The following is a 47,587-nucleotide window of genomic DNA, read 5'->3' as shown; positions in this document are numbered from 1 at the left end:
ATGTCCTGGCCGAAAATGATCCAGTCGCCGAGCCACCAGCTCGAAGAGTCCGCTATCAGGTAGAGGTGCTTGCCGAACCGCTTCCACTCGGCCAGGGAGAAGTCCGGTGGCAGGGACAGGCCTGTGCGGCGTGTGAGGGCCGCCGCACCGGGAGAAGATCGGGGCGCGGTGCGCAGGGTGGTCGTGCTGGCGGACGTCTCCATGCTGATCGCTTCTCTGGTCAAGGTCGGTCGGTGGAGGGAAAGCCGATGAAAGCCGGAGGAGGGCTGCCGGTGTGCCGACCGCTCCGCCCCGTAACGCATGGGCGAACGCGGTTCAGTGCCGCGACCTGGGGGGCCGACAGCCGTCGTGGCGCGGGCACCTGAGCCGACGGTGACGGGGCGGGGAGGTTTCCGTCGAGAGGTTCGTGCGTTCCTCGCCACGAGGGGGGCGTGGCGGGTCGTGAACGAGCCACGGGGCGTTCATGAGTGTCCTCTTGCTGGTCAGGTGCTACGGTCCGGCCGCAGTTCCTGACCACCGTCCCGGGAGTAGTTGATGAACCGTGCCGCGCGCGGCGCTTTGGCGCGAAAGTGTCGCCGGCTCGACGAGTGACGGCGGTCGGCCCCACCGAGTCCTGCGGCACGGAGGGCCGATATGTGGAGTTTCACGTGGGTCTACCGCTTCCCGGGCGGTGAGCAACTGCGTGGTCACCAGGGAGTCTGGCATCGGATTCGGGCCGTGGTCCAGATCAATCGACTGGCATTAATCAGCCTGGCATCAGGATGCCAAGGTCGGGGGTGGGTGGTACCCGCACCAAAGGGTGCAGCCGGGGCGCTATCGGGCAATCGACCATTCCGCGATGGAACCTGCTGCAAACAGGGCGATGATCCAGGTGATCCGAAGACCGGACCAGGGGGGGAGACCTTGCAAGACGGGGCGAGCGGTATGCAGCAGGCAGGGCGCGGTCCTTCGGGGTTGCCGTGGGAGGCGCAGGCCGCGGCGGAGTGCGGAGCGGTGGCCGCATGCTCGCCATCGGGCTCGGGCGCGCCCATGGCGCTGGGTCAGGAAGCCGCCATGCGCCGCATGATCGAGCAGACCGCCAAGGTGCTGCGCGAGATGGCCGGGGGGTTCGAGAGTCTCGGCGATTCCGTAGGCCGCTACCCGGCCCGGCCGGCGGACGGCAGTGGGCCCCGACGGGCGGTGTACACCGCCGAGTTCCTGACCGATCCGGCGGAGATCGTGGAGGCGCTGCTCGATGCCGGGGCCGTCGCGTCGAACCAGATCCTGAGCATGTTTCCCGGGCCCGTGGCCAACAGCACGGAGCTCGCCGAGGAAGTGGCACGTACGGGCTACGTGCGTTCGCGGGGCGTCGCGGTGCGCAGCATCTACGCGGAGTCGTTCTTCAGATCACCCAACGGGACCAAGCACTTGCGTGAACTGGCCGAGCTCGGCGTGGAGATCCGGCTCCTGGGATCCGTGCCGTTCCGGCTGATCGTGAGCGACACGGTGACCATCATGTCGGGGCCGCGGCAGGAAGGCGCCTCCTCGTTGGCCGTCCTGCGTCCCGAATTCCTGGCCAGGGCAGCGCGGCAGGCCCTGGAGTACTGGTGGATCGGCGCCACTCCGCTGGAGGACCTCGTCCGGGACCTGAGCGACGGGCCGACTCCTCGAGAGCGGGCGATCCTGCGGCTGATGCTGGCCGGAGTGCGGGACGAGGCGATCGCGCGCGATATGGGCGTCTCGATTCGCACGTTCCGCCGGAACCTCGCGACGCTCATGGGGAAACTCGGCGCGGAGAACCGCTTTCAGGCGGGCGTCAAGGCGTCCGCGAAAGGCTGGCTCTAGTTTTCCTTTTTCCTCTGGCTTCCTCTGACTTCCCCTGGGTTCCCCTGGCCAATTCCCCTGGCCAGTTCCCTTGGTCGGTCCACCTGGTCGGTTCACCTGGCAATTCGCCGTCTTTCGGGCCCGGTTCGAGTGATGCTGTGGGCGGTGATGCCCCCTGTCAAGTGAGATCGGGGCCCTCCACGAAACCTTCGCAGTTTTGGCCGGAAGGCTTCACCTCACGCAGGCGGCGGGCGGGTCCGCGTGTCCCGCCGGCGGGACACGCGGACCCGCCCAGCGTAGAACCGGCCCCAGTTCCAGGGGTGTTCGTTTGCCGATTCCCGATGGACTCGATGGCTGGAAACTTCGGGAATCCGTCAGGATCCTCGGTGTCGGCGGTGTTCTGCGGCTGATTTGGCCCGGTCCGCCCGATTCGGCTGCCGAAGGGATCTCCGTTGCCGCGGATTTGCGTCAGGAGGCCGTCGCGTCTCCGGGCCATCGGAATCGCGGCTCGACAACCGTTGTGGCCTGTTGCATGATCCGGTCGTCGAGCGGCACGGGGGCTGGGATGGCGCCGCTGTCTTCTTTGTGTGAGGCGAACTTGACGCTCTGTCGAATTTCCTGCCCTTGTGGTTCGGGCTGTCTGCCGTCCTAAGACATTCACCAATGTCGGCGGCCTCTCTCAACGGCCCGCGCATATCCCTCGTGACGGATCGATCCCGTCTTTGTTCGCACTTCCTTCACGGAGCCATGAGCCCCATGTTTCATGCCACGCCTCTGCTGTGCCTGCCCTTCGCCGGAGCCGGCGCCAGCTTCTACATGCCCTGGCGTTCCCTCGGCGTCGAGGGCGTCGAGGTCAAGCCGATCCAACTGCCCGGCCGCGAGCGCCTGGTCGACCAGGACCCGTACACCAACGTGCAGGCCGCGGCCGACGGGCTGCTGGACGCCGCCCTCGCGGCGGCCGGAGAGGGGCCGGTGGCCGTCTTCGGTCACAGCCTCGGCGCGATCCTCGCGTACGAGCTGGCCCACCGGATCGCCGACCACGGTGCCAACGAGCTGGTCCACCTGTTCGTGAGCGGATCGCAGGGGCCGTGGAACGGCCGTACGGAGCGGGCGACCGGACTGGACGACGACGCGTTCCTCGCCCGGGTCCAGGAGTTCGCCGGCTACACGCACCCGGCCTTCGAGATCCCGGAGATGCGCGAGCTGCTGCTCCCCACGCTCCGCGCCGACGTGGAGATGCACGAGGCCTACGCGCCCACCTCCGAGCGCAAGCTCGCGGCGCCCATCACCTCGATCCGCGGTGTCGACGACCACCTGGTCTCGGCCGACGCGGCCGGCCACTGGCGCGACGCGACCAGCGCGACGTTCACCGCCGTGGACGTACCCGGTGACCACATGTACCTCGACGCGGGCGCCAAGTCGCTGCTCGAGCTGATCGCCTCGCGGCTGCGGTCCGGGCGTACGGAGAACTGACGTGCGACTTTCCCAGAAGACCGTCCTCATCACCGGCGCGGCCCGCGGCCTCGGCCGTGCCTGCGCCCTCAGGTTCGCCGAGGAGGGCGCCGACCTCGCGCTGCTCGACGTGGCCGCGGACATCGCCGACGTGCCGTACCCGCTCGGCACGGCCGACCAGTTGGAAGCCACCGCACGGATGTGCCGCGAGCGCGGGGCCTCCGTGCTGACCGCCCGGGCGGACGTGCGGCAGCAGAAGGAGATCGACGCAGCGGTCGCCGACGCCCTCGACCGGTTCGGCCGGATCGACGTCCTCGTCAACAACGCCGGCATCGCGTCCCCTTCCGGCAAGGCCAGCCACGAGATCACCGAGGACGAGTGGCGCGTCATGCTGGACGTCGACCTGTCCGGCGCCTGGCGGATGATCAAGGCCGTGGCGCCCTCCATGGCGAAGCGCCGGTCCGGCAGCATCGTGAACATCTCCTCCACGGCGGGCCTCGTGGGCTACCGCTACTTCGCCGGCTACGTCGCCGCGAAGCACGGCCTGATCGGACTGACCAAGGCGGCGGCGCTCGACTACGCGGCCCTGCAGATCCGCGTCAACGCCCTGTGCCCCGGCCAGGTCCGCGAGGAGCCGGCCCTCGAGGGCCGGATGCTCTCGGAGGTCGCCCGCTCGCTCGGTGTCGCCCCGGAGGACCAGGAGTCCGCGTTCCTGGAGTCCCAGCCGATGAACGCCCTGGTCAACCCCGAGGACGTCTCGTCCGCCGCCCTGTGGCTGGCCAGTGACGACGCCCGCCAGGTGACCGGAAGCGTCGTCACCGTCGACGGCGGATTCAGCACGCGATGAGCGCACCCGACCACCCGACCGCGCCCACCGCCCGCACCAGCCAGGAGATCAGCATGTCAACCCGGATCAGCCCGCCCCCGACGGCCGGACCCATGGGCAGCGCTGCCGAGTTCTTCGCGGGGACGGCCTTCGACGCGCGGCCCGCGCGCGCGTGCCACAGCCTCGTGCGCCGGATGCCCGAAGGGCTCACCGCAGACCGCGTCACCGGGCTGCTGACCGCCGCCCAGGAGGCCGGCGCGCTGCCCGCGGACCTCCGGCTGTGGGTCGAGGACGTGGTCACCGCCGCGGCCGACCCCGCCTCCGAGGCGCTGCGCGCCCGTGAGGGCTCCCGGACCGTCGGCCACGGCGCGCGGCTGCGCATGGTCCTGCTCTCCTACGCCGACGGCCCGGCCGACCTGGTCCTGGTGGCCCACCGCCGCGCCGTGGACAGCGCCGGACTCGACCTCGTCGGCCGGATCCTGTCCGGCGCCGCGGACGACGCGGCCCGGCTCGCCGCCCCCGGCGAACCGACGCGCCACAGCGCCGTGGACGCCGCGCCGCCGGCCTGGGGTCTGGGCGACGCGCGCCGCGCCGGCGCCACGGGCGTCGTGCGGATCGGCCCCGTGGAGGTCGCCCCGGAGCCCGTCACCCCCGTCCTGATCGCCGCCACCGCCCTGGTGCTGTCCCGCTACGCGGACCGCGGCCGGACCGTCGGCCTGCTCACCGCGGACCGCGCGGGCCGTGACCGTTTCGCCGCGGTGAGCCTGCCCGTCGACGACACCACCCCGGTCACGGACCTGGTCCAGCAGGCCGAGCGCGCCATCGCCTCCGCCGTGCCCGTCGGCGCCGACCAGCCCGTCCCCGCCGTGGGAATCGTGGAGCTGTCGGGTCAGGACGAGGCGTACCGGCCCTTCCTGGAGCTGCCGTTCCCGGTGACCTTCACCTGGGAGCCGCGGCGCGACGGTTCCTTCGCCGGCCGCCTCGACTACGACGAGTCGGTGCTGGACCCCGAGGTGGCCGAGCAACTGGCCCGCCACGTCGGCCGCGTGGCGGCGCTCGTCGGTGCCAAGCCGGACGACGCCCGGACCCTGCCGGGCGCGGACGTCGAGCTGATCGCCGAGGAAGAGCGTGCGGCCCTGCTGGAACTCGGACGCGGGCGGCCCGCCCCCGCGCGGCCGGCCGCCACCCCGTACGCCGCCACCCCGCACGCCCCCGCCACCCTGCACGCCGCCTTCACCCGGCTCGCCGCCGAACGGCCCGGCGCGACGGCGCTGTCCGACGCCGAGCGCGAGCTGACGTACGCGCAGCTCGACGAGGCGGCGACGCGGATGTCCGCCGCACTGGGCGAACGGGGCGTCGGCCCGGGCGACTTCGTGGGTGTCTGCCTGGACCGTGACACCGACCTGGTGGTCACCCTCCTCGCGGTGCTCAAGACCGGGGCCGCCTATGTCCCGATGGACCCGCGCTACCCCGTCGAGCGGCTGCGCTACACCACCGAGGACGCGGGGCTGCGCCTCGTGGTCACGACCCTCGACGGCTTCCCCGACATCGACGGCGTCACCGTGGTCCACCCGGGCGCGCTGGCCGGATCCACGGCCGCGGCGCCCGAGCCCGCGGACGACCCCGACGCGCCGGCCTACGTCATCTACACCTCCGGATCCACCGGCAGGCCCAAGGGCGTGGTCGTCCCCCACCGCAACGTCGGTGCGCTCATGGCGGCGACCACCCGGGACATGCGGCTGGGCCCGGACGACGTGTGGACGCTGTTCCACTCCAGCTCCTTCGACTTCTCCGTGTGGGAGATCTGGGGCTGCCTGCTCACCGGCGGCCACCTCGTCGTGGTCCCGTACTGGGTCTCGCGCTCCCCGGAGGAGTTCCACGCGCTGCTCGGCCGGCGCCGCGTCACCGTGCTGAGCCAGACCCCTTCCGCTTTCGCGTCGCTGCGCGACGTGCACCTGAACCAGGAGCAGTCGCTGGCCCTGCGGCTCGTGGTCTTCGGCGGCGAGCCGCTGGACGTGCGCTCCCTCGAGCTGTGGTTCCGGCGCGAGCCGCACGACCGGTGCCGGCTGGTGAACATGTTCGGCATCACCGAGACCACCGTGCACGTCACCACCCAGACGGTCACCCCCGTAGAGGTGGCCGCCGGGTCCCGCTCGGTGGGAACGGCACTGCCCGGATGGACCCTGTCCGTGCGCGACGACCGGGGCCGCGTCCAGCCCCTCGGCGTCCCCGGCGAGATCTACGTCGGCGGCGCGGGCGTGGCCGACCGCTACCTGAACCGACCGGAACTCACCGCCGAACGCTTCGTCGACGATCCGCTGACCGGCGAACGCGTCTACCGCAGCGGCGACCTGGGACGGCTGCGTCCCGGCGGACTGCTCGACCACCTGGGCCGGATCGACGACCAGGTCAAGGTACGGGGCTTCCGCATCGAGCTCGGCGAGGTCAGGTCCGTCCTGCTCGACGACCCCACCGTCTCGGCGGGCGCCGTCGTACTGAACCAAGGCGACGGCGACGCGGCCGGCGTGCGCCTCGACGCCTACGTGGTGCTGCGGCCTTCCGGCTCGGTGACCGAGGTCCGGCGCCGGCTGCGCGAGGTCCTTCCGGAGCACATGGTGCCGGCCACCCTCACCGCGGTGTCCGAGATCCCGCTCACCGTGAACGGCAAGGTCGACGCGGCCAAGCTGCCCAAGCCCGACCAGCTTCCCGCGGTGGAGGCCGCCGCCTCGGCCTCGGCCTCGGCCTCGCCCGAGGCGGAAGCCCCCGCGGAGCGGGAGAGCCTGGCCGACGTGGTCCTGCGCGCCTGGCGGGCCGTCCTCGGTCCCGAGGTGGGGCCGGACGACGACTTCTTCGAGCTCGGCGGCAACTCGCTGCTCGCGGTGCGGCTTTCCGCGGCTCTGCGCCGCGAGGGCCTGCCGCCCGTACCCCTGCGCGACCTCTACCTGCAGCCGACGGCGGCGCTCCTCGTGGAACACCTCACGGCGCGTCAGTCGGCCGAGGCCGGAGCGGGGCAGTCATGACCCTCGGCATACGGAAGACGCCCCGGGTCGCGGTCGTCTACGACTTGGGCTCCGCCACGGCGAACGACATCCTGGCCGCCGCCCACCGGCTCTGCGAAGTGGTCTTCGTCGCGGACTTCGACCGGCCCGGGGCCGCCACCGCCCGGCAGTCCATGCTCGCCCTCGGCGAGGTCGTCGACGTCACCGGACGGGATCCCCAGGAGCGGCTCCGACTGCTCCGGGAGGCCGCGGTCGACGGCATCGTGACCTACAGCGAGTACCAGCTCGCCGAGACGGCCCGCATGGCGCACGGTCTCGGGCTGCCCTACCACGCGGTCGAGCTGATCCCGGCGCTGGTGGACAAGCTGGTGCAACGCCGGATCCTGGCCGAGGCCGGGGTCCAGGCCACCCGCTGCGCGGTGATCGGTGACGATCCCGCGCAGGCGCTCGACCTGGTCGGCGTGCCGGCCGTGATCAAGCCGCGGATCGGTGCCGGAAGCCTGCACACCACCCGGGTGGACTCCGCCGAGCAGTTCCTCGCCACGGCGGCCGCCCGCCCGGCCGGCATCGAGTTCGTCGCCGAGCAGATGCTCGAGGGCGACCCCCGGGTGGCCGGCGGGTTCTGGGGGGACTACGTCTCCGTGGAGTCCGTCCACACCGGGTCGGCCTCCCGGCAGGTCTGCGTCACCGGGAAGTTCGCCCTCGCCGAACCCTTCCGCGAGACCGGGATGCTGCTGCCGGCCACGCTGTCGCAGGAGGCCGCCGACGAGGTCCTGGCCCTGGAGGCCGCCGCCGTGCGGGCCCTGGGCATCCGCCACGGCATCACCCACACCGAGATCAAGCTGACCGCGGACGGCCCCCGCATCATCGAGGTCAACGGCCGACTGGGCGGATACGTCCCGGAGATCCTGCGCCGGGCCACCGGGATCAACCTCGTACGGATGGCGCTGGACGTCGCCCTCGGCGGGGAGCCCCGTATCCCCGCGGCCCGCCACCGGGGCGTCACCTACCAGTACTTCCTCACCCCGCCGGCCGTGGCGGGCACGCTCGCCTCGGTCGGCGGGCTGTCCGAGCTCACCGAGCTGCCCGGCGTGCGCAACGTCGAGGCGAACGCGGAGCCTGGGCGGCTCGTGGACTGGCGCGAGGGCACCCAGAGCCACTTGGGCGTGGTCTTCGGCTCCGCCCCGGACCACGACACCCTGCGGACGGTCGCGGAGTCGATCACCGCCACTTTCCGCCCCGTCTTCGCGCCGCCGGCCGGCGCGGGCGCGTGAGGCGAGAGCACGAAGAGATGGAACGAACGATGAGAGCTACACAGGGCTACTCGCGCGACGCGACGATCCACGCGCTGTTCCTCCGGCAGGCCGCGGCGACCCCCGACGCGCCCGCGGTGATCGGTGAGCACGGCACGCTGACCTACCGCGACCTGGCGGAACGCTCGGCCCGGCTCGCCGCTCGCGTCCTCGCGTACGGGATCCGCCCCGGGGAACTCGTGGCGGTACGCGCCGAGCGGAGCCCCGAGTGGGTGATCGCCAACCTGGCCGTGCTGCGCGCCGGAGCCGCGTACCTGCCGATCAGCCCCTCCGAACCCGACCGGCGGGTGGAGTACCTGCTCGACGACGGCGGGGTGCGGCTGGTGCTCGGGGACCGCGAGGGCGAGGCGCCCGGCGGCCGCGGGACCGAGATGGCGATCCGGGAAGACCTGGCCCCGGACGGAGGGGACCCGGACGGAGGGGACCCGGACGGAGGGGACCCGCAGGCCGGCGGGCCCGACGGAGTCGGGGCCGAGAGCCTCGCGTACGTGATGTACACCTCGGGCAGCACCGGACGGCCCAAGGGCGTCATGGTGTGCCACCGCAACGTGGTCCGCCTGGTCCGCGGCACGGACTTCGTCGCGTTCTCCGCGAGGATGCGGGTCCTGCAGACGGGTGCGGTCTCCTTCGACGCGAGCACCTTCGAGCTCTGGGGCCCGCTCCTGAACGGCGGCGCGCTGGTGCTGCCCGAGGAGGACGCGGTTCTGGACGCCGGTCGCCTCGGGGCCGCCCTGAGGGACCACGGGGTCACCACGCTGTGGCTCACCTCGCCCCTCTTCAGCCGGATCGCCCGCCAGGACCCCTCCGTCTTCGCCCCGCTGGACGACCTCGTGGTCGGCGGCGACGTGGTCGCCGGCGAGCACGTCGCCGCGGTCCTGGGCGCCTGCCCCGGGGTGCGCGTCGTCAACGGCTACGGCCCCACGGAGAACACGACCTTCTCCACCACCCACCGCATCGGCCCGGAGGAGACCGGAGGGCCGCTGCCGGTCGGGCGGCCCATCGCCCACTCGACCGCCTACGTGCTGGACCCCTCGGGCGCCGCGGTGGAGCCGGGCACCGAGGGCGAGCTGTACGTCGGCGGAGACGGCGTGGCGCTCGGCTACCTGGGCCGCCCCGAGCTCACCGGGCAGGTCTTCCTGCCCGACCCCTTCCTGCCCGGCGGACGCATGTACCGCACGGGCGACCTCGCACGACAGCGCCCGGACGGGGTCATCGAGTTCCTCGGCCGCGCCGACGGCCAGGTGAAGATCCGGGGCTACCGGATCGAGCCGGGGGAGATCGAGTCCGTGCTGCGCGGACACCCGTCCGTCGGCGAGGCCGTCGTCGTACCGCTGGTGCGCGAGGGCGGGGAGGCGAGCGACCGCTACCTCGCCGCCTACTTCACGGAGGCCGAACCGCTCGACGTGCGCGAGGTGCGCGAGCACCTGGCGGAGCGGCTGCCGCGCCACCTGATCCCCGGGCACCTCGTCCTGCTCGACTCCATCCCCTTGACCGCCCACGGCAAGGTCGACCGCTCGGCGCTGCCCGATCCGGCCGATCTCCACGACCTGCCGGCGGAGCACGTGCCGCCGCGGGACGCCGTCGAGGAGCGGCTGGTGGCGATCTGGGAGAGCGTGCTGCCCGGCGCCACCGTAGGGGTGCTCGACTCGGCCTTCGACCACGGTGTCGACTCGCTGATGGCCGCCGGTCTCGCGACCGCCATCGGCGCGGAGTTCCGCGTGCCCGTGACCGTCGCGGACGTCTTCCGCAACCCGACCGTCGAGGACCTCGCCGTCCTGCTCGGCACCCGGGCGCCCGAGCCCCAGGGGCCCGCCGGACTGCCCGCCGCCCCGCCGGCCGACCACTACCCGCTCGCGCCGCAGCAGTACCCGCTGTTCGTGGCGCAGCACCGGGACGAGGCCTCGGTCCAGTACAACGTGCCGCTGCTGCTGGACCTGCCGGCCGACGTGGACGAGGCGCGGCTCGCGGAGGCCTGGCGCGGACTGGTCCGCCGTCACGAGGTCCTGCGCACCGCGTTCCTGCTGAAGGACGAACCGGTGCAGGTGGTGCGCGCCGAGGTCGTGTCGGAGCTCCTTGTCACCGAGGGGGAGCCGCGGCTCGGCGAGCTGGTGCGCCCCTTCGACCTGGCGGCCGCGCCGCTGGCCCGGGCGGGCCTGCACCGGTCCGGCGACCGGGCCGTGCTGTTCGTGGACCTGCACCACCTGGTGGTCGACGGACTGTCCCTGGGACACCTCTTCGGCGACCTCGACGCCCTGTACCGCGGCCGGGAGCTGCCGCCGGTCGCGCACCCCTACCGGGACTACGCCCACTGGGCGGCCGCCGGGGAGGGCAAGGGGATCGCCGAGGAGCAGCGCGCGTACTGGACCGCCGCGTTCCGGGACCGGCCCGCCCCGGCCGAGCTGCCCACCGACCGCCCCCGGCCCGCCCTGCGGACCCACGCGGGCGACCTGCTGCCGTTCGGACTCGGGACCGAGCGCACCGCCGCGCTGCGCGCCTTCGCCGCGCAGCGGTCCGTCACGCTCTTCGCGCCGCTGGCGGCCGCGTACGCGGTCTTCCTGTCCGTGGCCACCGGACAGGAGGACGTCACCGTGGGGGTGCCGGCAGCCGGCCGTACCGCCCCCGGCCTCGACACCGCGGTCGGCATGTTCGTCAACACGGTGTCCCTGCGGCTGCGGCCCTCGGGGGACAAGCCCTTCGGCGCGCTCGTCGAGGAGGCGGCCACCACCGCCCGCGAGGCGTTCGCCCACCAGGACTTCCCGTACGGAGAACTCGTCCGCGAGGCCGGGGAGCCCGTGCCCGGGCGCAACCCCCTCTTCGACACCCTGCTCGCGCTCCAGGCGAGCGCCCTGCAGGCCGTCGAATTCCTCGGGGAGCGCGTCCTGCTGAGGCCCCGTCACACGGGACAGGGCATGGCCGACCTGAACATGCAGGTCTTCGAGGAGCAGGACGACCTGCACATCGAGTGGGAGTACTCGACGGAGCTCTTCGACCGTGCCACGGTCGCCGCGTTCCGCGACACCCTCCTCGGCATCCTCGACCGGGCGCTCGCGCACCCGGACACGACGGTCGCCGCGCTGGGACGGCCGGCCGGACCCGGCGCCACCGCCACCGACATCACGGCCGCGCCGGAACTTCCCGGCATCGCATTCGACTTCTGATCCACACGCCGAGGAGCACCACCTTTCATGAGTTCTCACCTGACCGTCGGGCAGCGAAAGATCGCCGCCTCGCAGCGGCCCGCCTCGGCGGCGTTCTGGGCCGGCTTCCTCGACGGGTCCCGCGCCACCGGGTTCCCGGCCGACCGCCCCGCCGCCGCCCGTACCGGACGCACCCGGCCGGCCGCGGTGCTCGACCTGGATCTCGCGCTGGCCGAGCGGCTGACCGTCGTCAGCCGTGGCGACGACACCACGCTCCACACGCTGTTCACCGCGGCCGCGATCGCGCTGCTGAACGCGTACACCGGTGAGCGCGACCTGGTGGTCGGCCAGCCTCCGACCGTGCCCCAGCCGCTGGCCCGGGTCCTTCCGACCCGCCTCGAACTGCTCGCCGACGACACCCTCAAGACCCTCCTGGGCCGACTGCGCGGGGCCACCCTGGACGTGCTCGCCCACCAGGACTACCCGGTGGAGCTGGCCGGCGCCGAGGTCGAGGTGGCCGTGGCGCTGGAGGGCCTGCACGCCGCGGAGGCGGTCGACGCGGTCGCCGCCGACGTGCTGTTCCACGTACGGCGCACCGAGGCCGGCTTCGCCGTCGAGGTACGGACCGAGGCGGAACGATTCTCCCCGCAGAACGCCACCCGCCTCGCCGCCCACTACGCCCGGCTGCTCACCGCCGCACTGGCGGCGCCCGACACCGCGCTCGCGGAGCTGGACCTGAGCACCGGGGCGGACGCGGCCGTGGTCGCCGCGGCCAACGACACCACCGCGCCGTTCCCCGGCGACGTGACCCTCCCGGAGCTCTTCGCCCGCACGGTGGAGGCGACCCCCGACGCCGTCGCCGTCGTGTCCGGCGAGGACTCCCTCACCTTCGCCGAGCTCGACCGCGCCACCACGCGGCTGGCCCGCACGCTCCGGGAGCAGGGCGTGGGCCGCGAGGCCATCGTCGGTGTCCTCGCCGAGCGGTCGGTCGAGATGCTCGTCGCGATCCTCGCCGTCCTGAAGGCCGGAGCCGCCTACCTGCCCCTCGACGTCTCCCTGCCGGCCGCGCGCATGACGTACATGCTCGAGGACAGCAAGGCGGCGATCGTCCTGGCGCAGCCCGGCCGCGCCGACCTGGTGCCGTCCTCCGTCACCGTGCTGGAGCTGTCCGCGGACACCTCCGAGGACGCCGGCGAGCCCCTGGAGACGGGGGCCGCGACCGACGCCGCGTACGTCATCTACACCTCCGGCTCCACGGGCGCCCCCAAGGGCGTGGTGGTGGAACACCGCAGCGTCGTCAACCGGCTCCACTGGATGCAGCGCGCGTACGCGATCGGCGCCGCGGACACGATCCTGCAGAAGACCCCCGTCTCCTTCGACGTCTCGGTGTGGGAACTGTTCTGGTGGCACATCGAGGGCGCCCGCGTCGCCCTGCTGGCACCGGGCGGCGAGCGCGAGCCGGAGGCCATCGTGGCCGCCGTCGAGCAACACCGGGTGACCACCCTGCACTTCGTGCCGACCATGCTCGGCGCGTTCCTCGACTACGTGGCGGCCACCGGAGCCCAGGGGCGCCTCTCCTCGCTGCGCCGCGTCTTCGCCAGTGGCGAGGCCCTGGGCGTGCACCACGTGCGCCGCTTCGCCGAACTGCTCGGCCACGCCGAGCTGGTGAACCTCTACGGGCCCACCGAGGCGACCGTGGACGTCAGCCACCACCGCACCTCGGCCGACGACACCGTGGTGCCGATCGGACTGCCCATCGACAACATCCGCCTCCACGTGCTCGACGAGCGGCGCCGCGAGCGCCCGGTGGGCCTGCCCGGCGAGCTGTACATCGCCGGCGACGGCCTGGCCCGCGGCTACCTCCACCGCGCGGAACTCACCGCGGAGCGGTTCGTGGAGAACCCCTTCGAGGGCGAGTCCCGCGCCTACCGCACCGGTGACCTCGTCCGGCGCCTCCCGGACGGCTCCCTGGAGTACCTGGGCCGCAACGACTCCCAGGTCAAGCTCCGCGGCTACCGCATCGAGCCGGGCGAGATCGAGCGCCGCCTCCTCGACCACCAGGGCGTCGGCGACGCGGTGGTCGTGGTGCGCACCGGGACGGACGGGCACCAGCGCCTCGTCGGGTACGCCGTGGCCGCCGAGAGCGCCGAGAGCGCCGAGGACCGGCCGACGGAGCAGCAGCTGCGCGTCCACCTCGCCGGAACGCTGCCCGAGTACATGGTCCCGGCCCGCGTCGTCGTGCTGGACGCCTTCCCGCTGTCCCCGAACGGCAAGCTCGACCGGGGCGCCCTGCCGGAGCCCGCCACCGAGGCCGTCGGCCACGTGGAGCCCCGTACCGACAGCGAGAGGGCGCTGGCGGGCCTGATCGCCGAAGTGCTCGGCCGCGACCGGATCGGCGTGCACGACAGCTTCTTCGCACTCGGCGGCACCTCCATCCACTTCGTCACCGTGCTGGCCAAGGCCCGGGGGCTCGGCCTGGCCTTCACCTTCCAGCAGCTCTTCGCCAACCCCACCGTCGCCGCCCTGGCGGCCGTACTGGACGAAGGCGGCACCCGGGAGGAACTGCGCCACGAGTTCGCCCCGTTCGAGCTCATCAGCGAGGAGGAGCGGGGCCGCCTGCCGGAGGACGTCGAGGACGCCTACCCGATGTCGATGCTCTCGGCGGGCACCATCTTCCAGAGCGAGATGACCCGCGGCAGCTCCCAGTACCACGACATCATCGGCTACCTGATCAACAGCGGCTTCAACGCCGAGGCCTTCACCGAGGCCGTGCGGATCCTGGTCGACCACAACCCGATCTTCCGTACGAGCTACCGGCTGAGCGGCTTCCGCGACTACCTGCAGCTCGTCCACAAGTCCGTGGACCCGCCGCCGGTGTTCATCGCCGACGTCCGCCACCTCGACGAGGCGGCCCAGGAGGTCTGGTACGAGGAGTGGGAGCGCGAGGAGAAGGCGCACGCCTTCGACTGGGAGTACCCCGGCCTCATCCGGCTGCACGTCCACGTCCTGCGCGACGACCTGTACCGCTACAGCATCAGCCAGCACAATTCGGCGCTGGACGGCTGGAGCATCAACCTGGTGCACACCAAGCTGTTCGAGATCTACCACGCCCTGTGCACCGACGGCGTGTTCACCGGCAAGCCGGTCCCCAACCACCTGCGCAACTTCATCGGCCTGGAGCAGCAGTCGATCAACTCGCGGGAGGACCGCCAGTACTGGCTCGACCGCCTGGAGGACCGGCCGCGGACGATCATCCCGCGGCTTCGTGCGCGGGACGAGGAAGCGGCCTTCCACGTCATCCTGCAGGACGTGCCGCTCCCGCGCGGGCTCTCCGACCGGATCGTGGCGCTCGCCGGACGCCTCGGCGTCCCCGTGAAGACCGTGCTGCTCGCCGCGCACATGAAGGTGCACGCCGTGGTGACCGGCGAGCGGGACGTCATGACCGGCTACGAGCACAGCGGCCGCCCGGAAGTCGCGGACGCGGAGAAGGCGTGCGGTCTCTTCCTCAACTCGGTGCCGCTGCGGGTGGACATCGCCGACGGCAGCTGGGAGGGGCTGATCCGGCAGATCTACGACGCCGAGACCTCGTTCCTGCCGCACCGTCGCTACCCGATGGCCAAGATGAAGCAGGACCTGCAGACCCAGGTGCCGCTGTTCGAGACCGTCTTCAACTTCACGCACTTCTACTCGCTGAAGAAGCTGCGCGAGCTGCCCGAGTTCTCGCTGCTGGACGTCCGCGCCGTGGCCATCACGGAGTTCCCGTTCCGCTCGGAGTTCTCCCGGCACTTCTACACCGACGAGGTGCAGCTCAGCCTGCACTACCACACCGACGCGTTCGACAACGATCACATCGTGCGCATCGGCGGCTACTTCATCGCCGCGCTCGACCGGATGACCGCCGACCCGTCGGACTCCCACGCGACCCGGCCGCTGCTCGGTGACGAGGAACTGGCCTCGCTGGCGGAGTTCGGCACCCGCCCGCAGCCGGCCGTCGCCGACGGCGGGGACCTCGCGTCCGGCGCCTCCGTCGTCGTACTCGACCCGTCGGGCCTGCCCGCGGCGATCGGCGCCCCGGGCGACATCGCCCTGCTGGGCGCGGACGGCAGCCGCTCGGTCGTCGGCCGGGGCCGCTGGCTGCCCACCGGCGTACTGGAGCGGGCCGGTGACGGCGCCGACGAGCCGCAGGCGCCCGCGCCCGCCGTGGAGGCCGCCCCGGAGGCCGAGGGCGAACTGTCCTCGGCCGCGATGCGCGTGGCGGCGGTCTGGGGCGAGGTCCTCGGCATCGACCCCACGTCGATCAAGCTCACCGACGACTTCTTCGAGCTCGGCGGCAACTCGCTGGCGGCCATGCGTGCGGTGATGATGCTCAACGGCCTGGTGACGATCAAGGACGTGATGCGCAACTCCCGTCTGGGCGAGCAGGCCGACCTGGCCGAGAAGCTCAGCCAGGACGAGGGATCCGGTGTCCTGGTGCGGCTCACGCCCGCCGACGACCGGCCCTCGGCGACCCTCGTCTGCTTCCCCTACGGCGCCGGCCACGCGGTGCACTTCCGCCCGGTCGCCGACGCGATGCGGCGCAAGGACTCCTCCTTCGCCGTGCTGGGCGTCGAACTGCCCGGCCACGACCCCAAGTCCGGTGCCGACGAGCTGATGCAGGTCACCGACATCGCGGGCCTGGTGGTCGAGGAACTGCTGCGCCAGGAGCGCGGCAGGATCGTCCTGTGGGGCCACTGCGTCGGATCCGCGCTGGCCATCGAGGTGGCGCGGCTGCTGACGGCGCGCAACGTCGGGGTGGAGCACCTGTTCATCGGTGCCAAGCTGCTGTACGACGCAGCCGCCCTGCACGAGTCCATCGACTACGTCTCCTCGATGACGTACGAGGACATCAAGCGCTGGCTCATCGTGGAGAGCGGCTTCACGGGCTTCGACGAGCTCGGAGCCTCGTACGCCGATCTGCTCGTGCGCACCTTCCGGCACGACTCGACCAGCGCCAACGCGTACTACCTGAACACGTACGGGGACGGCGGCGCCGTCGCCGCGCAGCCGGTGACCGTACCGACGACGGCCGTGTACGCGGCCGACGACCCGGTCACCACCGGTTTCGCGGAGCGCTACCGGGACTGGGAGCCCTTCACCGGCGTCCCGCGCGTGCTCGAGATGCCCGGCGGCGGCCACTACTTCACGCGTACCCGGCCGGCCAAGGTCGTCGAGATCGTCCTCGACACGCTCGCCGGGTCCGCGGCGTCCGCCGAGCCGAAGGGTGAGGGGCGATGACGACGACCGACGCGCCGGTGGACCTTTCGCTGGACCTCTCCTCCCCGGCGAACTTCGACCCGGAACCGCCCTACCGGGTCTGGGCCGCGATGCGGGACCGGCCGCAACTCCCCTGGCAGGACCGGCCGGACGCGCCCGGGTTCTACTCGGTGACCCGGCACGACCACACCCGGACCGTCCTGCGCGACGTGGCCACGTACAGCTCCGAGTGGGGCATGACGCTGGACAGCACGCTCGGCGTCCGCGACCCCGCGGCGGGGCTGATGATCGAGCTGACCGACAAGCCGCGCCACGCACGGCTGCGCAAGCTGGTCACCGGGGCGATCACCCCGCAGTTCGTCCATTCGCTCACCCCGGTCATCGAGGAGCACGCCCGGCGGCTGGCCGAAGCGGCCGTACGGCAGGGCGAGGTCGACGCGGTCGGCGCGCTGACCGCCCCGATGCCGAGGCTCGCCATCGGTTCCATCCTCGGCATCCCGGAGGAGGACCGCGAGGCGGTCGCCTCGATGGCCAGCCGGGCCATCACCGGTACCGAGGCGGCGGGCGCCGCGGCGCCCACCCTGGCCGAGCGCCGCCGCTTCAGCGAAACCGGCAACAACGACCTCCTCATGTACTTCGTGGAGATCATCGAGGGGGAGCCGCACCGGCTGGACCCGAACGGCATGGTCCGGCGCCTGATGGACATCGAGATGGACGGCGAGCGCCTGAGCTCGGACGAGGTGCTGCTCAACTGCCTCAACCTGGCCATCGGCGGCTACGAGACCACCAAGAACGCCGTGGCGGCGGGCCTGCTCCGGCTCGCCACCACACCGGGCGCCTGGCAGTGGCTGCGCGAGGACCACGGGCGGATCCCCGCGATGATCGAGGAGATGCTCCGCTTCGACACCCCCGCCATGCACCTCATCCGCACGGTGACCCGGCCGGCCGTGCTCGGCGGAACGGAGCTGAAGGAGGGGGACACGGTCTGCGTCTGGCTCTCGGCGGCCAACCGCGACCCGGAGGTGTTCGAGGCGCCCGAGGAGTTCCGCCTCGACCGGACGCCCAACAACCACCTGGCCTTCACCATCGGACCGCACTTCTGCCTGGGCGCCGTACTGGCCCGGCTGGAGATGCGCTCGCTCTTCACCGAACTGCTCACGCGCGCGGAGTCGGTGGAGGCCCTGTCCGGTCTGATCCGCCGGCCGTCGAACTTCATCTCCGGAATCGACCGGTTCGACATCCGCCTGCGCCCGGCCTGAGCCCACGCCGACGCCCCCGCCCCCGACGCTCCGGAGCGGTCGCTCCGGGGCGTCGGGACCCCCCGCGCCCACTAACAGAGAGAAGAGCCAATGCAGATGGAACTCCCCGCCGGCCGGGTGATCATGGTCGGCTTCGGCAAGCTGCTGCTGAACCAGATGGAGCAGTTCCTGCCGGAGAACAGCGTGGTGGTGGTCGAGGACCCCGACATCATCCGCAAGCGCGATGTCCACGAGGCCGCGGCCACGCTGGGTTGCGTCCACTCCGTCGTCGCCGCCCCGTACCACCAGGACCTCGCGCTCGTCGAAGCCGTCGAGGAGCACCTGGCGGGAGAGCCCGTCGCACTCGTCATCGCCGGTCTCGAGTACGGCGTCCACGGCGCGGCCGTCCTCGCCGAGCGCTGGGGGAGGCCCGGCGCCGGCGCCAAGGCCGCCGCCGCGCTCACGGACAAGCTGGAGCTCCGCGCCGCCGCGCGGGCCGGGGGGCTGCGCAACCCCGACTGGACCGAGGTGCACGGGCCCGCGGACGCCGAGGAGTTCGCCGCCGGCGGCCCCGTCGTCCTCAAGCCCGCGAACCGGCACGCCTCGCTGGGCGTCCAGTTGCTGGAGCCGGGCGACGACATCGCCGCCGCCTGGGAACTCACCGTCGCCGCCCGCGACGACATCATGCTGCCCGACCGGGAGCTCGCCTGGCGCTACATGGCCGAACGCCGTCTGTACGGTCACGAGTACAGCGTCGAGGCCCTGGTGCGCGGCGGCCGGATCGTGTTCCTGAACGTCACCGAGAAGCTCACCGCCGGCGGCCGCTACCCCGTGGAACTGGGTCACGTCGTGCCCGCCGGCCTTCCGGACGACGTACGGCGCGGCTTCGAGGAAGCGATGACGCGCTTCGTCGAGGCCATCGGGTACGACACCGGCATCCTGCACGCCGAATGGATGCTCGGCGAGGAGGGCCCGGTCCTCATCGAATGCGCGGGCCGGGTGCCCGGTGACTCGATCACCTTCCTGCTCGACGCGGCGTACGGCGGCAACGTGATCCGCGCGCTGGTGGAACTCCTCGCGGGCGGCAGCCCGAAGCTGCCCGGCGGCGCCCCGATGGGCGCGGCGATCCGCTTCCTGACCGCGCCCGCGGGCACGGTCCGCGAGGTGACGGGCATCGAGGAGGTACAGCAGCGGACCGGCGTGCTGCGCGCCGCCGTCACCGTGGGGCCGGGCGACCGCGTGCCCGAACTCCGCTCCTCCTGGGACAGGGTCGGCGAGATCATGGTGCTCGCCGCCGGGCCGGCCGAGGCCCGGACCGCGGCCGAGGAAGCGGCCGGGGCCGTCCGCATCACCGTGGACGCCGAGGCCGCGCTGTGACCGCCGGGCAGACACGGGGCAGCCGTACGGGCGCCCTGCGCGAGAAGCTGCTCGGTCCGGCCGCCGCGAAGGGGGGCCTCGCCTTCCTCGCGATCGGGCTGATCGACGCCGTCGGCACGGGCATGTACCTGGCGGGCTCGGCCCTGTTCTTCACCACCGTCGTGGGACTGACCGTGGCCCAGGTGGGCATCGGCCTGTCGGTCGCCGGCGTCCTGGGCCTCGCCGCCCAGCCGGTCATCGGATGGCTGGCGGACCGCTGGACCCCGCGCAAGCTCCTGGTGATCCTCAACGTCTACCGGGCCTGCGGCTTCATCGCGTACGTCTTCGCCGACGACTTCCTCAGCTTCCTGCTCATCGCGGCCTTCCTCGGCGTCGGCGAGCAGGCGGTGTTCCCGATCTACCAGGCCCTCGCCGAGCAGATGGCGGGTGCCGACGGGCGCGTCGCGATGATGGCGCGCATGCGCGTCGTCTTCAACGTGGGCTTCACCCTCGGCGGCCTGCTCGCCAGCATCGCCATCGCGGTGGGCACCCGCGCGGCGTTCAGCGTGATCGTCCTGGGCAACGCCGCGTCGTTCGTCGTCGCCGCCCTGCTGCTGAGCAGGCTCCAGTTGCGCAACCCGCCCGCCCCGGCGGAGCAGAAGGCCAAGAAGTCGCCCCTGCGCCTGGTCGCCCTGCGCGACCTGCGCTACGTGGCGGTCTCCGGGGTCAACGGCGTGCTGGTCCTCCACATGGCACTGCTCGGCATCGGCGTGCCGCTGTGGGTGAGCGAGCACACCAGCGCGCCGAAGGCCCTGGTCGGACTGCTGCTGGTGGTCAACACGGTGCTCGCCGTCGTCTTCCAGGTCCGCGCCTCGGCCGGTACCGAGAACGTCGCCGGCAGCGTCCGGGCGATGCACAAGGCTGCGGCGGCCCTGGTGGGTTCCTGCGCCCTGTTCGCCCTGGCCGGCTTCGACCTGCCCGTGGTCGCCGTCGTCGCCGTGCTGGTCGTCGGACTGGTCCTGCTGACCGCGGGCGAGCTCTACCAGTCCGCGGGCGGCTGGGGCCTTTCGTACGCACTGGCCCCGGACCGCTCTCGGGCCGAGTACCTGGCCACCTTCAACCTGGGGACGAGCGCCCAGTTCGTGCTCGGTCCCACCATCGTCACCATCGGCGTGATCGGCAACGGCACCGCGGGCTGGGTGGTGCTCGGCGCCTTCTTCCTGCTCGCCGGCGCGATCGTCGGTCCGCTCGCCAAGGCCGCCGAGAAGCGACCCGCGCTGCGCTCCGACACGGAGCCGGACCCGGTCGCGGCGACCGCGGCTTGAGGCAACAGATATGACGTCGTCGCACCAGTGATACGAGGAGTTGACCCGATCATGGCCGAGAGCAGGGCTCTGCGCCGACCGTTCCCCCGGCCGGGGGCGGCCGTGCGCATCGTGTGCCTGCCGCACGCGGGCGGTTCGCAGAGCCTGTACCAGGCCTGGGCGCAGCTGCTTCCGCCCGAGGTCGAACTGATCGTCGCCTGCCCGCCGGGGCGGCTCGACCGGATCGACGACCCCTGGCCGGCCTCGATAGCGGACCTGGCAGCCGATTTCGCGGCCGAACTGGCCCCCTGGCTGGACCGCCCCTGGGTGGCCTTCGGCCACAGCATGGGAGCACTGGTCGGCCACGAACTCGTCCTGCGCGTCCAGCGGATGGGGCTCCCCGCGCCGGCGAGGCTCATCGCCTCGGCCTGCGCGGCTCCGAGCCTGCGCCGCGATCGAGGCCAGCACGTGATGACGGACGACGACCTGTGCGCCGAACTGGCCGGGCTCGGCGGCATCGATCCGGATCTGCTCGAACTCCCCGAGCTGCGCGAGATGGTGCTGCCCGTCATCCGCGGCGACTACGAACTCCTGGCCGCGTACCAGCCGCGCCAGGGCGACCTGCTGACCTGCCCGGTCAGCGCGTTCGTCGGCGTCGAGGACGCCGAACTGTCCCGCGAAGGGGCGACCCGATGGGGCGAGTGGACCTCCGGACCGAGCGAGGTGGTGGAGTTCCCCGGAGGCCACTTCTACCTCTCCGACCACCCGGAACGCGTAATCGCCGACCTACTCGACAGACTCCCCACCGCGGCAGCCCGCAGAACCCCCCACACCGCGACCCCCACCCCGAAGCCCTGACCCACCACGCCCACTTCATGCCGAAGGCCGGCGGCAAGGGCCGCGCGGCCGTCGACGCACCGCTCGGCACGGCGCCCGAGTACGCGTCGCCGGGGAAGCCCCCGCGGGTGCGGGTGGCAGTCCACAAGAGGTTGGGGATCCGTTCCGCACGACCGGCTGGTCGTGCGGCTGGCGACGCTGGGTTCAGCGGCAGAGCTCCATGATGGTGTCGTCGAAGCCGGGGAACTCCTGTACCGCCAGTTCGATCACGGCAGCGGCTGACCGGCGCTGGTGCGGTGCGAATCCTTCGGCGATGGCTGCCAGCTCCGGGTTGGGGCGCGCCTGCCAGTCGGGTTCGTACGAGGTGGCGGCTTCCCAGGGGCCGAAGCCGTCGGCCAGTAGCCACAGGAAGTCGCCCAGGTGGCGGGCGACGACACCGGTCTCGCCTTCGGAGCCGAGGAAGACGACGGGTTGCTCGGCCAGTGGCCGGCCCGAGCGGATGAGCCAGAACGCCGCGTACCCGCCCGTGCCGTCCTGTCCGAACACGCGGAAGTCGTTGCCGTCCAGTTCGCTGTTCCCGTTCCATGCCTGGAACCAGTCGGTGGTCTCGGCAGCGGACAGGAAGGCCGGGAAGGGTTCGAAGTCGACCCCGGTCTTCCCGTCGGCGTAGTCGAAGCGAACGGCCATCGCGGTGGCGAGCGCGGCGGGGAACTGGCGGTCATCGGTGGGCTTCACGGAGACAGGCTAGACAGGGGGTCGGACATCGACGCCCCACGGGCAAGGTCGCTGGGCGACTGCCGGCTTGTAGTCGTCGGGGGAGACAGGACAGGCCTGGTCGCGGCAACGGGTGGCACAGCAGATGCTGTGCCACCCGTTGTCGGTACCCAACGCGGCTTCATTCTCCCCAAATTCTCCCCAGCAGAGGGTGCCTCCGAAGGCGGTCCACCGCTGGCCAGCGGGGTGACCTGGGCCGCAGGGAGCGCTACGGTGCGTTCACGTAGGTCGTCTGCTGTGGCTCGGGGGAAGTCGCGGAAGGCTTCCACCTTTGGCGAGCATCGACACGACACGTGGGCTACCCCACATCTACTCCGTGAGCTCTGGCCAAGCCATCGAGTCCGTCGGCCCAACCCTGCCCGACCGCTCGAAGCTTCCACACCGGCCGACCCTCGGCGGACCTGTGCCGGTACAGCTCCGCGACGACCATCGCGCGGATGGCCGGGTCGGCGGGTGGCTGGAAGGTCCAGGAGGTAGTGGCGGATCCCATGGACAGTTCTGCATGGGTGAGGGAGCCGCATGTCAGTCCGGTGTCGACGTCCATGTTGATCGCGATCGTCATGCGCTGGACGTGCTCTGGCAGGGCTGCGAGGTGGATGGCGGCGCGCTCGACGGAGCGGGTGCCATCGTTCTGCTTGCCCAGGAGACGAGCGGCCCCCTGGGCGGCGGACGGCTGGTTGTAGAAGACGAAGTCCTCGTCGGAGGAGACCCGGCTCTGTGCGTCGGTGAGGAAGAGCGTGAGGTCGGCATCTGCGCCGGCGAAGCTGAACGCGACGGTCAACCCTTCTCCTGCTTCGTCGGGCAGTGTGAGGTTCTGCCCCGGCCTGAGCGTCGTCGGAGCAGCGAGTACGGGCTGGCCCATGGCAGGCGGCTGGGCCGCCGACGGGGTCTGGGTCCTCCACTCGGCGAACGTGTGGATCCGGTAGTGGTCCGGGGCCGGCGCATTGTGGGTGGCCGGGGTGTTGGCGAGGAGGTCGCCATCCAGGCCGGCGAGCGTGGCGTCAACGGAGGCGGCGTCATCCTGGGCATGGTCGAGCAGGCTTTGCAGGCCGGGCAGTCGACTGGTGTCCAGCGGCTTGATGGTGCTCGCAAGATTTCCGGAGACCGTCGTGCCGACGGCGCAGGCGACATCCTGCCCAATGTCGAGGAACCGCAGCGCGTCCTCCGGCTGCCGCCAGGGGACCGACTCGATGGCCTGGCGGGTCCACCGGCCGTACGCCACGAACCCCAGCCGCTGGGTGTCCGGCATGCGGGTGATCACCGCGAGGTCGATCGCGGTGATCCCAGGCGCGACGGCGAAGCCCTCCTTGAGAGTGGCGATGACGTTCGACCCCATGGCCGTGAGCCACCACAGGACCCGGTCCCGCTTGGTCAGCGTCTTCAGAGTGGGGCGCCCGCTGGAGGTGACTCCAGGAGTCTGGTCGGGCAGTGAGTCGATGTCGTGCTGCCGCATCACCACGGACATCACGGAGCCGTCGACCCCGACAGCACAGCCGGCGGCGGGGTTGTCGGAGAAGGCGTAGTTGACCGTCTCGCACACGGTCGCCTCGTCGTTCGCGACGAGGGCCTGCCACCACTGCTGCGCCTCGGCGTTCAGCTCCCCGTGGACGCCGTGCAACCGCGCCTGCTCGGCAGCCAGGTACCCCGGAGCGTCGCGCTCGGCCCGCAGCTTCGCCTCCGCGCGCTCGGCACGGGCGAACACGCCGAGCCCCGCGAGGTGGAACGCCTTGGCCTCGGCCAGCGCCCAGGGCAGCCCGAGCTGCGGGGGCCCGGCTGTCACCGGCGGGTGCACGGGGGAGAAGGATTGCAGGTGCACGCTGGTCATCTGCTGCCGCAACTCCCGCAAGTGTGCGATGGCCGCATCCCGTTCCGCCTCCTGCTGGGCCCGCTCGGCCTGCCGCCGCACCCGTTCGAGCTGTGCGCTCGAAGGCCCGGCCGCCCGCGGACGCGAGCCGGAGCGGGTCGTCCGACTCGTATTGGTCCGGCGGCGCCCGCCGCCCAGTGCAGTAGAGGCATAAAGGGGCCCCATCCCCGAAGAGAGCGTCGTCCGCCCGCCGCCCACGCTCACGCGTGCCATCCGCGGCCCGACGGATGTCCGTACGCCCCTTGTCGAGACACGCACACTCAGTCCGGGCACACCAACGCGGAAACCGAATCCCATGGGGCCTCCCCTTTCCACTCCGAGGAGTCCGTCACCACCCCGGCGTCGATACGCGAGGATCGTGGCATGTCGCACATGGTCGGGAGGTGCCGACCGCGGATCTCGCGGAGGAAGCGGGGTACGGGCGGTGACATGGCGGCCGGCGCCCTTCGCCGGACCAGGGAGTCCGGATCCGGCGGGCAGCCGGAGCCGCCGCCGCAGGCAATGGCTGCCCTCGGGCTCATGGCCCGTCCGGCCTGGCTTCCCTCAGTGGCCACAAGGCTGGTGGGACATCGACTTCTGCGTACGAAGTGCCCAAAGGCGAACCTGTGTTCACTCTTGCTAGAGTGCAAGTGTTGAACGCTCTGTTGAGCAAATGAACAACTGGGCAGTTGAGCGGGCATTGGGGTACGGGGGCGGATACGTGGCGGCAGATCCCAACTTGCTGGTGAACAGCCAGCGCTTGACCAAGCTGGCCGACGACCTCGACGAAATGCAGCGCTTTCTGGACCGGCAGGTCAAGCGTATGGACGCGGTCGTCGACACGATCGAAGCCCGCTGGCAGGGGCCCGCGGCCAAGGCCTACCGACGGCGGCATCGCGATGCCGCCAAGGAAGCGGTACGCATCCGTGAGCTCATGAAACTGATCGAAGCGGCCGTTCGCATGAGCCGAGACGGTTTTACTGAGCAGGAGCTCGACACTCTGGCCGCCTTCAGGCGCATCCAGATGTCCGTGGAGGTGGACAGGGAGGCGGACGGGCTTTCGACCCCCAACACCGGGACCCCGCCCCCCGCGCCGCGCACGAGCCGCTTGCAGGATCTGTGACGAGGGTGACGCATGACTGACAGCGACGGCAGCATAACGGTCGACTTCGCTACTCTGCGGCTTCTCTCCGGCCAACTGGAAGAGATCCTCAAGGAGCTCAACGACAACGTTCAGACCATGCACGACCGCGTTGAGAAGGTTGTTCTCGCCTGGGAAGGCGAGGCCCGTGAGGCGTTCATCGACAGGCTGGACGAGTGGGATCGGTCCGCACGGGACCTTCAGGCCACACAGGCGTGGCTTCACGGCATTGTGGCGACCGGCCAGAGCAACTACGCGGCGGCGCATGCCGCTGTGCTGCGCGGTTGGGGAGCGGCCTGATGAGCGTGCCCCCTCCTCCTCCCTTGAAGAACGGAGAAATCGACGTCACCCCCAGTGCGCTGCACGCGCTCGCGGGCTACGTCGGCCATCTCCAGGACGGACTGCACAAGGGGGCCAATCAGCTTCTCAACGAGCTCGGCCGATATCCGGACTGCGGGGGATACGGAACCGCCGCGTGGGAGTTCGCCGCCGCGTACAAGAAGGTCGGCAACCGTTTCATCGAGGTGTGGGCCAAGTCGGTGGCGAGCGTCGGAGGCGCTGCCGTCGGCTTCGCCGTGACCGCGAACAACTACGCGATCGCGGACGCCGCGACGGACCCCTCGGGGGCCCCGGCCCAGACCCAGCCACCGCCGACCGTGATCGACACACCGCCGAACTACGGGTCCGTGACGGACCTCAAGTGGGCGGACGTCGACCAAAGCCAGGACATCTTCCAGCTGGCACTGGAAGCGGTGGAGGCCGGACTCCTGGCGCTCATCAGGCCCCTCCTGGAGGACGCCTACCGCATGGGCAAGGCGGCCGAGATCATGCCGTTGCCCGATTACCTGGGTTTGGACAACATGTCCATCGCCTGGGTCTACGCGAGCACGTCCGTCACCGCCACGGACGGAAACCTCAGCAGCGCTCTCCATAACTACACCGATCGCTCCAACGGCGAGTGGAACGCTGCTATGAGGCAATTCTGCAGCGCTGTCTGGGGTACGAGCGCGTGGGGCCAGAGTCGTGAGGGCTACCAGTGGAAACACGACTCCGCGCAGCCAGGTCAGGCCGGCAGCCACCCCGTCATGGACGTGATGGTCAAGACCTGTGACGTCATGAGTGACGCTCTGCGTGCCTGGGCGGCCGCCGCGGAGGATGTGCGGGACGACCTTCGCAGGCTCTACTACGAAGCCGTGCTGAAGGCCCTGCCGCACATCGACAGAAGCGACGGCCTGGACTTGAAGGACGTCAAGAGCTTCGGCAAGGGACTCCTCAAGATGGGGAGGGGTTTCGCGGTCGGCTTCTCCCTTGAGGTGGACGAGGAGGCGATGAACGCGACGGTCGAGGCGTACAACAACCGCGTGCACCGACAGGTCGCGGAGCTCAACAAACTGCACGAAGCCCTGGATGAGGCATATCTCAGTGCTCCCGCGTTCCGGGCGGAGTCGGCGCGGGCGGAGTCCTTCGGTGCCCGAGCTCTGACCGATTTCAAGAACGATCCGCTCTACACGGTGGCCGGGGACGACGAAAGCAATCACAAATACCCGATCGACCTCGCGAATCAGGAGGGCATTCTCGGGTCCCATGTGGTGGACAAGCATGTGGGAAAGACGGATGAGGAACTGGAACAAAGGCTGAGGGACCAGCAGATCGTGAGGCCTTCCGGCATCAGGCCCGAGGCCGTTTCTGCGTTCGGGAACCTTGCAGACGCGCAGCGGTATACTCAGGCGGCTCTGGATGAACCGGGCAATCAGAGGAAGATCGACAATTGGCTCGCGGGCAACCCCGGACCCAACTCGTCACGCTCGCTCCTCCTGACGACGAACGACGTCGTCGGAAGGTCGTGGGACCGGGGCGACGCCGCCGCGCGTGACGTGACCAATGTGTGGGTCGTTCTGAGACCCAACCCGGGAAGCCACCCGCCGTTCGTCGTTCTCACTTCCATGCCCACCGACAAGACCCAGCACCCGTAGTGCGCACTTGGAGAACTGAGGTAAGGCCCGTGACCCAGATGGACGCCACCCCGTGGAGCCGTTCCCTGCGGGCCCTTTTCGGAGAGGGCATGTTCGCGGCGGTGGGGGCGCGGCGGCGCGATGACTGGCGCCTGGACGCCCTCGACGTCATGCAGCTGCGGACAGACGATCCGCGTGGCTGGTCCAAGGTTGCCGCGGCACCGGGAGGGGGCGACTACGGCACCGGCCCGGACAGCCCGTTCAGTGCTGTCACGCCAAGGGACTTCAGCACGGCCTTCCCCGTGTCCAGGAGGGGCGCCGAGCAAATCCTGGTCACTCTCCAGGGCGAGTGGTTCCAAACACAGGATATTCCGGATTTCGATGCGCGAGAAGCCGAGCTGACCTCGCACGCGAGAATGATCCTGGAAAGATTCGGAGAAGACGCGCTGTTCATGACCAATGCGGTGACGGCGCGAGAGAATCCCCATGCCGATATGTTCCGTCGCGAGGGTGCCTATGAGGGCTTCACCGGCCACGCAATGGATTGTGGTGTAATCGCAATCTCCGCTACAGAAGTCGGCATCTTCTGGGGCTTCACCATCGACTGAGGATTTCCCGTGCGTACCCGTTCTGCCACCTATCCCGACCGCGCGACCGCACAGTGGTGTACCCAGCAGGTCGTCACGCGCAACGAGCAGGCCGTACATCGCTGGCTGGCCCAGAGCACGCGGCCGAGGCTCACCATCGAGGCGGCTTGGCCGTCCCGTGAGGAGCCCGTCGGGCGCGTGTTGCTGCAGGCGATGATGCTCGCCGGCCGCGAGCCCGTCGATGTGCGGGCCGCGCGGGTGACGCTGAGGCGTGAAGCGCTGAGTCCGCACGGCTTCGTCGTGCACGCCACTTACCCGATCTACCTCTGAAGGTGCCGCAGTGCCCATGAAGCCGCTTGAGTTCGACCGCCGGTACGGCGAACTCGACGTCGTCGTCGCAGCCTTCGTCGGACAGGAACCCGACAGTCCGGAAGCAGGCACAGCGCCTCCGGCTCTTCAGGCATACCTCCGGCACACCTGGCACACCCGGCCCTGGGCGCTCTCTGTCGCCGAACAACAACTCCGGGAGTACGCACGGAATCCGCCGGGCCGCTTGCGGCTGCGCCTCGGCGAGTTCTATTCGGTACCCGACATAGGGCTGTCCGAGTCCCGGACTCAAAGCTGGCTGTCCGAGATGGCCGACCACATCAAGCGCAGCATCGAGTCCGGCGATGTGCCGCCGCCGGTCGCGCCCCAGACCCACTGGGAGTGGCACGCCCGCTTCGGGGAGCTGGGACAGTTCCTCGGCGGTTGGTTCTCGCAGGACATGCCCGACGAGTTCGGCGACCACGATGCGGCGGTCCGCGATTACGGGGCAACGGTTGACCCCCAGCTGACCGCCCGGCTGGTCGGCGAGATCCACGAACTGCTGGCTCTGGGGCTGGAGGAGCACGACTACGCCGTCGGCGTCGCTGAACTCGGCATGGAGGTCGAGCCGCCGGCCCCGTTCCCGGTCGAAGCCTGGCTCCGGACGGTGGCGGACCATCTCCGGGCGGCCAGGCCCGACTACACGAACTGAACGGTCCCGGAGGGCTTTGGGGCCGGGCGGGGCAGTCCTCAGGTGCGGGCGGGCTGCGGATTCTCCCCGGGGGCGCCCGGCGGGCCACTTCCTAGTGTTCGCGAGAGCTAAGTTGATCAATGGTGCTGCTGTGCGGTCTACAGCCAGTCGCGCTTCTTGAAGATGACGTACAGGCTGACGCAGACCACTGCCATCAGGAGGATCGCGAAGGGGTAGCCCGCTGCCCACTGGAGTTCCGGCATGGTCTCGAAGTTCATGCCGTAGATGGTTCCTACGAGTGTGGGTGCAAACAAGATTGCGGCCCAGGAGGAGATCTTCTTGATCTCCTCGTTCTGTTCGAAGCCGGCCTCGGCCAGGGCTCGCATTTCGGCGTTTTGTTGTTGGGAGACCAGGGTGGCGTTGACCGTCAGGATTTCGGTCAGGGCCTGGCGGAAGCCGTCCACGCGTTCGCTGGTGTGGGTGACGTGGTCGGCCACGTCGCGTAGGTAGCGCTGGAGTTCCTCGTCCGTGCCGTACTTCGCGAAGCCGGCCATCAGGCTGTGGAGCATGCCGACCAGGGGGCGGGTGGCCCGTTGGAACTCGACCATTTCGCGGGAGAGTTCGTAGATGCGGCGGGAGACTTCCGGATCGCCGCTGAAGACCTCGGTCTCGATCTCGTCCATGTCGATCTGGACGCCCTCGACGACGGGGGCGTAGCCGTCGACCACCGCGTCGAGGATGGCGTACAGGGCGGCTTCCGGGCCGAGGGAGAGGAGTTCGGGGGACTCCTCCATGCGGCGGCGGACCGCCGAGAGGTCCGGGGCCGCGCCGTGGCGGACCGTGATCAGGAAGTCGGGGCCGACGAAGATGTGGAGCTCGCCGAAGTCGACCTCCTCCAGCGCGTCCAGGTAGCGGGCGGCCCGCAGGACGACGAAGAGGGTGTCGCCGTAGCGCTCCAACTTGGGGCGCTGGTGGGCTTCCAGGGCGTCTTCGATGGAGAGCGGGTGGAGGTTGAACTCGTCTGCCAGGGAATGGAGTTCGGGCTCCGTGGGGCGGTGCAGGCCGATCCAGGCCATGCCGTCGGGCTGGTCGCGCAGTTGGCGGAAGGTGTCGGCGAGGGTGGTGGGGGAGGCGATCCGGACTCCGTCGCGGTAGACCGCGGAGTCGATCACGCTGCGGTGGTCCGCGGGAGTGGGGGCCGGCGGTGGCGGCTTCGGGGCCCGTGGAGGTGTGGCGGGAGGGGTGGGGGGAGAGGTCGCCGGGCGTCGCCAGCCCGCGCGCTTCGCCGGCGTCGGTGTGGAGGCGGACGTGGGCGAGGGGCGGTGGTCTGGTCGCTCCGACATCGCAGGTCAGCTCCCGGTCGGTCGAACGGGTGTTTACGGGCAAGGTGCAGGATATCCGGGTGAATGGACCCAGGGGCTCATGCGGGTCCGTGTGCGAGGGCGCGGCCGGTTCGGAGTTGCGGACAGAAGGTGTCCGCATGGGCCGATACGTTGCTGTCATGGCCTCCAAGACGAAGCGTCCCGTACTCGGCACCCGTGCACTGAACCGTGCCACGCTCGCCCGTCAGCTGCTCCTCACCCGGACAGAGATGTCCGCACAGGACGCCACGCGGCACCTGCTGGGGCTACAGGCCCAGAACGTGAAGCCGCCCTACTTCCAGCTCCACGCCCGCCTCGCCGGTTTCGGGCCGGCCGAGCTCGCCGGGTTGATGGAGTCCCGGGAGGTGGTCCGGATGGTCACGATGAGGTCCACCATCCACACCCACACCGTGCACGACGCGCTCACCCTGCGTCCCCTCGTCCAGCCGGCCCGCGACCGGGAGATCAACTACTTCCGCAAGGGCCTGGTCGGAGTGGACCTGGACCGGCTGGCCGAGCGCGCCCGGGTGTTCGTGGAGGCCGAGCCGCGGACCATGGCGGAGATACGGGAGGAACTGCTCAAGGAGTGGCCCGGAGCCGACCCCCAGTCGCTGTCCGTCGCCGCGCGCTGCCGGCTGCCGCTCGTCCAGGTCACCCCGCGCGGGGTCTGGGGGAAGAGCGGCCAGGTCCGTCTCACCACCTTGAACGAGTGGGTGGGCGAGGGCGGGGGGTCTGGCGGAGAGGATTCCGCGATCGATGATGTCGTTCTGCGGTACCTCGGGGCTTTCGGGCCCGCGTCCGTCAAGGACATGCAGACGTGGGCGGGGCTCACCCGGCTGCGCGAGGCCTTCGAGCGGCTCAGGCCGGTCCTGGAGGTGTTCCAAGACGAGAACGGCGTCGAACTCTTCGATCTGCCCGACGGGCCCCGCCCCGATGCCGGGCAGCCCGCGCCGCCCCGGTTCCTCCCCGAGTTCGACAACCTGCTCCTCTCCCACGCCGACCGCTCCCGGGTGATCCCGCCCGAGCTGAAGGGGAGCAGCTGGACCGGGAACCAGGCCCACTGCACCCTGCTCCTCGACGGCTTCCTCGCCGGGCTCTGGAAGCTGGATGCAGGGAAGGCCGGCGGGACGCTCACCGTCGAGTTGTTCTCCGCCGTGTCCAAGGCCGACGAAGCCGAGATCGTGGCCGAGGGGGAGACGCTTCTCGCGGAGATGGGCGAGGGGGATGGCGAGGGTCGTTCCGGCGGCTCCGTCCGCTTCGGGCCCATCCGAGGCTGAGCCGCGGCGCGGCGGCCCCGGGCCACCCGGCTCCGCCGCGCTCTGGTGGCCCGTACGCCGGACACGGCACGATGCCTGGCACGACCGAGATCACCCGCGATCGTTCTCGTTCGTGGCGGGCCGCTCGACCACCGACGGACGACGGCGGCGGCGCGTCAGCCAGACAGCTGTTCGGGATCAGGGACCTAGGAGAGAGCAATGCGGATTCCCATGACCGTCACGGACTTCCTCGACCGGGCCGAGCTGGGGTTCTCGTCCAGTCCGGGCGTGGTGGACGAGCCGGATCAGCCCGCTCCACCGGTCCCCGATTCGACCTACGGAAGGCTCGGCGAACGCGTACGGGCCTGGCAGGCGGGATTCGACGCGCTGGGGGTCGGCGAGGGCGAGCGCGTGGCGGTGGTCAGCCACAACTCCGCCCGGCTCCTGGAGCTGCTGTTCGCGGTGCCGATGAGCGGGCGCGTCTGCGTACCGGTCAACTTCCGGCTGAAGCCGGAGGAGGTCGACTACGTGGTCCGGCAGAGCGGGGCCTCCGTGCTGCTCGTCGACCCCGAACTGGACGAGGCGCTGGCGGGCGTCAAGGCCCGCCACCGCTTCGTCCTCGGGCCGGAGACGGACGCGGCGCTGATGCGCTTCGGGGTGGAGCCGCGCCCCTGGTCGCGCCCGGACGAGGACGCGACGGCGACGATCAACTACACCTCCGGAACCACCGCCCGCCCCAAGGGGGTGCAGCTGACCCACCGCAACATCTGGGTGAACGGCCTCACCTTCGGCCTGCACACCCGGGTCTGGGAGCGCGACGTCTACATGCACACGCTCCCGATGTTCCACTGCAACGGCTGGGGCATGCCCTTCGTGATGGCCGGGCTCGGCGTCAAGCAGGTCGTGCTGCGCAAGGTCGACGGCGCCGAGATCCTGCGCCGGGTCGAGGAGCACGGGGTCACGCTGATGTGCGGAGCGCCCGCCGTGTGGAACACCGTGCTGGACGCGGCGGCGAGCTGGGAGGGGGAGATCCCGGGCCGCGACCGGGTACGGGTCGTCTGCGCGGGCGCCCCGCCGCCGAGCCGGACGATCCAGCGGATGGGCGAGGAGCTGGGCTGGGAGTTCACGCAGATCTACGGCCTGACCGAGACCTCGCCGCTGCTCACCTTCAACCGGATCCGACCGGACGACGCGGAGCTGCCGGCCGGGGAGCGGGCGCACAAGCTCGCGCGCGCCGGGCTGCCCGCGCTCGGGGTCAAGCTGAGGGTGTCCGAGGACGGCGAGGTACTGGCCAGGTCGAACGTCGTACTGGAGGGGTACTGGGACAAGCCGGAGGAGACCGCGGCCGCGCTGCGGGACGGCTGGTTCCACACGGGTGACGGCGGCACCATCGACGAGGCCGACGGCCATCTGACGATCTCCGACCGGAAGAAGGACGTGATCATCACCGGCGGCGAGAACGTGTCGTCGATCGAGGTGGAGGACGCGATCTTCAGCCATCCGGCGGTCGCGGAGGTCGCCGTCATCGGCGTGCCGCACGAGAAGTGGGGCGAGACGATCAAGGCCCTCGTGGTCCTCGTCGAGGGAGCCGGGGGAGCCGGGGAAGGTGCGGGAGGTGAGGGAGCCGACGGAGGGGCCGTCCATGAGGCGGACATCATCGCCCACTGCAAGCAGCGACTGGCCGGCTACAAGGCCCCGACGTCGGTCGAGTTCCGCGACGCCATCCCGCGCACGGCCACCGGCAAGATCCAGAAGTTCAAGCTCCGCGAGCCGTACTGGTCGGGCCAGGACCGGCAGGTGAACTGACCCCCGGCCTCCGCGAACGGCCGAGGGCCGGTACGGGGCTGCGCGCGCAGCCCCGTACCGGCCCTCGGCCCTCGGCGATCAGGCGGTGCTAGGCCGGCAGGTGCGCCTCGATCGCGGCGATGACCTCGGCGGCCTCGGGCTCGGTGCGCGGACGGAAACGGCCCACGACCTCGCCGGCGGGGGAGATCAGGAACTTCTCGAAGTTCCAGGTGATGTCACCGGCCTCGCCGTCGGCGTCCGGGAACTTCACCAGCTCCGCGTAGAGCGGGTGGCGGTTCTCGCCGTTGACGTCGGACTTCTCCAGGATCGGGAAGGTGACCCCGAAGCCGGCCGCGCAGAACGTCTGGATGTCGTCGGCGTTGCCGGGCTCCTGGCCGCCGAACTGGTTGCAGGGCACGCCGATGACGGTGAAGCCCTTCTCCTCGTACTTGAACTGCAGGCGGGCCAGACCCGAGTACTGAGGGGTGAGACCGCACTGCGAGGCGGTGTTCACGAGCAGGATCGCCTTGCCCTTGTGCGCGGCGAGGCTGGTGGGCTCGTCGGACAGGGTGGTCAGCGGGATGTCGTACAGGCTCATCAAGCTCTCCTCGGCACTCGGCGGGCAAACACGCGTAATACCCCCAGAGCCTAGGCCCCCATGCCGAGGAGGTCCTCCGCCGGGTCGTTGACCGGCTGGGGCATGCCCGTGAGGTCCATGACGAAGAGGGGTATCCCGAGGTCGTCCGCGCGGGCGCGCGCGTCCTCCGTATATCCGGCGAGCGAGAAGTAGACGCTGGTCGCGCAGGCCGTGAGCCCGTTCAGCCAGACGCACTCCACCGCCCGCAGTCCGGCCGGGGCCGTGCTCGGGTCCACCTGGGCGACCAGGCCGGGGGCCCGCAGGTCCACCGCCGTCGAGGGGAGCGGCCGGCCGTCGGGCTGGCGCACGTCCTGGAACCCGAGCCAGCGCAGGTACAGGGCCGCGGTGACCACCGCGTCCCGGGCGGTCCGGATGGTCAGGGGCCGGAAGGCGGGACGGGGCACGGCGGGGTCCGGGGCGGCCGGGGAAGCCGGGGCGGATGGGGAAACCCGAGGCGCCAAGGGGGCGGGGGAAGCCGCCTGCGGCCCCGCCGCAGGCCCGGGCGTCTCGGCCGCGCGAGGGGGAGTCCGTACGTCCCCGCCGAAGGGAATCCCGCCCACCGGCTCCAGCGGATGCACCGGAACCAGCACCACCGTCCCGCAGGAGGAGCACCCCATCTCCGGATGCGGCCACTCGCCCTCACGGCCGCAGGCCTCGCACCGCACCGCGACCCAGCTGTCCGTCCACGTGCGGTGGGTCAGCTCCCGGGGCGGTGACGCCAGGTCCAGGGGAGGGACGACCGGGTTCCCGCAGGCGCAGGGGAACACCGGGGCGGCGTATCCGTTCTCGCGCAGGCACGCCGGGCAGCGCACCGGTACCGCATCCGCCATCAGAACCGGACCCCCTCGTCGCTGTGCGTAGGCCCATGGTCCACCACCTGCCACCGCGGGGGCGGGCAGACCCCCGATTTTCGGCCGAGCCCTGGTTTTTCGTACAACTCACTGCCCAAGACGTGGCTTTTGGTGGGTTCCGGGGTGCCGTACCGCCTTGACGTTGCGGGGAGTCGCCGCTTAGCTTGTTCCGTATAGCAGAACAAAACTTCCGGATTACGGAAAAGCCTGACCCGCCAGACCCGCAGGAGAACTCGATGCCTCGTATGACAGCCGCCGCCGCTGCAGTGGAGATCCTCAAGCTTGAGGGTGTCGAACAAGCGTTCGGCGTTCCCGGTGCTGCGATCAACCCGTTCTACCGCGAGCTCAAGAACGTGGGCGGAATCGCGCACACGCTGGCCCGCCACGTCGAGGGCGCCTCGCACATGGCCGAGGGGTACACCCGCGCCAAGGCCGGCAACATCGGCGTCTGCATCGGTACCTCGGGCCCGGCCGGCACCGACATGATCACCGGCCTGTACTCCGCGATCGCGGACTCCATCCCGATCCTGTGCATCACCGGTCAGGCTCCGGTCTCGAAGCTCCACAAGGAGGACTTCCAGGCCGTCGACATCGCCTCGATCGCCAAGCCGGTCACCAAGAAGGCGACGACCGTCCTGGAGGCCGCCCAGGTTCCGGGCGTGTTCCAGGAGGCCTTCCACCTGATGCGCTCCGGCCGTCCGGGCCCGGTCCTGATCGACCTCCCGATCGACGTCCAGCTGACCGAGATCGAGTTCGACCCCGAGACCTACTCGCCGCTGCCGGTCTACAAGCCGAGCGCCACCCGCGCCCAGGCCCGCAAGGCCCTGCAGTTCCTGCTCGACTCCGAGCGCCCGCTGATCGTCGCCGGTGGCGGCATCATCAACGCCGACGCCTCCGACCTGCTGGTCGAGTTCGCCGAGCTGACGAACGTCCCGGTCATCTCCACCCTCATGGGCTGGGGCGTCATCCCGGACGACCACGAGCTGGCCGCCGGTATGGTCGGTGTCCAGACCTCGCACCGCTACGGCAACGCGACGTTCCTCGAGTCGGACTTCGTCTTCGGCATCGGCAACCGCTGGGCCAACCGTCACACCGGTTACAACCTGGACGCCTACACCAAGGGCCGCAAGTTCGTCCACGTCGACATCGAGCCGACCCAGATCGGCAAGATCTTCGCCCCGGACTTCGGCATCGCCTCGGACGCCAAGGCGGCCCTGGAGCTCTTCGTCGAGATCGCCAAGGAGCTCAAGGCCGAGGGCAAGCTGCCCGACTTCAGCGCCTGGGCCGCTTCCGCCCAGGAGCGCAAGGCGACGCTGCTGCGCCGCACGCACTTCGACAACATCCCCATGAAGCCGCAGCGCGTCTACGAGGAGATGAACAAGGCGTTCGGCCCCGAGACCCGCTACGTCACCACCATCGGTCTGTCCCAGATCGCCGGTGCGCAGATGCTGCACGTCTACAAGCCGCGCAACTGGATCAACTGTGGCCAGGCCGGCCCCCTCGGCTGGACCATCCCGGCCGCGATCGGTGCCGCCACCGCGGACCCGGAGACCCCGATCGTCGCGCTGTCCGGCGACTACGACTTCCAGTTCATGATCGAGGAGCTGGCGGTCGCCGCCCAGCACAAGGTCCCCTACGTTCACGTCCTCGTGAACAACGCCTACCTGGGTCTGATCCGTCAGGCGCAGGGCGGCCTGGGCATCAACTTCGAGGTCAACCTCGAGTTCGAGAACATCAACACCCCCGAGCTGGGTGTCTACGGTGTCGACCACGTCAAGGTCGCCGAGGGCCTGGGCGTCAAGGCGATCCGCGTCACCGACCCGGACAAGCTGGGCGAGGCCTTCGAGACGGCCAAGAAGTGGGCCCAGGAGCACCAGGTCCCGGTCGTCGTCGAGGCCATCCTCGAGCGCATCACCAACATCTCGATGAGCAAGACCGTCGACATGAGCGACGTCACCGAGTTCGAAGAGGTCGCGACCGAGCTGGGCCACGCCCCGACCGCGCTCCGCAACACCCTGCCTGCCTAGTCCCACCAGGCTGGTCTAGCACCACCGAACGGCCCCCGTCCCTCCTCCAGGAGGAACGGGGGCCGTTCCGCGTCCCCTACGGGTCCCAGGTCCCGCCCCCGTTCCACCAGGCGGCACGCCCGCGCGGCGCAGCCCCGTATAGATTCGCCCGATGCGCAGATTCGCGGAGGCCGAGGACCTGTCGGGAGTGGTGCGGGACGCACTGGGAGGGGCGTGCCGGATCGCCGGCGTGCGGCGCCTGCGAGGGGGGAGCAAGAAGGGCGTCTACCGGGTCCGGCTCGCCGGGGCCGGGACGCCGAGCGTGATCGTCTACAGCTGGGCGGACGAGGAGAACTTCTGGCCCGGCGCCACCGCGGGGGAGGGGACCGACGGAACGGACCCCTTCGCGCCCGCATCCGGACTGCAGCCCTTCCTGGCCGCGCAGCGGCTGCTGCACGAGCTCGGGGCCCGCGTACCCCGGCTGCTGCTGGCGGACGGCGGCAGGCAGCGGTACGCGGCGGACGTGGCGGTGGTCGAGGACGTCCCCGGCGGCACGCTGGAAGCACTCCTCGACACCGACCCGGCGGCCGCGCGGAAGGCCTTGGCCGACCTGGCCCGGACCCTGGACCTGATGCAGAGCAGCCGGGCCCCTCGCTACGGCAGGGTGGACGTGCTGGAGCGGGGAGGCACCGCTCTCGGCAGCTCCTGCGAGCAGCTGGTCCTCGACCGCGCCCTGCGCGACCTCGGGGAAGCGGCGGGCCGCGACAGCAGGATCGCGGCGGCCCGCGGCCGGCTCGACGACCGGCTCCGGACCCTCCGGGCACTGGTGGCGCCGCGCACGGAACACGGACTGATCCACGGAGAGCTGGGCCCCGACCACGTCCTGGTGACCGAATGCGGGGAAGCGGTCCTCATCGACATCGAGGGCCTCATGTACTTCGACGTCGAGTGGGAGCACGTCTTCCTCCGGCTCCGCTTCCAGGAGCGCTACGAGGCCCTGGCCCGCCCCGGCCTCGACCCGCGGCGCCTCGACCTCTACGCCCTGGCCATGCGGCTGTCCCTGGTGGCGGGCCCGCTACGGCTCCTCGACGGAGACTTCCCCGACCGGGAGTTCATGCGGGGCATCGCCGAGCACAATCTCAAGGAGGCTCTGGCCCTGCTCCCGTAGTCCGATCCGGTGACTGGCACTCCCCTGTGGCCGAACTGGACCGACGCGGAGCGATGCTCAAGCGCCGTGGTTGTTGCCTTTCTCCACGACACCCTGGGTCGGTAGGTACGTCATGTCAGATCTTGATCGACGGCTCCGATAATGGAGTTGCTGACTTCAGCCGTTGGTGAGCGGGCCGTATCGGCAGGACCGCTCCTGTTACGGTCGTCCGTTCGCCGAGGAGGTCGTAATGACTGGTTCCCTGCCTGTCGCCGCCCAAGTGGATCTACGCCGTCAGTCGGTGGACGACGTAGTACGGCGCGTGGAGGAGGCCCTGCATGTGCGATTGGACCGGCAAGGGATGGTACGCAAACGGCGTTCCTTGGGCGGCCGTACGGACCGGGGTACATGGGTGCGTATCGAGCGGCGGGGATTCGAGCGGATCGGCCCGCAGGGCTGGAACGGGACCGAGGCCGCTGCCGTACTGCAAGGGGTCGCGATGCCCGAGTGGTACCAGGGTGTGGCGTGGCGCGAGTCGGGCGAGCCGGTGATGTGGCGCGCGGATGAGCTCGAGCTGATTCCGTCGCCGTCTGTTGGCAAGGGCGCCCTGGTGCTCGAAGACCCGGGCCTGCCGGACAAGTGGTGGGAGGCGTTGAACGCTTCGCTGGACGCGCTTGCCTCACAGCAGACGCCGCGGATCGCGACGCCGGACACGGTGACGATCACGCAGGAGCAGGTGACCCAGACCCTCGGGGCGGTCTTCCCCGGGGTGGCCGATACGCGGATCGAGCGGTGGGCGCCGGCTCATGCAGATCTGACCTGGGCCAACGTGATGGGACCGGAGTTCTCCCTCATCGACTGGGAAGACTGGGGCATGGCGCCCCGGGGCCTCGACGCCGCAACGCTGTGGGGCAATGCGCTTGCCGTCCCGGGTCTCGCGGACCGCGTCCACCAGGAGCGGCGTGCGGACTTGGAGAGCCGGGACGGCAAGCTGATGTCGCTGTTCTTCCTGTCGAAGATCGTCGGACCCTACGCGTACGAGGAGGATCCGCTGCTGGCTCCGGCCCGGAAGGAGGCCGACCGCCTGGTAGCCGAGCTTCAGCTCTGACGGTGTCCGTGGAGGGCCCGCAGGTACTGACTGACGGCGGCGGTGTCCACCTCCGTGCCCAGGGCCTGGAGCAACTGGGCCAGGTGCCTGGGGTCGTCGGTGCCGACCGCCATCGCGCAGGCGGTGGGCAGGTGGAACGCGGTCCGGAACGCCGCCTGTATGCGGGACAGATCCCCGTGACCCGGCCGCAGGAACGGCCGGGGGTCGAATTCCTCCCACACTTTCCGGTGGCCGCCGCCGAAGGGGCTCATGCCCCAGGTTTTGCCCGGCTGCCAGGCCGTGCGCAAGACGGTTGTGGCGTCGAGTAAGTCGATGCCCACGAGGAACCCGGCCCGGACCATCAGGACGTCCGGGGACGGCAGGTCGTCCACCTGGACCGTCCCGAGCGACCGGATATCCCAGGAGGCCACACCCCAGGCGCGGCACAGACCGTCGCGGGCGGCGTCGGCCAGGGCAGTGCAGGCATTGCCGAGGAGGGTGTGGCCATCGGCAGTGGACAGGCCCGCGAGGGTCCGTTCGGGGTTGTGGAGGAGCACGGTGTCAGGTTCCCTGCCGAGTTCCCGGGCCGCTCGCTCGACGGCCAGCCGCAGCCGGACCGGATCAAGGGAGTGCTCCGCACCTCCAGCGCTCGGGAAGAAGCCCACCTTCGTGGAGAGGGTGAACCTCGGCAGCAGATCGGCGGCCGTCTCGGCCAGCACCGTGTGCGAGCGGAAGCCGAGGTAGGGGGCCGCAGTGTCCAGGGCGGTGACGCCGAGGTCGAGTGCGGCCGTCAGGATGTCGCGGTGGTGACGAGACCGGTGTAGGCCGAGGACAAGGCGGGGGTCAGCTCCGTGCACAGTTCCTCCTTCACCAGGATCTCGGCGAGCTGTTCCACGTGCAGGCCGGTCTTCTCGGTGGCGTCGGCGATGTCGACGGGGTGGCCGCTCAGCAGCAGGGCGAGGGCGGGGTACGCCTTGCCGGCGAACGTGAGCTTCTTGCCTGCGGCGAGAACGTCCACGGTGTCGTGGTGCTCCTCGATCACGGGCTCGAAGTCGGTGACGCACACGACGGCCGCGGGCTTGCCGAACAGGCCGGTGGCCGGGACATGCCGGGCGGCCAGGCGTTCCCGCTCGCGGGCATCGAAGAAGTCCTGCGGAGTCAGCTTCGTAGCCATCTCGGCGACGGCGTCGGTCAGGAGCTGCTGCTGTCCCTCCCACTGGCCGGGGGAGTTCCAGCGGTCCAGGTCGTACCGGAACAGGTCTTGCGTGCGGGCCTGGTCGGCGAGCCAGGCCAGCCAGTTCACGCCGACGCGCTTCACGATGCCGAAGGTGGCGTGCAGGCTGTAGCCGTCGCCTTGGTCGTCGCGGGTGGCCTGGTGCCAGAAGCCGCGCGGGATGTGCATCACGTCGCCGGGCTCCATGACGCCCTGCCACACGATTTCCTCGCTGGGCTCGGCATTGGGGGCGGAGTCGCGGTACATCGGAACCTTGCGCGAGGTGCCGCGGACTTCCCAGCTCTTGCGGCCGGCGAGCTGGACGATCACGGTGTCGTGGTCGTCCCAGTGGAGCTTGAAGCCGCTCGCGTCCTGGGTGGTCAGGTAGGCGTTCACCTGCACCAGCTCGCGGGCCCACCACTGGAGCGCACGGCAGGTGGCCTCCATGGCCGGGTCGAAGAAGTCGACCTCGTCCAGGACCATGGTGCAGCCCTCGCGCATCAGCCCGCCGACGCGGCGCATGTCGGCCATGGGGATGGCCTGTCCCCGCCGGGTGACGGAGGGCTGGATGTAGCGGCCGGGGTGCAGTTCGGCCCCGTCCTGGAAGATGCGGAACTGGGGCGTGGTGACGCTGCGGCGCATCACCAGGTCCAGCAGCTTCCTGGGATTGAGCAGGCGATCGAGCAGATCAAGGTCCCCGATCGTTCCCCGGGCGAAAGAGGCTCCGAGTGCGCCGGGTCCGTCCCAGCCGAGGGCTTTCTCGAGTGCGGTGACGAAGCGGTGGTCCACGTGTTCCTCCGGTCGGCTTCGTGGCGGGTGAAGGCCGGGGGCCCGCCGTGGATGACGGGCCCCCGGGTGGTGCTGCGGCGTACTGGTGGGGCTACTCCTGCGGGAGGTTCAGGCCGTCGCGGTTCTCGCCGTCGTCGCCCGCGGAGGTGCCGGTGGAGTCGGACTCCGCGGCCGCAGCGGTGAAGCGGTCCTGGACCTTGATCAGGCTCTCGACGCCGATCAGCAGGTCTTTCTTCTGCGTTGCCATGTGTGTCTCCATTTCCTGGAAGTCCAGGGCCGACGGATGCCGGCCCAGCCCCGATGGGGCGTGCCTCACCAGCCCTTTGTTCCCGGGCCGGTGAGGAGACGGGGGTGGCGCTAGGCCACGGATCGAGCGAAGGCGGGATTCGTGCCGGAAGCCGGTTGCCGGTCAGGGGCCGGGATCACCAGCGATGGCCAGGGTGACCACCAGGACGGTGACGACGCCGGCGTAGAGGAGCACGGCGAGCTGTTGGCGCCAGCCCCGCGCAGCTCGACCACGTACCCGGGAATCCCGTTCTAAGGGAGCTTTCAACGTCGGAAGGCGGCCACTACGCCGACCCCGGCGCGGTGGATGCCGGCTGAAGGGCACGGACCGACGACGAGGTACCGCCACAGCGGGGGCATTCGCACGGGGGGTAGCGGCCGGGGTTGGAGAGGATGTCGAACGGGTCGCCTTCCAGGACCCGCGAGCGCGGCGACCATGTCCGGCCCGAGTCCCGCGATACCCGGATGCTCATCAGGACGCGGGGCTCTGTGCCCAGGTCAGGGGTTGCCCCGAGGGCCGTTCGCTCTGTGTCAGGAGTGCCCGCCGAATCGTTCAAGGCGGTCGTCCTCGGTCGCTTCGCCATGTCGAGAAGGATCGCGATCAGGACGACGAGCCAGAAAGGCCCAGCGGATTACCCAACTTGGGTAACATCACGGTCGGTTGAGACTTTGAAGCGATCCGTAGTCTTCCTCCGGAGCGTGCCCGATGCCCGAGACACGTCGTACGAAGGAACTACCAGCCAGTCTGCTCACCGAGCCCGAGATGATCGACGCGTGCCGCGTGCGCGACTTTGCGAGGGTCTTTCGTCTGGTCAAGACTCGGGCAGGCATCTACCCGTCGATGATCGCGCGGCAGTGCGAGCTGACGCCGAGCCGAGTGGGTGAGGTGATCGCGGGTCAGCGACAGCTCCTCCACATGGAAGTGATCGAGCGGATCGCCGATGGATTGCGTATCCCGGGGCACATGCTCGGGCTTGCCCGCCGTACGTGGGAGACGCCGGCCGTCTTGGCCGTGGCCGATCGGGAACGGCCGGAGTTCGGTCATGCGGCCGTTGAGCCGAAGCTCCTCAGCGCCTTACCGGGCGTGGAGGTGGACAGCATCCTGGCCCTGGCCGCCGGGACCAACCCGAGCCCATCCACATTGCACGCTCTGCGTTCCTCGATCGAGGACTACTGGCGTCGCGACGACGAGCACGGGGGCGAGACGCTCCGGCCTGCTGTCGTCGGCCAGCTGCGCTACGTCGAAAGGCTGCTGAAGGACCAGCGACCGACGCCGATACAGCACGGCCTGTACGGCATCGCGGCGGAGCTGGCGCGGTTGACCGGGTGGACGTACTTCGATGCTCGGCAGTACCACCAGGCCCGCGCGTACTTCTCGGAGGCCCTGCAACTGGCCAGGGAGATTGACGACCATCCCTTCATGGCCAACGTCCTGGCCTGTATGAGCCTGCAAGCGACCTACCAAGACAAGCCGGCGGACGCGCTTGCCCTGGTGTCTGCTGCCCAGGACCAGGCCCGAGCGGCCACGGGTATGACGCCGAGAGTTCGCGCCATGCTGGCCATGCGTGAGGCGTTCGCCCACGCGACCTTGGGTGACCGGACAGCGACCCACACCGCGATCTCCGAGGCACACAGTCAGTACGACCGGATCAAGGCGGACGACCCGGACCCGGCATGGGTGACGTACTTCGACGAGCCGAAGCTCATCGTGGACACGGGCATCGCGCACGGCCGTCTTGGCGAGGCGGCGATCGCAGAACCGTTGATCGCGGATGCGCTGGAGCGGGAGGACCCCGCGAACCAGCGCGGTAGGGCGTTCCACGCCTTCTGGTTGGCCCGTACGCAGCTTCAGAGGGGCAAGCTTGACCAGGCGTGCCACACGGCGATCGAGGCGCTGGTGCCCGCCGCAGCTGTGTCGTCCGAGCGGGTGACCGGGCACCTTCGCGAGTTCTACGAGCAGCTTGCGCCATATCGCGAGGTGCCGGCCGCAGTCGCGTTCGAGGCACGCCTACGCGCGATGCTCCCTCCGCAGCGTCAGCGAACCCCTTCGTCCATCAGGACGTAGAGGAGGCCGACCAGAGAGCCGCTGCTGACGATCTCGCGGCGGTCGATCATGCCCCGGATATTCGCCAGCGGGATCCACTCGATCCGGTCCGACTCGTTCTTCTCGGTCGGCGGTCCGTCGTACGTGGCGCCGTCCGCGCGGAACAGGTGGTGTTGGGAGTCCGTGATGCCGTTCGCCGGTTCGGCGTAGATCAGCGGCTTCATCGGGCCGGGGCGCCAGCCGGTCTCTTCGAAGACTTCACGGGCGGCAGCCTCGCCGGGGGTCTCGTCCGCCTCGACCAAGCCCATGGGCAGCTCCCAGGCCCACGCGTCCGTGATGAAGCGGTGGCGCCACATCATCAGGACTTCTTGGCGGTCGTTGATGACAGCGGCCACTGCCAGGTGGCGGAGTTTGACGACGTGGTGTTCCCAGCGGTGCCCGTCCGGCGTCTCGATGTCGGTGAGCCACAGGTTCACCCACTTGTTCTCGTAGATCGGACGTTCCCCGTGGATCTTCCACTGCATTTCTGCGGCCCCTCTCGATCGGGTTCCAGCATCGCAGAGCAGCGGCTAACTAGGGCTGACTAAGGCTAGGTTCGGCCAGGATTTGCGTCAGGCTGACGAATATGTCGGAGCGGCGGGGCTGGGGCCTGTACCGGGCAGCTTGGCTTCCGGCTCATGAGGTAGAGCGTGTGAGCGGTCTCGGTGGACCAGGTGAGCAGCGTGAGTCCGCCCTGGAGGACGCCTGGTTGCAGCCGAGCAAGCAGGTCTGGAGGCCGTCAGGGCACAGTGCCGAAACCAAGGCTCGCCGAGCGATGTCTACAACGTGTCGTCTTGATCCGAGGTTCATTCACGGCGTCACGCCACAGCGAGCCCCGCCGGAGCGTGGTGGGACAACCTCTGAGCGCACGACAAAGAGCCGAGTCACGGGACCGTCCGTGACTCGGCTCTTTGGGTGTGTGTTGCTTGATACCGCCCGACGGAACGAGGCTGGCGCGACAGGACGTTCGCACCGCCGGGCGGAGAGGGTGGGGGAGGTTCTCTTCTGCGTACAGGGGGCTCTGTGCGTGGCCCCTGTATATAGAGGAGTGAATTTGGCTGGGACCGTGGCGAACGGCGACGAGAACTCCGGCTTCGTCTCCCTCAGGTCAAGAGACGGGCCTCGGAACCCATTACCACCGCACTGGCTCGCACGCTCGCCACGGTCCTCGTCCTGCCCTCACCGCGTACCACCCCTCATCCGGGTCCGCAGTGTGGGCTCAGCACCCGGATCCTGACCTCCCGTCAGAATCCCGGCGCAGCTTGTGGGCTCAGGCGTCGCGCAGGGCGCGGACGGCCTCCTCGACGCGCTTGCCGTAGTCGGCGTCCGCGGCGTGGAAGTGAGCCAGGTTCTTCTCGATGACGTCCTCGAGGGTGACCTGAGACAGGCCGCCGGCGATGGTCGCCACCAGACGCTGCTTCTCGGCCTCCGACATCAGGCGGTAGAGCTCACCGGCCTGGAAGAAGTCGTCGTCCTTGGTGTGGGCAGGAGCCTCGTGGGTGCCCGTGTAGCCGGAGACGGCCTTCGGGGCGCCCAGCGCCAGACCGGTCTCGGCCGGACCCTGGTGCGAGTTGGGCTCGTAGTTCTTGTCGTGGCGCGAGCCGTTGCGCAGCGCCATGACGCCGTCGCGGCCGTAGTTGTCGGCCTTGGTCGCCTTCGGAGCGTTGACCGGGATCAGGGTGTGGTTCACACCGAGGCGGTAGCGCTGGGCGTCGGCGTACGCGAAGAGGCGGCCCTGGAGCATCTTGTCCGGCGAGGCGGTGATGCCCGGGACGAAGTTGTTCGGGGAGAACGCGGCCTGCTCGACCTCGGCGAAGACGTTGTCCGGGTTGCGGTCGAGGACCAGACGGCCCACGCGCTGCAGCGGGTAGTCGCTGTGCGGCCACACCTTGGTGAGGTCGAACGGGTTGAAGCGGTAGTCCGCGGCCTCGGAGGCCGGCATGACCTGGACGTACAGGGTCCAGCTCGGGTTCACACCGCGCTCGATGGCCTGCAGCAGGTCGGTCTGGTGCGAGTTGGCGTCGGAGCCGACGAGCTCGGCGGCCTGCTCGCCCGACAGGCAGCGGATGCCCTGGTTCGTCTTGAAGTGGTACTTGACGAAGAAGGCCTCGCCCTGGGCGTTGGTCCACTGGTACGTGTGGGAGCCGTAGCCGTTCATGTGACGGTACGACGCCGGGATACCGCGGTCACCCATCAGCCAGGTGATCTGGTGCGTCGCCTCGGGGGCGTGCGCCCAGAAGTCCCAGACGTTGTCCGCTTCCTGCTTGCCCGTGAAGGGGTCGCGCTTCTGGGAGTGGATGAAGTCGGGGAACTTGATCGGGTCCTTGATGAAGAACACCGGGGTGTTGTTGCCGACGAGGTCGTAGTTGCCCTCTTCGGTGTAGAACTTCAGCGCGAAGCCGCGCGGGTCGCGGACGGCGTCCGCGCCACCCAGCGAGTCGGCGACGGTGGAGAACCGCAGGAAGGTCTCGGTCTTCTTGCCGACCGTGTTCAGGAACGCGGCGCTGGTGTACGCGGTGACGTCGTCGGTCACCTCGAAGTGGCCGTACGCGGCGGAACCGCGGGCGTGCACCACACGCTCCGGGATGCGCTCGCGGTTGAAGCGGGCGAGCTTCTCCAGGAGCTGCTGGTCCTGGATCAGCAGGGGGCCACCGACGCCGGCGGTAGCGGAGTTCTGGTTGTCGGCGACCGGGGCGCCAGACTCGGTCGTCAGCGTGCGCTTCGACATGGTGACCTTCCGTACGGGGAACTGCTGACGGAATCCGTCTTCCGTCATGCGGAACAGCCTAATTTCGGCATGAACTCGACGTCAACAGTTTGTTGAAAGAAAGAGTGGAGGGAGAGGTAATCCGGACGGTGCCGGCACTTGGGCGCGACAGGACAGGTGTCAGCACCGGCACCATCCGGAAACTCAGGGCCCCGCGAGGGGGGCGGGTGGCGGCCCGCTGAGGGGGCCGCCTATCCGAGCGGAGCTCAGATCTGGGCGCCGGAGAGGCGCTCGACCGCGCGGAGCAGCGCGGAGTGGTCCAGGCCACCGTCACCCTGGGCGCGCAGCGAGGCGACCAGCTGGGCGACGACCGCGCCGACCGGGAGGGCCGCACCGACGTTGCGGGCGGCGTCGGTGACGATGCCCATGTCCTTGTGGTGCAGGTCGATCCGGAAACCGGGCTTGAAGTCGCGGTTCAGGAAGTTGGCCTTCTTGCGGGTCAGGACCGTGGAGCCGGCCAGACCGCCGTTGAGCACGTCCAGAGCGGCTTCGAGGTTCACGCCCGACTTCTCGAGGAAGACGACGGCCTCGGCGCACGCCTGGATGTTCACCGCGACGATGAGCTGGTTGGCGGCCTTCACCGTCTGGCCGGAGCCGTGCGGGCCACACAGGACGATGACCTTGCCGAGGGCCTCGAGGATCGGGAGGGCCTCGTCGAAGTCGGCCTGCTCGCCACCCACCATGATCGACAGGACGGCCTCGATGGCGCCGGCCTCGCCACCGGACACCGGGGCGTCGATGACGCGGATGCCCTTGGCGGCGGCGTTCTTCGCCAGGTCGATCGAGGTCTGCGGGGTGATCGACGACATGTCGATGATCAGCGCGCCGGACTTGGCGTTCTCGAGGATGCCGTTCTCACCGTAGGAGATGGCCTCGACCTGCGGGGAGGCGGGCACCATCGTGATGATGACGTCGGCGTCCTTGACGGCCTCGGCGATCGAACCGGCGGCGCCGCCACCGGCCGCGGCCAGGCGGTCCAGCTTGTCCTGCTCCAGCGTGAAGCCGGTGACCGAGTAGCCGGCCTTCAGGAGGTTCTCGGCCATGGGGGAGCCCATGATGCCGAGACCGATCCACGCGATCTTGGGGAGGTTGCTCATGATGAGGGTCCTTCTCTTAATGCTTCGTACGAAAAGTTCGTCAGGTGCCTGGCTGTTCGCCCGGACTTTTCCGCTTACTTCGCGGCGCGGGCCTCGGCCGGCAGCCACGCGAAGGAGGCGGCGGCGTCGGCGGCCTTGTACTCGAGACCGACAAAGCCCTGGTAACCGGCCTTCTGGAGCTGGTCGAGCAGCTCTTCGAGGGGCAGGTCGCCGGTGCCGGGGGCACCTCGTCCCGGCTTGTCCGCAATCTGGACGTGCCCGGTCTTGGCGGCGTACTTTTCGATGACCTCGGAGAGGTCCTCATCGTTCATCGCCAGGTGGTACAGGTCGAGCAGGAACTTGGCGTTCCCGAGGCCGGTGGCCTCGTTCACCTTGTCCACTACCTCGATGCCGGCCGGGGCGCTCACCAGG

Annotated in this window: 35 protein-coding genes and 1 pseudogene (1 of these 36 cut by a window edge); 23 read left to right on the top strand and 13 right to left on the bottom strand. The window is 70.2% G+C overall.

Annotation, left to right across the window (positions count from 1 at the left end):
* Window positions 1-203: pseudogene (locus tag ACFYYB_RS05800) on the bottom strand (hypothetical protein); the annotation flags it as partial.
* Window positions 204-1,053: 850 nt separating this feature from the next.
* Here ACFYYB_RS05800 and ACFYYB_RS05795 point away from each other — a divergent pair.
* From ACFYYB_RS05795 to ACFYYB_RS05745, 11 genes are all read left to right on the top strand, one after another.
* Entirely contained in the window at window positions 1,054-1,824 is a 771-nt protein-coding gene (locus ACFYYB_RS05795; protein WP_389433367.1) for a LuxR C-terminal-related transcriptional regulator, read from the top strand.
* Between the two features lie 642 nt (window positions 1,825-2,466).
* A complete protein-coding gene (locus ACFYYB_RS05790) occupies window positions 2,467-3,276 on the top strand; it encodes a thioesterase II family protein (RefSeq protein ID WP_389433366.1) in 810 nt (269 codons plus the stop codon).
* A gap of 1 nt (window position 3,277) precedes the next feature.
* Window positions 3,278-4,102, top strand: coding sequence for a mycofactocin-coupled SDR family oxidoreductase (locus ACFYYB_RS05785; protein WP_389433365.1), 825 nt, complete (start codon window positions 3,278-3,280; stop codon window positions 4,100-4,102).
* Window positions 4,099-7,101 carry an amino acid adenylation domain-containing protein gene (locus ACFYYB_RS05780; RefSeq protein ID WP_389433364.1) on the top strand — a complete coding sequence of 1,001 codons (3,003 nt, stop codon included), beginning with the start codon at window positions 4,099-4,101 and terminating at the stop codon, window positions 7,099-7,101. The genes ACFYYB_RS05785 and ACFYYB_RS05780 overlap by 4 nt, the downstream gene beginning before the upstream one ends.
* Window positions 7,098-8,354 (top strand): ATP-grasp domain-containing protein, encoded by a 1,257-nt coding sequence (locus tag ACFYYB_RS05775; RefSeq protein WP_389433363.1) that lies wholly within the window; start codon window positions 7,098-7,100, stop codon window positions 8,352-8,354. The genes ACFYYB_RS05780 and ACFYYB_RS05775 overlap by 4 nt, the downstream gene beginning before the upstream one ends.
* Before the next feature lie 29 nt (window positions 8,355-8,383).
* Window positions 8,384-11,551, top strand: a complete 3,168-nt coding sequence (locus ACFYYB_RS05770) for an amino acid adenylation domain-containing protein (RefSeq protein WP_389433362.1) — start codon at window positions 8,384-8,386, stop codon at window positions 11,549-11,551.
* A gap of 27 nt (window positions 11,552-11,578) precedes the next feature.
* On the top strand, window positions 11,579-16,804 hold the full coding sequence (locus ACFYYB_RS05765) for an amino acid adenylation domain-containing protein (protein WP_389433361.1): 5,226 nt from the start codon (window positions 11,579-11,581) through the stop codon (window positions 16,802-16,804).
* Complete coding sequence (locus tag ACFYYB_RS05760) at window positions 16,801-18,042, top strand: cytochrome P450 (protein ID WP_389433360.1); 1,242 nt, start codon at window positions 16,801-16,803, stop codon at window positions 18,040-18,042. Before ACFYYB_RS05765 ends, ACFYYB_RS05760 begins: the two co-directional genes overlap by 4 nt.
* A 90-nt stretch (window positions 18,043-18,132) precedes the next feature.
* On the top strand, window positions 18,133-19,398 hold the full coding sequence (locus ACFYYB_RS05755) for an ATP-grasp domain-containing protein (protein WP_389433359.1): 1,266 nt from the start codon (window positions 18,133-18,135) through the stop codon (window positions 19,396-19,398).
* A complete protein-coding gene (locus ACFYYB_RS05750) occupies window positions 19,395-20,702 on the top strand; it encodes an MFS transporter (protein WP_389433358.1) in 1,308 nt (435 codons plus the stop codon). The genes ACFYYB_RS05755 and ACFYYB_RS05750 overlap by 4 nt, the downstream gene beginning before the upstream one ends.
* Before the next feature lie 51 nt (window positions 20,703-20,753).
* Window positions 20,754-21,539, top strand: coding sequence for a thioesterase II family protein (locus ACFYYB_RS05745; protein WP_389433357.1), 786 nt, complete (start codon window positions 20,754-20,756; stop codon window positions 21,537-21,539).
* A 183-nt stretch (window positions 21,540-21,722) separates the two neighbouring features.
* On the opposite strand, the gene ACFYYB_RS05740 is transcribed toward ACFYYB_RS05745, so the two are convergent.
* A complete protein-coding gene (locus ACFYYB_RS05740) occupies window positions 21,723-22,253 on the bottom strand; it encodes an SMI1/KNR4 family protein (protein WP_389433356.1) in 531 nt (176 codons plus the stop codon).
* 337 nt (window positions 22,254-22,590) lie between these two features.
* Entirely contained in the window at window positions 22,591-24,117 is a 1,527-nt protein-coding gene (locus ACFYYB_RS05735) for a TerD family protein (protein WP_389433355.1), read from the bottom strand.
* Between the two features lie 691 nt (window positions 24,118-24,808).
* On the opposite strand from ACFYYB_RS05735, the gene ACFYYB_RS05730 reads away from it, so the two are divergent.
* From ACFYYB_RS05730 to ACFYYB_RS05705, 6 genes are read left to right on the top strand one after another with little or no spacing between them, the layout of a single operon-like run.
* On the top strand, window positions 24,809-25,258 hold the full coding sequence (locus ACFYYB_RS05730; protein ID WP_389433354.1) for a WXG100 family type VII secretion target: 450 nt from the start codon (window positions 24,809-24,811) through the stop codon (window positions 25,256-25,258).
* Window positions 25,259-25,270: 12 nt separating this feature from the next.
* Window positions 25,271-25,576 carry a WXG100 family type VII secretion target gene (locus ACFYYB_RS05725; RefSeq protein WP_389433353.1) on the top strand — a complete coding sequence of 102 codons (306 nt, stop codon included), beginning with the start codon at window positions 25,271-25,273 and terminating at the stop codon, window positions 25,574-25,576.
* Window positions 25,576-27,249 (top strand): RNase A-like domain-containing protein, encoded by a 1,674-nt coding sequence (locus ACFYYB_RS05720; RefSeq protein WP_389433352.1) that lies wholly within the window; start codon window positions 25,576-25,578, stop codon window positions 27,247-27,249. The genes ACFYYB_RS05725 and ACFYYB_RS05720 overlap by 1 nt, the downstream gene beginning before the upstream one ends.
* Window positions 27,250-27,278: 29 nt before the next feature.
* Complete coding sequence (locus ACFYYB_RS05715; protein ID WP_389433351.1) at window positions 27,279-27,836, top strand: hypothetical protein; 558 nt, start codon at window positions 27,279-27,281, stop codon at window positions 27,834-27,836.
* Between the two features lie 9 nt (window positions 27,837-27,845).
* Window positions 27,846-28,145 carry an RNase A-like domain-containing protein gene (locus ACFYYB_RS05710; RefSeq protein WP_389433350.1) on the top strand — a complete coding sequence of 100 codons (300 nt, stop codon included), beginning with the start codon at window positions 27,846-27,848 and terminating at the stop codon, window positions 28,143-28,145.
* Window positions 28,146-28,155: 10 nt separating this feature from the next.
* The gene (locus tag ACFYYB_RS05705; protein ID WP_389433349.1) at window positions 28,156-28,833 is read left to right on the top strand and encodes a contact-dependent growth inhibition system immunity protein; all 678 of its coding nucleotides are present in this window, start codon (window positions 28,156-28,158) and stop codon (window positions 28,831-28,833) included.
* Window positions 28,834-28,970: 137 nt separating this feature from the next.
* Here ACFYYB_RS05705 and ACFYYB_RS05700 read toward each other — a convergent pair whose 3' ends face one another.
* Window positions 28,971-30,155, bottom strand: a complete 1,185-nt coding sequence (locus ACFYYB_RS05700) for a magnesium and cobalt transport protein CorA (protein WP_389433348.1) — start codon at window positions 30,153-30,155, stop codon at window positions 28,971-28,973.
* 158 nt (window positions 30,156-30,313) lie between these two features.
* On the opposite strand from ACFYYB_RS05700, the gene ACFYYB_RS05695 reads away from it, so the two are divergent.
* Window positions 30,314-31,450 carry a winged helix DNA-binding domain-containing protein gene (locus ACFYYB_RS05695; protein ID WP_389433347.1) on the top strand — a complete coding sequence of 379 codons (1,137 nt, stop codon included), beginning with the start codon at window positions 30,314-30,316 and terminating at the stop codon, window positions 31,448-31,450.
* A gap of 198 nt (window positions 31,451-31,648) precedes the next feature.
* Window positions 31,649-33,235: an AMP-binding protein gene (locus tag ACFYYB_RS05690; RefSeq protein WP_389433346.1), complete on the top strand. Its 1,587-nt coding sequence runs from the start codon at window positions 31,649-31,651 to the stop codon at window positions 33,233-33,235.
* An 88-nt stretch (window positions 33,236-33,323) separates the two neighbouring features.
* On the opposite strand, the gene ACFYYB_RS05685 is transcribed toward ACFYYB_RS05690, so the two are convergent.
* Together ACFYYB_RS05685 and ACFYYB_RS05680 are read right to left on the bottom strand one after the other, a co-directional pair.
* A complete protein-coding gene (locus tag ACFYYB_RS05685; protein ID WP_389433345.1) occupies window positions 33,324-33,812 on the bottom strand; it encodes a glutathione peroxidase in 489 nt (162 codons plus the stop codon).
* Between the two features lie 50 nt (window positions 33,813-33,862).
* Window positions 33,863-34,681 carry a hypothetical protein gene (locus tag ACFYYB_RS05680; protein ID WP_389433344.1) on the bottom strand — a complete coding sequence of 273 codons (819 nt, stop codon included), beginning with the start codon at window positions 34,679-34,681 and terminating at the stop codon, window positions 33,863-33,865.
* A gap of 266 nt (window positions 34,682-34,947) precedes the next feature.
* On the opposite strand from ACFYYB_RS05680, the gene gcl reads away from it, so the two are divergent.
* The 3 genes from gcl to ACFYYB_RS05665 all read left to right on the top strand — a co-directional run bounded on the left by gcl (window position 34,948) and on the right by ACFYYB_RS05665 (window position 38,963).
* A complete protein-coding gene (gene gcl, locus ACFYYB_RS05675; RefSeq protein WP_266912577.1) occupies window positions 34,948-36,729 on the top strand; it encodes a glyoxylate carboligase in 1,782 nt (593 codons plus the stop codon).
* Window positions 36,730-36,880: 151 nt separating this feature from the next.
* Complete coding sequence (locus tag ACFYYB_RS05670; RefSeq protein ID WP_389433343.1) at window positions 36,881-37,876, top strand: phosphotransferase family protein; 996 nt, start codon at window positions 36,881-36,883, stop codon at window positions 37,874-37,876.
* 229 nt (window positions 37,877-38,105) lie between these two features.
* Entirely contained in the window at window positions 38,106-38,963 is an 858-nt protein-coding gene (locus ACFYYB_RS05665) for a hypothetical protein (RefSeq protein WP_389433342.1), read from the top strand.
* On the opposite strand, the gene ACFYYB_RS05660 is transcribed toward ACFYYB_RS05665, so the two are convergent.
* From ACFYYB_RS05660 to ACFYYB_RS05650, 3 genes are all read right to left on the bottom strand, one after another.
* Window positions 38,954-39,799, bottom strand: a complete 846-nt coding sequence (locus tag ACFYYB_RS05660) for an aldo/keto reductase (RefSeq protein ID WP_389433341.1) — start codon at window positions 39,797-39,799, stop codon at window positions 38,954-38,956. The two genes, ACFYYB_RS05665 and ACFYYB_RS05660, sit on opposite strands and share 10 nt — an antisense overlap.
* Complete coding sequence (locus ACFYYB_RS05655) at window positions 39,733-40,944, bottom strand: JmjC domain-containing protein (RefSeq protein WP_389433340.1); 1,212 nt, start codon at window positions 40,942-40,944, stop codon at window positions 39,733-39,735. The genes ACFYYB_RS05660 and ACFYYB_RS05655 overlap by 67 nt, the downstream gene beginning before the upstream one ends.
* Window positions 40,945-41,035: 91 nt before the next feature.
* The gene (locus ACFYYB_RS05650) at window positions 41,036-41,191 is read right to left on the bottom strand and encodes a hypothetical protein (protein WP_389433339.1); all 156 of its coding nucleotides are present in this window, start codon (window positions 41,189-41,191) and stop codon (window positions 41,036-41,038) included.
* A gap of 744 nt (window positions 41,192-41,935) precedes the next feature.
* Between ACFYYB_RS05650 and ACFYYB_RS05645 the strand changes: the two genes are divergently transcribed.
* On the top strand, window positions 41,936-43,294 hold the full coding sequence (locus ACFYYB_RS05645) for a hypothetical protein (protein WP_389433338.1): 1,359 nt from the start codon (window positions 41,936-41,938) through the stop codon (window positions 43,292-43,294).
* On the opposite strand, the gene ACFYYB_RS05640 is transcribed toward ACFYYB_RS05645, so the two are convergent.
* From ACFYYB_RS05640 to ACFYYB_RS05625, 4 genes are all read right to left on the bottom strand, one after another.
* Window positions 43,264-43,797: an NUDIX hydrolase gene (locus ACFYYB_RS05640; RefSeq protein ID WP_389433337.1), complete on the bottom strand. Its 534-nt coding sequence runs from the start codon at window positions 43,795-43,797 to the stop codon at window positions 43,264-43,266. The two genes, ACFYYB_RS05645 and ACFYYB_RS05640, sit on opposite strands and share 31 nt — an antisense overlap.
* A 785-nt stretch (window positions 43,798-44,582) precedes the next feature.
* Window positions 44,583-46,040, bottom strand: coding sequence for a catalase (locus ACFYYB_RS05635; RefSeq protein WP_327309190.1), 1,458 nt, complete (start codon window positions 46,038-46,040; stop codon window positions 44,583-44,585).
* A 245-nt stretch (window positions 46,041-46,285) separates the two neighbouring features.
* Window positions 46,286-47,176, bottom strand: a complete 891-nt coding sequence (locus ACFYYB_RS05630) for a 2-hydroxy-3-oxopropionate reductase (protein WP_388497615.1) — start codon at window positions 47,174-47,176, stop codon at window positions 46,286-46,288.
* A 74-nt stretch (window positions 47,177-47,250) separates the two neighbouring features.
* Window positions 47,251-47,587 carry the 3' portion of a TIM barrel protein gene (locus ACFYYB_RS05625; RefSeq protein WP_389433336.1) on the bottom strand. It continues 497 nt past the right edge of the window, so 337 of the gene's 834 nt are visible here — the last part of the coding sequence; its start codon lies off the right edge, out of view; its stop codon occupies window positions 47,251-47,253.

Source organism: Streptomyces sp. NPDC002886, assembly GCF_042888445.1.
Lineage (GTDB): Bacteria > Actinomycetota > Actinomycetes > Streptomycetales > Streptomycetaceae > Streptomyces.
This window is presented reverse-complemented; position numbering and strand designations above follow the sequence as displayed.

Coding starts and splice junctions, on each gene's coding strand:
- ACFYYB_RS05795 (WP_389433367.1), top strand. CDS start 1,054: ATGCGCCGCATGATCGAGCAGACCGCCAAGGTGCTGCGCGAGATGGCC.
- ACFYYB_RS05790 (WP_389433366.1), top strand. CDS start 2,467: ATGTCGGCGGCCTCTCTCAACGGCCCGCGCATATCCCTCGTGACGGAT.
- ACFYYB_RS05780 (WP_389433364.1), top strand. CDS start 4,099: ATGAGCGCACCCGACCACCCGACCGCGCCCACCGCCCGCACCAGCCAG.
- ACFYYB_RS05775 (WP_389433363.1), top strand. CDS start 7,098: ATGACCCTCGGCATACGGAAGACGCCCCGGGTCGCGGTCGTCTACGAC.
- ACFYYB_RS05770 (WP_389433362.1), top strand. CDS start 8,384: ATGAGAGCTACACAGGGCTACTCGCGCGACGCGACGATCCACGCGCTG.
- ACFYYB_RS05765 (WP_389433361.1), top strand. CDS start 11,579: ATGAGTTCTCACCTGACCGTCGGGCAGCGAAAGATCGCCGCCTCGCAG.
- ACFYYB_RS05760 (WP_389433360.1), top strand. CDS start 16,801: ATGACGACGACCGACGCGCCGGTGGACCTTTCGCTGGACCTCTCCTCC.
- ACFYYB_RS05755 (WP_389433359.1), top strand. CDS start 18,133: ATGCAGATGGAACTCCCCGCCGGCCGGGTGATCATGGTCGGCTTCGGC.
- ACFYYB_RS05745 (WP_389433357.1), top strand. CDS start 20,754: ATGGCCGAGAGCAGGGCTCTGCGCCGACCGTTCCCCCGGCCGGGGGCG.
- ACFYYB_RS05735 (WP_389433355.1), bottom strand. CDS start 24,117: ATGACCAGCGTGCACCTGCAATCCTTCTCCCCCGTGCACCCGCCGGTG.
- ACFYYB_RS05730 (WP_389433354.1), top strand. CDS start 24,809: ATGAACAACTGGGCAGTTGAGCGGGCATTGGGGTACGGGGGCGGATAC.
- ACFYYB_RS05725 (WP_389433353.1), top strand. CDS start 25,271: ATGACTGACAGCGACGGCAGCATAACGGTCGACTTCGCTACTCTGCGG.
- ACFYYB_RS05720 (WP_389433352.1), top strand. CDS start 25,576: ATGAGCGTGCCCCCTCCTCCTCCCTTGAAGAACGGAGAAATCGACGTC.
- ACFYYB_RS05700 (WP_389433348.1), bottom strand. CDS start 30,155: ATGTCGGAGCGACCAGACCACCGCCCCTCGCCCACGTCCGCCTCCACA.
- ACFYYB_RS05695 (WP_389433347.1), top strand. CDS start 30,314: ATGGCCTCCAAGACGAAGCGTCCCGTACTCGGCACCCGTGCACTGAAC.
- ACFYYB_RS05690 (WP_389433346.1), top strand. CDS start 31,649: ATGCGGATTCCCATGACCGTCACGGACTTCCTCGACCGGGCCGAGCTG.
- ACFYYB_RS05685 (WP_389433345.1), bottom strand. CDS start 33,812: ATGAGCCTGTACGACATCCCGCTGACCACCCTGTCCGACGAGCCCACC.
- ACFYYB_RS05680 (WP_389433344.1), bottom strand. CDS start 34,681: ATGGCGGATGCGGTACCGGTGCGCTGCCCGGCGTGCCTGCGCGAGAAC.
- gcl (WP_266912577.1), top strand. CDS start 34,948: ATGACAGCCGCCGCCGCTGCAGTGGAGATCCTCAAGCTTGAGGGTGTC.
- ACFYYB_RS05670 (WP_389433343.1), top strand. CDS start 36,881: ATGCGCAGATTCGCGGAGGCCGAGGACCTGTCGGGAGTGGTGCGGGAC.
- ACFYYB_RS05665 (WP_389433342.1), top strand. CDS start 38,106: ATGACTGGTTCCCTGCCTGTCGCCGCCCAAGTGGATCTACGCCGTCAG.
- ACFYYB_RS05650 (WP_389433339.1), bottom strand. CDS start 41,191: ATGGCAACGCAGAAGAAAGACCTGCTGATCGGCGTCGAGAGCCTGATC.
- ACFYYB_RS05645 (WP_389433338.1), top strand. CDS start 41,936: ATGCCCGAGACACGTCGTACGAAGGAACTACCAGCCAGTCTGCTCACC.
- ACFYYB_RS05640 (WP_389433337.1), bottom strand. CDS start 43,797: ATGCAGTGGAAGATCCACGGGGAACGTCCGATCTACGAGAACAAGTGG.
- ACFYYB_RS05635 (WP_327309190.1), bottom strand. CDS start 46,040: ATGTCGAAGCGCACGCTGACGACCGAGTCTGGCGCCCCGGTCGCCGAC.
- ACFYYB_RS05630 (WP_388497615.1), bottom strand. CDS start 47,176: ATGAGCAACCTCCCCAAGATCGCGTGGATCGGTCTCGGCATCATGGGC.